At 70.7% G+C, this 56015-nt stretch carries 53 protein-coding genes and 1 riboswitch (1 of these 54 cut by a window edge); of the genes, 22 read left to right on the top strand and 31 right to left on the bottom strand.

The window, feature by feature from the left end; genetic code table 11:
* Window positions 1-381, bottom strand: the 5' portion of a protein-coding gene (locus ACIPJI_RS09820; protein WP_402245406.1) for a hypothetical protein. The gene continues 378 nt to the left of window position 1, outside the view; the window shows 381 of its 759 coding nt (coding positions 1-381); the start codon lies at window positions 379-381; its stop codon lies beyond the left edge, outside the window.
* 161 nt (window positions 382-542) lie between these two features.
* On the opposite strand from ACIPJI_RS09820, the gene ACIPJI_RS09815 reads away from it, so the two are divergent.
* Both ACIPJI_RS09815 and ACIPJI_RS09810 read left to right on the top strand, forming a co-directional pair.
* The gene (locus tag ACIPJI_RS09815; protein WP_402245404.1) at window positions 543-1412 is read left to right on the top strand and encodes a DUF4097 family beta strand repeat-containing protein; all 870 of its coding nucleotides are present in this window, start codon (window positions 543-545) and stop codon (window positions 1410-1412) included.
* Window position 1413: 1 nt separating this feature from the next.
* Window positions 1414-2418, top strand: a complete 1005-nt coding sequence (locus ACIPJI_RS09810) for a helix-turn-helix transcriptional regulator (RefSeq protein WP_402245403.1) — start codon at window positions 1414-1416, stop codon at window positions 2416-2418.
* A 29-nt stretch (window positions 2419-2447) separates the two neighbouring features.
* Here the strand turns inward: ACIPJI_RS09810 and ACIPJI_RS09805 are convergent, their stop codons facing one another.
* The 3 genes from ACIPJI_RS09805 to ACIPJI_RS09795 are packed head-to-tail and all read right to left on the bottom strand — an operon-like array spanning window position 2448 to window position 6031.
* Window positions 2448-3020 carry a Clp protease N-terminal domain-containing protein gene (locus ACIPJI_RS09805; protein WP_356621372.1) on the bottom strand — a complete coding sequence of 191 codons (573 nt, stop codon included), beginning with the start codon at window positions 3018-3020 and terminating at the stop codon, window positions 2448-2450.
* Window positions 3020-3229 carry a helix-turn-helix domain-containing protein gene (locus ACIPJI_RS09800; RefSeq protein ID WP_159687353.1) on the bottom strand — a complete coding sequence of 70 codons (210 nt, stop codon included), beginning with the start codon at window positions 3227-3229 and terminating at the stop codon, window positions 3020-3022. Before ACIPJI_RS09800 ends, ACIPJI_RS09805 begins: the two co-directional genes overlap by 1 nt.
* Before the next feature lie 48 nt (window positions 3230-3277).
* Complete coding sequence (locus ACIPJI_RS09795; protein WP_402245401.1) at window positions 3278-6031, bottom strand: ABC transporter substrate-binding protein; 2754 nt, start codon at window positions 6029-6031, stop codon at window positions 3278-3280.
* A gap of 121 nt (window positions 6032-6152) precedes the next feature.
* Here ACIPJI_RS09795 and ACIPJI_RS09790 point away from each other — a divergent pair, with 121 nt between their 5' ends.
* Window positions 6153-6998 (top strand): MBL fold metallo-hydrolase, encoded by an 846-nt coding sequence (locus ACIPJI_RS09790; RefSeq protein ID WP_402245399.1) that lies wholly within the window; start codon window positions 6153-6155, stop codon window positions 6996-6998.
* On the opposite strand, the gene ACIPJI_RS09785 is transcribed toward ACIPJI_RS09790, so the two are convergent.
* From ACIPJI_RS09785 to ACIPJI_RS09765, 5 genes are all read right to left on the bottom strand, one after another.
* Window positions 6976-8379, bottom strand: coding sequence for a cellulase family glycosylhydrolase (locus tag ACIPJI_RS09785; RefSeq protein WP_402245397.1), 1404 nt, complete (start codon window positions 8377-8379; stop codon window positions 6976-6978). The genes ACIPJI_RS09790 and ACIPJI_RS09785 overlap by 23 nt on opposite strands.
* 63 nt (window positions 8380-8442) lie before the next feature.
* Window positions 8443-9408: a zinc-binding dehydrogenase gene (locus ACIPJI_RS09780; protein ID WP_356621368.1), complete on the bottom strand. Its 966-nt coding sequence runs from the start codon at window positions 9406-9408 to the stop codon at window positions 8443-8445.
* 63 nt (window positions 9409-9471) lie between these two features.
* A complete protein-coding gene (locus ACIPJI_RS09775) occupies window positions 9472-11037 on the bottom strand; it encodes an alkaline phosphatase D family protein (RefSeq protein ID WP_402245395.1) in 1566 nt (521 codons plus the stop codon).
* Complete coding sequence (locus tag ACIPJI_RS09770) at window positions 11034-11630, bottom strand: phosphoesterase (protein ID WP_307708231.1); 597 nt, start codon at window positions 11628-11630, stop codon at window positions 11034-11036. The genes ACIPJI_RS09775 and ACIPJI_RS09770 overlap by 4 nt, the downstream gene beginning before the upstream one ends.
* Window positions 11631-11897: 267 nt before the next feature.
* On the bottom strand, window positions 11898-13109 hold the full coding sequence (locus ACIPJI_RS09765; RefSeq protein WP_402245393.1) for an NADP-dependent malic enzyme: 1212 nt from the start codon (window positions 13107-13109) through the stop codon (window positions 11898-11900).
* 524 nt (window positions 13110-13633) lie between these two features.
* On the opposite strand from ACIPJI_RS09765, the gene ACIPJI_RS09760 reads away from it, so the two are divergent.
* Genes ACIPJI_RS09760 through ACIPJI_RS09750 form a run of 3 tightly spaced genes read left to right on the top strand, consistent with a single transcriptional unit; the run spans window position 13634 to window position 16379 of the window.
* A complete protein-coding gene (locus ACIPJI_RS09760) occupies window positions 13634-14581 on the top strand; it encodes an ABC transporter substrate-binding protein (RefSeq protein ID WP_356621365.1) in 948 nt (315 codons plus the stop codon).
* A gap of 44 nt (window positions 14582-14625) precedes the next feature.
* Entirely contained in the window at window positions 14626-15606 is a 981-nt protein-coding gene (locus ACIPJI_RS09755) for an amino acid ABC transporter permease (protein ID WP_356621364.1), read from the top strand.
* Between the two features lie 20 nt (window positions 15607-15626).
* Window positions 15627-16379: an amino acid ABC transporter ATP-binding protein gene (locus ACIPJI_RS09750; RefSeq protein ID WP_307710485.1), complete on the top strand. Its 753-nt coding sequence runs from the start codon at window positions 15627-15629 to the stop codon at window positions 16377-16379.
* Window positions 16380-16478: 99 nt separating this feature from the next.
* On the opposite strand, the gene ACIPJI_RS09745 is transcribed toward ACIPJI_RS09750, so the two are convergent.
* On the bottom strand, window positions 16479-17168 hold the full coding sequence (locus tag ACIPJI_RS09745) for a class I SAM-dependent methyltransferase (RefSeq protein ID WP_402245801.1): 690 nt from the start codon (window positions 17166-17168) through the stop codon (window positions 16479-16481).
* A 174-nt stretch (window positions 17169-17342) separates the two neighbouring features.
* On the opposite strand from ACIPJI_RS09745, the gene ACIPJI_RS09740 reads away from it, so the two are divergent.
* Window positions 17343-17972: a CGNR zinc finger domain-containing protein gene (locus tag ACIPJI_RS09740; RefSeq protein WP_307708227.1), complete on the top strand. Its 630-nt coding sequence runs from the start codon at window positions 17343-17345 to the stop codon at window positions 17970-17972.
* Here ACIPJI_RS09740 and sodX read toward each other — a convergent pair.
* Complete coding sequence (gene sodX, locus ACIPJI_RS09735) at window positions 17876-18295, bottom strand: nickel-type superoxide dismutase maturation protease (protein ID WP_402245390.1); 420 nt, start codon at window positions 18293-18295, stop codon at window positions 17876-17878. The genes ACIPJI_RS09740 and sodX overlap by 97 nt on opposite strands.
* Window positions 18296-18445: 150 nt before the next feature.
* Between sodX and sodN the strand changes: the two genes are divergently transcribed.
* Both sodN and ACIPJI_RS09725 read left to right on the top strand, forming a co-directional pair.
* Window positions 18446-18841 carry a superoxide dismutase, Ni gene (sodN, locus tag ACIPJI_RS09730; RefSeq protein WP_356621363.1) on the top strand — a complete coding sequence of 132 codons (396 nt, stop codon included), beginning with the start codon at window positions 18446-18448 and terminating at the stop codon, window positions 18839-18841.
* A gap of 114 nt (window positions 18842-18955) precedes the next feature.
* The gene (locus tag ACIPJI_RS09725) at window positions 18956-20509 is read left to right on the top strand and encodes a glycosyltransferase family 39 protein (protein WP_402245388.1); all 1554 of its coding nucleotides are present in this window, start codon (window positions 18956-18958) and stop codon (window positions 20507-20509) included.
* A 44-nt stretch (window positions 20510-20553) separates the two neighbouring features.
* Here the strand turns inward: ACIPJI_RS09725 and ACIPJI_RS09720 are convergent, their stop codons facing one another.
* Window positions 20554-21534, bottom strand: coding sequence for a LysR family transcriptional regulator (locus ACIPJI_RS09720; protein WP_402245386.1), 981 nt, complete (start codon window positions 21532-21534; stop codon window positions 20554-20556).
* Between the two features lie 193 nt (window positions 21535-21727).
* Here ACIPJI_RS09720 and snpA point away from each other — a divergent pair, with 193 nt between their 5' ends.
* A complete protein-coding gene (gene snpA / locus ACIPJI_RS09715; RefSeq protein ID WP_402245384.1) occupies window positions 21728-22384 on the top strand; it encodes a snapalysin in 657 nt (218 codons plus the stop codon).
* Between the two features lie 77 nt (window positions 22385-22461).
* On the opposite strand, the gene ACIPJI_RS09710 is transcribed toward snpA, so the two are convergent.
* The 4 genes from ACIPJI_RS09710 to ACIPJI_RS09695 form a co-directional block, all read right to left on the bottom strand.
* A complete protein-coding gene (locus ACIPJI_RS09710) occupies window positions 22462-22905 on the bottom strand; it encodes a DUF6304 family protein (RefSeq protein WP_307708221.1) in 444 nt (147 codons plus the stop codon).
* A 446-nt stretch (window positions 22906-23351) separates the two neighbouring features.
* Window positions 23352-23933 (bottom strand): dihydrofolate reductase family protein, encoded by a 582-nt coding sequence (locus ACIPJI_RS09705; protein ID WP_402245382.1) that lies wholly within the window; start codon window positions 23931-23933, stop codon window positions 23352-23354.
* A 137-nt stretch (window positions 23934-24070) separates the two neighbouring features.
* Window positions 24071-25102 carry a family 2 encapsulin nanocompartment cargo protein polyprenyl transferase gene (locus tag ACIPJI_RS09700; RefSeq protein ID WP_402245799.1) on the bottom strand — a complete coding sequence of 344 codons (1032 nt, stop codon included), beginning with the start codon at window positions 25100-25102 and terminating at the stop codon, window positions 24071-24073.
* A gap of 97 nt (window positions 25103-25199) precedes the next feature.
* Window positions 25200-26618: a family 2B encapsulin nanocompartment shell protein gene (locus ACIPJI_RS09695; protein WP_356621359.1), complete on the bottom strand. Its 1419-nt coding sequence runs from the start codon at window positions 26616-26618 to the stop codon at window positions 25200-25202.
* Window positions 26619-26766: 148 nt separating this feature from the next.
* Here ACIPJI_RS09695 and ACIPJI_RS09690 point away from each other — a divergent pair, with 148 nt between their 5' ends.
* Window positions 26767-27693: a pyridoxal-phosphate dependent enzyme gene (locus ACIPJI_RS09690; protein WP_356621358.1), complete on the top strand. Its 927-nt coding sequence runs from the start codon at window positions 26767-26769 to the stop codon at window positions 27691-27693.
* 4 nt (window positions 27694-27697) lie between these two features.
* On the opposite strand, the gene ACIPJI_RS09685 is transcribed toward ACIPJI_RS09690, so the two are convergent.
* Complete coding sequence (locus tag ACIPJI_RS09685) at window positions 27698-29296, bottom strand: Na+/H+ antiporter (protein WP_356621357.1); 1599 nt, start codon at window positions 29294-29296, stop codon at window positions 27698-27700.
* A 44-nt stretch (window positions 29297-29340) separates the two neighbouring features.
* Here ACIPJI_RS09685 and ACIPJI_RS09680 point away from each other — a divergent pair, with 44 nt between their 5' ends.
* The 3 genes from ACIPJI_RS09680 to ACIPJI_RS09670 all read left to right on the top strand — a co-directional run bounded on the left by ACIPJI_RS09680 (window position 29341) and on the right by ACIPJI_RS09670 (window position 31197).
* Window positions 29341-29601, top strand: coding sequence for a UBP-type zinc finger domain-containing protein (locus ACIPJI_RS09680; RefSeq protein WP_307708215.1), 261 nt, complete (start codon window positions 29341-29343; stop codon window positions 29599-29601).
* Between the two features lie 244 nt (window positions 29602-29845).
* Entirely contained in the window at window positions 29846-30259 is a 414-nt protein-coding gene (locus tag ACIPJI_RS09675) for a hypothetical protein (RefSeq protein ID WP_005312080.1), read from the top strand.
* Window positions 30260-30282: 23 nt separating this feature from the next.
* The gene (locus tag ACIPJI_RS09670) at window positions 30283-31197 is read left to right on the top strand and encodes an RNA polymerase sigma factor SigF (protein ID WP_189467195.1); all 915 of its coding nucleotides are present in this window, start codon (window positions 30283-30285) and stop codon (window positions 31195-31197) included.
* A 324-nt stretch (window positions 31198-31521) separates the two neighbouring features.
* On the opposite strand, the gene ACIPJI_RS09665 is transcribed toward ACIPJI_RS09670, so the two are convergent.
* Window positions 31522-31938 (bottom strand): hypothetical protein, encoded by a 417-nt coding sequence (locus tag ACIPJI_RS09665; RefSeq protein ID WP_356621356.1) that lies wholly within the window; start codon window positions 31936-31938, stop codon window positions 31522-31524.
* A gap of 181 nt (window positions 31939-32119) precedes the next feature.
* On the opposite strand from ACIPJI_RS09665, the gene ACIPJI_RS09660 reads away from it, so the two are divergent.
* Both ACIPJI_RS09660 and ACIPJI_RS09655 read left to right on the top strand, forming a co-directional pair.
* The gene (locus ACIPJI_RS09660; protein ID WP_307708212.1) at window positions 32120-33088 is read left to right on the top strand and encodes a diacylglycerol kinase family protein; all 969 of its coding nucleotides are present in this window, start codon (window positions 32120-32122) and stop codon (window positions 33086-33088) included.
* A gap of 319 nt (window positions 33089-33407) precedes the next feature.
* Window positions 33408-33665 (top strand): WhiB family transcriptional regulator, encoded by a 258-nt coding sequence (locus ACIPJI_RS09655; RefSeq protein WP_003953983.1) that lies wholly within the window; start codon window positions 33408-33410, stop codon window positions 33663-33665.
* A gap of 241 nt (window positions 33666-33906) precedes the next feature.
* Here ACIPJI_RS09655 and ACIPJI_RS09650 read toward each other — a convergent pair whose 3' ends face one another.
* The 6 genes from ACIPJI_RS09650 to ACIPJI_RS09625 form a co-directional block, all read right to left on the bottom strand.
* Window positions 33907-35382 carry a PAS domain-containing sensor histidine kinase gene (locus ACIPJI_RS09650; RefSeq protein ID WP_307710482.1) on the bottom strand — a complete coding sequence of 492 codons (1476 nt, stop codon included), beginning with the start codon at window positions 35380-35382 and terminating at the stop codon, window positions 33907-33909.
* A 347-nt stretch (window positions 35383-35729) separates the two neighbouring features.
* Complete coding sequence (locus tag ACIPJI_RS09645) at window positions 35730-36800, bottom strand: SIS domain-containing protein (RefSeq protein WP_402245379.1); 1071 nt, start codon at window positions 36798-36800, stop codon at window positions 35730-35732.
* Between the two features lie 87 nt (window positions 36801-36887).
* Window positions 36888-38417 (bottom strand): glycoside hydrolase family 3 protein, encoded by a 1530-nt coding sequence (locus tag ACIPJI_RS09640; protein WP_402245377.1) that lies wholly within the window; start codon window positions 38415-38417, stop codon window positions 36888-36890.
* 9 nt (window positions 38418-38426) lie between these two features.
* Window positions 38427-39305, bottom strand: a complete 879-nt coding sequence (locus ACIPJI_RS09635; RefSeq protein ID WP_356621353.1) for a carbohydrate ABC transporter permease — start codon at window positions 39303-39305, stop codon at window positions 38427-38429.
* The gene (locus tag ACIPJI_RS09630; protein WP_356621352.1) at window positions 39302-40312 is read right to left on the bottom strand and encodes a sugar ABC transporter permease; all 1011 of its coding nucleotides are present in this window, start codon (window positions 40310-40312) and stop codon (window positions 39302-39304) included. Before ACIPJI_RS09630 ends, ACIPJI_RS09635 begins: the two co-directional genes overlap by 4 nt.
* 129 nt (window positions 40313-40441) lie before the next feature.
* The gene (locus tag ACIPJI_RS09625; RefSeq protein ID WP_402245375.1) at window positions 40442-41746 is read right to left on the bottom strand and encodes a sugar ABC transporter substrate-binding protein; all 1305 of its coding nucleotides are present in this window, start codon (window positions 41744-41746) and stop codon (window positions 40442-40444) included.
* A 306-nt stretch (window positions 41747-42052) separates the two neighbouring features.
* Between ACIPJI_RS09625 and ACIPJI_RS09620 the strand changes: the two genes are divergently transcribed.
* The 6 genes from ACIPJI_RS09620 to ACIPJI_RS09595 all read left to right on the top strand — a co-directional run bounded on the left by ACIPJI_RS09620 (window position 42053) and on the right by ACIPJI_RS09595 (window position 49188).
* Window positions 42053-42817: a GntR family transcriptional regulator gene (locus ACIPJI_RS09620; protein WP_307710481.1), complete on the top strand. Its 765-nt coding sequence runs from the start codon at window positions 42053-42055 to the stop codon at window positions 42815-42817.
* Between the two features lie 180 nt (window positions 42818-42997).
* On the top strand, window positions 42998-43279 hold the full coding sequence (locus ACIPJI_RS09615) for a DUF3311 domain-containing protein (protein ID WP_307708206.1): 282 nt from the start codon (window positions 42998-43000) through the stop codon (window positions 43277-43279).
* Window positions 43276-44910 (top strand): monocarboxylate uptake permease MctP, encoded by a 1635-nt coding sequence (gene mctP / locus ACIPJI_RS09610; RefSeq protein WP_307708205.1) that lies wholly within the window; start codon window positions 43276-43278, stop codon window positions 44908-44910. Before ACIPJI_RS09615 ends, mctP begins: the two co-directional genes overlap by 4 nt.
* Window positions 44911-45011: 101 nt before the next feature.
* A complete protein-coding gene (locus ACIPJI_RS09605; RefSeq protein WP_402245372.1) occupies window positions 45012-45539 on the top strand; it encodes a GNAT family N-acetyltransferase in 528 nt (175 codons plus the stop codon).
* Between the two features lie 23 nt (window positions 45540-45562).
* Window positions 45563-45696: riboswitch (cobalamin riboswitch) on the top strand.
* Window positions 45697-45826: 130 nt separating this feature from the next.
* Window positions 45827-48175, top strand: a complete 2349-nt coding sequence (locus tag ACIPJI_RS09600; protein WP_402245370.1) for a ribonucleoside-diphosphate reductase subunit alpha — start codon at window positions 45827-45829, stop codon at window positions 48173-48175.
* Complete coding sequence (locus ACIPJI_RS09595) at window positions 48175-49188, top strand: ribonucleotide-diphosphate reductase subunit beta (protein ID WP_307708203.1); 1014 nt, start codon at window positions 48175-48177, stop codon at window positions 49186-49188. The genes ACIPJI_RS09600 and ACIPJI_RS09595 overlap by 1 nt, the downstream gene beginning before the upstream one ends.
* A gap of 78 nt (window positions 49189-49266) precedes the next feature.
* On the opposite strand, the gene ACIPJI_RS09590 is transcribed toward ACIPJI_RS09595, so the two are convergent.
* The 7 genes from ACIPJI_RS09590 to ACIPJI_RS09560 all read right to left on the bottom strand — a co-directional run bounded on the left by ACIPJI_RS09590 (window position 49267) and on the right by ACIPJI_RS09560 (window position 55821).
* A complete protein-coding gene (locus ACIPJI_RS09590) occupies window positions 49267-50004 on the bottom strand; it encodes a D-Ala-D-Ala carboxypeptidase family metallohydrolase (RefSeq protein ID WP_356621347.1) in 738 nt (245 codons plus the stop codon).
* Window positions 50005-50169: 165 nt separating this feature from the next.
* On the bottom strand, window positions 50170-50814 hold the full coding sequence (def, locus tag ACIPJI_RS09585; protein WP_307708201.1) for a peptide deformylase: 645 nt from the start codon (window positions 50812-50814) through the stop codon (window positions 50170-50172).
* Window positions 50815-50896: 82 nt separating this feature from the next.
* The gene (locus ACIPJI_RS09580; RefSeq protein WP_159687456.1) at window positions 50897-51877 is read right to left on the bottom strand and encodes a hypothetical protein; all 981 of its coding nucleotides are present in this window, start codon (window positions 51875-51877) and stop codon (window positions 50897-50899) included.
* 146 nt (window positions 51878-52023) lie between these two features.
* A complete protein-coding gene (locus ACIPJI_RS09575) occupies window positions 52024-53211 on the bottom strand; it encodes an HD-GYP domain-containing protein (protein ID WP_402245797.1) in 1188 nt (395 codons plus the stop codon).
* A 91-nt stretch (window positions 53212-53302) separates the two neighbouring features.
* Window positions 53303-54688: an HD-GYP domain-containing protein gene (locus ACIPJI_RS09570; protein ID WP_402245368.1), complete on the bottom strand. Its 1386-nt coding sequence runs from the start codon at window positions 54686-54688 to the stop codon at window positions 53303-53305.
* 174 nt (window positions 54689-54862) lie between these two features.
* Window positions 54863-55159, bottom strand: a complete 297-nt coding sequence (gene rsrA, locus ACIPJI_RS09565; RefSeq protein ID WP_005312173.1) for a mycothiol system anti-sigma-R factor — start codon at window positions 55157-55159, stop codon at window positions 54863-54865.
* Window positions 55156-55821 (bottom strand): sigma-70 family RNA polymerase sigma factor, encoded by a 666-nt coding sequence (locus ACIPJI_RS09560; protein ID WP_037773788.1) that lies wholly within the window; start codon window positions 55819-55821, stop codon window positions 55156-55158. The genes rsrA and ACIPJI_RS09560 overlap by 4 nt, the downstream gene beginning before the upstream one ends.
* Window positions 55822-56015 lie beyond the last annotated feature (194 nt).

Genomic DNA, 56015 nt, shown 5'->3' with positions numbered 1-56015 from the left:
GAGGACCGGGTCGAGCCCGAGCCGTGCGGCGAAGGTCCGCATCGCCTCGTCCTCGCCGACCGGGGTGCCGTCGGCGAGCCAGACGTATCCGACCGGGCGGCGGAAGCCGGAGGCCATCGTGAACCCGGCCCCGTCGCCGTCCCACCAGAGCGCCAGGACGGGACTGCCGGTGCCGATCGACAGTGCGGCCGCCCAGCCGCCGAGCACCGCGTCCACCGCCACGCCGCCCTCCCGCCAAGGGCTGACCTCGGAGACGAGCACGCTCCAACCCTGCCCGGCGGGGGCGAGGACCATCGGTTCGCGCAGCAGGTGGGCCGGGAGCCGTACGGCCGCGGGTTCGGCACGGCAGAGCAGCAGGGCTCCCACTGGTGTCGCGTTCATGCCCCCACGCTAGGGCAGTTTGCCCCGTAATCGCCGCCAATGGGGCGCGTCGCCGACCTGGGCCGCCCGAGCTCGCGCTTGACACCACCCCACCGCGATATATCGTGTCGGCATCGAGACGCGATATGTTGCGTCGTGGCCGGCCCCGGGAGGTCAGCACCATGGCAGAGACGACGTGGGAAGTCGCCGAGCCCCAGAAGCTCACCTTCGACGATCCGTTGACGACGCTCAATGTGCGCATCGTCAACGGGACGGTCAACGTCGTGGGCACGGACGAGAGTTCCACCCGCCTCGAGGTCTCCGAGATCGAGGGCCCGCCCCTCGTCGTGACCAGGAACGGTTCCACCCTGACCATCGCCTACGAGGACCTGCCCTGGAAGGGGTTCCTCGAGTGGCTCGACCGCAAGGGCCACCGCCGCAGCGCCGTCGTGTCGATCGCGGTGCCCGCAGCGACGACCGTCGAGGTCGGGGTGGTCGGCGCGGGTGCGGTCGTCTCCGGCGTGCGGGGCACGACGGTGGTGCGCGGCGTCAGCGGTGACACCACCCTGGTGGGGCTGGCGGGTGCCGTCCGCGCCGACACCGTCACCGGCAACCTCGAGGCCCAGTCGGTCACCGGCGACCTGCGCTACAACTCGGTCTCCGGCGACCTGACCGTGATCGACGGCGCGGGCGCCGGCGTGAAGGCCGACTCGGTCAGCGGCGACATGGTCATCGACCTCGACCCGGGCGAGAAGCCCACGGACATCCGGCTGACCACGGTCTCCGGCGAGATCGCGGTCCGGCTGCCGCACCCGGCGGACGCCCGGGTCGACGCGAACACGGCAGGCGGCGCGATCTCCAACGCCTTCGACACCCTGCGGGTCAGCGGTCAGTGGGGCGCCAAGCGGATCACCGGAACCCTGGGCGCGGGCACCGGGACGCTCAAGGCGACCACCGTCTCCGGTTCCATCGCCCTGCTCCGCCGGCCTCCGGCGGAGGAAGATCCCTACGAGGGAACACCCACGGACGCCCCGAGTGGGAAGGTGCTCTGACATGCCCCCCGTCTTCGCCCACGGCCGGCTCCGTCTCTATCTGCTGAAGCTGCTCGACGAGGCGCCGCGCCACGGCTACGAGGTCATCCGCCTGCTCGAGGAGCGCTTCCAGGGCCTGTACGCGCCGAGCGCCGGCACCGTCTACCCGCGGCTGGCCAAGCTGGAGGCCGAGGGGCTCGTCACCCACGCCACCGAGGGCGGCCGCAAGGTCTACTCGATCACCGACGCCGGCCGGGCGGAACTGGCCGGACGCAGCGGCGAACTGGCCGACCTCGAACTGGAGATCCGCGACTCGGTCTCCGAACTGGCCGCCGAGATCCGCGACGACGTCCGCGGCGCGGCGGGCAAGCTGCGCAGCGAGATGCGCGCGGCGGCGACCCGGACCCGCAAGACCGGCCCCGGCAAGGGCGAATGGGGCCCGGGCCGTGGCGACTTCGGCAACCTCGGCGATCTGGGTGACCTCGCGGACAGCGAGTCGTGGCGGGCCGCGAAGGAGGAGCTGAAGCGCGCCAAGCAGGAGTGGAAGGAGCAGGCGCGCCGCGCGAAGGACGAGTCGCGCCGGGCACGCGAGGACGCCCAGCGGGCGCGCCGGCAGGCGCAGGAGGCACAGGAGACCGCCCGCGCCGAGATGCAGCGCATCGCCCGGCAGGTGCAGGAACAGGTCCAGGACCACTTCGCCCGCGGTGACTGGCCGACCGGCATACGCGAGGGCCTCTCGGAGCTGACCGGTCAGCTCGGCGGACTGGCGCGGGGGACGGCCTGGCCGCCGTTCGTCGAACCGGAACCCGCGGGGGCGGACCCGGACCGGTCGAAGGACACCGTGGACCCGAAGGACTCGGCCGACCCCGCCCGTGACCTGGAGCGGCTGCTCGACCGCTTCCGGGACGACGTACGGGACGCGGCACGGGACCACGGTGTGACGGCGGAGCAACTGGGCGAGGCCCGCCGCCATCTGTCGACAGCGGCGGCCCACATCGTCGCTCTGCTGCGCAGCGGCAAGGACTGACCGGCGGGCCGGGGCGGGGCGCGACCGGGTCAGCCGGCCCGCGCCGCGCCGCCGTCCGCCCCGCCGAACATCGCCCGTTCCAGCGCGCCGTACGTCACCCCGTGTTCGGCGAGGACCTCCGCGACGACGCCGCGGCCCGAGGTGAGGGCCAGCAGGATGTGCTCCGCGCCGATGGTCCGGTCCCGCCGGCCCAGGGCGATCCGCAGCGACTTCTCCAGGGTCGACTTCGCCTCCCGGGTGAAGGCGCGGTGGCCCGACCACCAGCGCCGGTCCTTGCGGTCGCCGGCCAGCGCGCCGGCCCCGTGGGTCTCCTCGACCCTGGCGACGATCGCGCCGACGTCGATGCCCAGGGCGGCCAGGGCCTTCTCGTCCGCCTTGGTCATGCCGCCGCGCCGGCGCACGTCGGCCAGGGACGCCTCGAGGGCGGCCCGCCGGTCCATGACGCCGAGGGCCGTGAACGCGAAGGCGGTGCGTGAGCCACCGAGGTCCAGCAGGGCCAGAAGCAGGTGCTCCTCGGTGACCGTGGACGAATCGGCCCGTTCCGCGCACTCGGTGGCGCCGATCACCACCGCACGGGCGTCCTTGGTGAAGCGTTCGAACATCACAGCCTCCCGTGCTTCTTGTGGACCGCCTGGCGGCTGACACCCAGCTCCGCCGCGATCTCCTGCCACGACCAGCCCTGATTGCGGGCGCTTCTGACCTGTACGGCTTCCAGCTGCTCCAGCAGCCGCCGCAGCGCGGCGACCGCCCGCAGCCCGACGCGCGGATCGCGGTCGCCCGCGCGCTCGGCGAGTTCTGTTGCTTCGGTCATGCCTGTCAACCTACATTGACAGGGAGAGAGTGTCAACGGTGGTTGACATCAGGGGCAGGGGTGCTTCTCCGGCCCCCAGACGTCGCGCACGTCACCGCGCGCCACCGTCCCGCACAGCAGCACCGTCCGCGACCCCTTCTCGCCGCCCTGCTCCACCGCCGTCAGCTTCTGCTCCGTCAGCCGGCCGCCGCCGGCCGCCCCGTGCGCCTCGATCCGCCCGGTGGCCCCGTCGAAGCCCCCGCCGCCGAGCCCCTGGTAGAGCACCGCCTGGAGCAGCCCGCGGTCCAGGCGCTCGTCGTTGCCGCCCGTCCCGCGCCAGGCCTGGTCGACGCCCTCCGCCAGATACCGCATCGCGTCCCAGGCGAGCGCCACATGGGCGTCCTGCCGCATCCCGCCGGTGCGGGCGCCGTGGTCGTCCGCGTAGGTGCGGTCGTACGCCGAGAGGAAGGCACCGGCCTCGCCGCTCGCTCCGGACAGGGCAGGGGCCCTGCCGTGCGAGACGTAGTACAGCGTCAGTCCGGCGAAGACCTCCCACGGACGGCGTTCCTCGGTCAGCGCGTTGGTGACGTCGTCACCGCCGAGCACACTGACCTCCGGGCAGTCCCGCGAGTCGCGCGCCAACTCCCCGAGGAACAGCTGGAAGTGGCTGCCCCGCCCCGCCCACACCACCGCCGTGCGCGGCTCGGCCGCCACCGCACGGCACACCTCACGCGCCAGATCCTCCACGGCCTGGACCGAGGGCCCCACGGGGCCGCCCGGCACCGGCGAGGGCTCGGGCGCGTCCGTCGGCGTGTAGAGCAGCATGTCGGTGCGCTCGTCGCCGTACGCGGACCGGAACGCCGTCGCCAGGCTCGCGCTGTACGCGTCCGAGGGGTCGGCGATCAGCCGCACCCGCAGCGCGGTCCTGCCGTCCACCATCGCGGCGTGCTCGGCGAAGGACGCCATCACCTGGCCGGCCCGGGTGTCCGTCGGCGCGGTCTGGTAGTAGTGCTCGCCCTGGCGGAGCAGTTCGTCGGCGGTGCCGGAGGTGCCGACCATGGGCAGACCCGCCTCGTCGAGGATGACCATCGCCTCGTACGTGCGCCGGCGGCTCTGGCCGAAACCGACGACCCCGACGATCGAACGGTCCTTCTCCGCCAGGTCGACGATCCGCCGGGCCACCGCCGGTGCGTCCTTGAACCGGTCGCCCGCGTTCGCGGCGAGCACCCGCAGCGGCACCCGCTCACCGGTGCGCAGCGCCTGCGCGTTCACATACGCCTGCGCGAGGGCGAGACCCCGCAGTTCGGCGAGCGTGCCGCCGCGCACCGGGTCCTCCGCGTCCTTGCCGCCGCTGAGCGAACCGAAGTACACGACGGTCCGTGAGCGCGGGCGCGTATCGTCGGCGTCCCGGCCGGAGAGCTCCTGCTCCACCTGCTCGTTCTGCTGCTCTATGCGCTGCAGCACGTCCCGTACGGCCCGCTCGCTGTCGCCCGTGCCGAACGACGCGGCACCCTCCGCGACACCGACGCACTGCCCGTCCGTGCCGAGGAAGGTGGAGCCGAGACACGGGTCGGGCCCGACGTTCGTGAACGGCACACCGACGAGCAGCCCGGCGGCGACCGCGAGGGCGAGCACTCCGGCACCCAGCGCGCCGGCCACCTCCGCGCCCGGCCCCCAGCGGTGCGTGGGCGGGGCGAGCGTGGGCCAGCGGCCCAGCCAGTACGTGGCGGCCTGGTCGTCCTCCGGGCCCTCCTCGACGGGGACCACCATGCCCGAGGGGCGGCCGGGCGGGGTGCCGCGCTGGGCGATGTTGGCCAGGTCCGCCCCGGCGGCGGACAGCCCCGGGACCTCGATGTCGGGGATCCGGCTGGCGAGGGTGCGCACCCCGGCGGCCACGGCCACCACGGACGTGCACCTCAGGTCCTCCATGGCCGAGCGCAGTTCCCTCAGGAAGCGCTGGATGCGCGACTCGGCCGGTCCGGCCTCCTCCACCAGGAGCACGAAGCGGCTGACCCGGCGCCGCCGCCACGGGTCGAAGGCCCGTTTGCGCCCGGCGGCCTCCAGGTCGGCGAGCAGCGCGTGCACCAGGATCCGGTCGAGCTGCTCGGGGTCGCCCTCCGGGCCGCCTCCCACCAGGTCGAGGGCGGAGCGGAAGAACTCGGAGGGCGGGGTGCCCTGCTGTTGCCGTACCCACTCCGCGTACCACCGGCGGCCCCCGGACCGGCCGCGGCCCAGCATCCGGCGGTTGGCCCGGCGGCCGTAGAGGGCTCGCGGCAGTCGCTGGAACAGCGGGCCGGCGACGAAGTTCCACAGCAGCTCGAGCAGCGTGCCGCCGTTCGCCTGGTCCCGGCCGCCCAGCCACCACAGGCCGCGGGCGAGCCCGGAGACCTCTCGGTGCTGGGCGTAGCAGTGGTCCAGCAGTTCCCCGGGACGCCGTTCCATCAGGCCGCCTGCGGCGGGCGCGCAGACGACGGCACGCAGCAGCCGGTAGGAGGGCAGCCGCAGCCGCCCGGTGCCCGGCGGCATCGAGGCGTCGAGCTGGAAGGCGATCTGCTCGAACAGGTCGAGCGGCGGCTCCGCCGGGTCGGCCGGCGCCGCCGGTACGCAGGCGTGCGGGGCGAGCCGCCCCTCCCGGCCGCGTAACCGGGTGCGCAGCCCCGCGACGATCCGCCGGCCGGCCTGCCCGTCGCCCGGCTCGCTCAGGAGCACCACGGGTACCCGGCTGCGGCTTCGCCGCGGCTGGACGACGAGCTTGTCGAAGGCGTCGACGAAGCGTTCGACGCCCGGGTACGCCGGAATCCGGCTCTGATCCCCCGTTGACACTTTTGTCCCTCCCCCTTCACGCGCGACCGCGTGGTGTCAGTTTTCGTGCCCCGCATCACAGGGCCGCAATCGTCACGGCGACCCTCCCCGGCGGACCGGTGGGCCGCGTACGGTGGGCCACGTGATCGACTTCCGTACAGACGCTCCCGTCGCCGGCAGCCTCGATGTCCGGTGGCACGCCGGCAGCCCGCTGCCCGGGGACGACACCGCGCCCGCGATCCAGGTCCACGCGTACAGCGAGCACACGCTGATCCTGCGTCAGAACAAGTCGGTGCACTTCGAGGCGCCGTTCCTCTACCTGCTGTTCGGGAACGACCGGGCGCTGCTGCTGGACACCGGCGCGACCGCCGACCCCGCCGCGATGCCGCTGCGCGCCACCGTCGACACGCTGATCGGGCGATGGCTGGCCCGGCACCCGCGGGAGCGGTACGGGCTGGTCGTCGCCCACACCCACGGGCACGGCGACCACATCGCGGGCGACGCGCAGTTCGCGAACCGTCCGTACACCGAGGTCGTGGGGCCGTCCCTCGACGCGGTGACGGCGTACTTCGGCTTCGAGCAGTGGCCGCTGCGTCCTGCGGAACTGGACCTCGGCGGCCGGGTACTGGACCTGCTGCCCGGCCCCGGTCACGAGGAGGCCGCCGTCGTCTTCCACGACCGGCACACCGGTCTGCTGCTGACCGGCGACTCGCTCTACCCGGGCCGGCTCTACGTCAGGGACGTCCCCGCCTTCGCCGCCACGGTCGACCGGCTGCTGGCCTTCTGCGGGACGAACCGGGTGACCCATGTCCTCGGCTGTCACATCGAGATGACCCGCACCCCGGACAAGGACTACCCGCGCGGTACGGTCCACCAGCCGGACGAGCCGCCGCTCGAGCTGACGACCGCCCATCTGAGCCGGCTGCGCGACGCGCTCGCCCGCCGTCAGGGACCGAGCGGCGACTTCATCGTGGTGTACGAGGGCTGACCCGGACCGTCACGTGTTCGCCGGGGCGGGCGTGGACGCGCACCGTGGCCGTCCGGCCTGCCTCGACGGTACGGACCTGCGGGCGGGCACGGCCGGTCACCTCGATCCGCCAGCCGCTCGCGCCGGGCGGCACCGAGACCTCGGTGACGCCGCGCGTCGAGCGGTACTCCAGCCGGTACGTCCCGCTGTCCGGTGCGTAGCCCTCGGCCGCCACCCTGCCCGCCACGGCCGGCGCGTAGGGGGCGGCGGTCTGCTCCTTGTTGGTGCGGAAGCGTCCCTCCGCGTCGACCGCGCAGTATCCGCCGCCGTAGCACCAGACGTAGCCGGCCCAGCCGGAGCTGTAGCGGTTGAGGGAGGCGAGTGCTTCCCGGTAGAAGCGGCCCATGTTCGGCAGCGCGTTGTTGAGCGGGCCCCACTCGCCGACGACGACGGGCATCCGGTACCGCGCGGGGTACTCGGTCACGGCGCGCTCGTACGCCTCGATCCAGCCCGCCGACGGGTCGTAGTCGGCGCCCGCCTCCATGGCGGTGTTGTAGAAGTGCGGGGCGTAGACCGTCTTCGGATCGTCGATCCGGCCCAGCCCGGTCGGCACGCCTTCTCCGACGATCGGCGTCGGCTCGACGAACAGCCATGTGTCCCGGTCCACGGAACGGACCGCGTCCGCGAGCCGGTTGTACATCGGCGTGAGTTGTTCCGCCTCGATGCGCCGGGCGGCCGTCGGCAGGTCTTCGCCTTCCTGGATCTCACCCATCGGCTCGTTGATCAGGTCGTAGCCGAGGACGGCGGGGTGGTCGGCGAACCGGTCGGCCAGCACCCGCCACATCCCGGCCTGGGCGCTGCGCAGATCGGGGTCCTCGTAGAGGTGGGTGAACGCGCGCTGCACGGCGGGCTCGAAGTACTCGGCGAACCAGTCGTCCGGGTGCGGGGTGAACGGCAGCCCGTCCGTCCTGGTCGCCCACTCGGGGATGCCACGGTGGCCGAAGGCAGGGCCGAAGACGTCCTGGTGGGCGTCGATCAGCACATGGACGCGGTATTTTCGCGCCCAGTCCAGCACCTGGTCGATCTTGCGCAGGTACCGCTCGCTGTACCGGCCCCGCACCGGCTCCAGGTCGTCCCAGAAGACCAGCAGCCTGGCGAAGTTGAAGCCCTGGGCACGCAGGTCGTGGAAGTGCCGCTCGGTGATCGCGGACAGGGCGGCCTCGCCCCGGTGGGTCTTGTCCTCGACGTTCCAGCCCCGCAGGGTGAGGACCCGGCCGCGGTCGTCGGTCAGCCGCGGGACGCCGTCCGGCGCGGCGCCGGCCGCGGTGCCGTGCGCCCCGGCGGGCGCGGCGCAGAGCAGCAGGAGCACGGAGACGAGGACGGCGAGCAGTCGGCGGTACATGGGGAACCTCCGGCACGGTCGTGGACCAGTGCCGGAGATCCCATCAGCAGAACTGACGAACCATCAAGAGTTGGTCAGGACAATCTTGCCGAACAGCTCACCGGTGGCCATCTTCTCGAAGCCCTCCCTGGCCCGGTCCAGCGGCAGTACCTCGTCGATGACCGGCCGCACACCCGTGGCCGCGCAGAACGAGAGCAGGTCCTCCAGCTCGTCCTTGGAGCCCATCGTCGATCCGACGACCTTCAGCTCGAGGAAGAAGATCCGGGTGAGCTCGGCGTGCGCGGGCCGGTCACCGCTCGTCGCCCCGGAGATCACCAGGGTCCCGCCCGGTCGCAGTGACTTGACCGAGTGGGACCAGGTCGCGGCGCCGACCGTCTCGATGACGGCGTCCACCCGGCGCGGCAGCCGCGCGCCCGGCTCGTACGCCTCTTCCGCACCCAGCTCGACGGCGCGCTTGCGCTTGGCCTCGTCGCGACTGGTGGCGTACACCCGCAGGCCCGCTGCCTTGCCGAGCACGATCGCGGCGGTGGCCACGCCGCCGCCCGCGCCCTGCACCAGGACCGAATCGCCGGGACGGACACCGGCGTTGGTGAAGAGCATCCGGTAGGCGGTGAGCCAGGCGGTCGGCAGGCAGGCGGCCTGCTCGAAGGTGAGTTCCTTCGGCTTCGGCAGCACGTTCCACGTGGGCACGCTGACCTGCTCGGCGAAGGTGCCCTGGTAGCGCTCGGTGAGGATGGAGCGGGGCTCGTCGGGGCCGACACCGTGGCCGCTCTGCCCGATCACGGAGTGGAGGACCACCTCGTTCCCGTCCTCGTCGACGCCGGCGGCGTCACAGCCGAGGATCATCGGAAGCTTGTCCTCCGCGAGACCGACCCCGCGCAGCGACCACAGGTCGTGGTGGTTGAGGGAAGCGGCCTTGACGGTCACGGTCGTCCAGCCGGGACGGGCCTGAGGTGCCGGGCGTTCGCCCAGTTCAAGGCCGTTGAGCGGCTGGTCGCGGTCGATGCGGGCGGCGTAGGCGGCGAACATGACCTTGAGAGTAGGGCGGACCGGTGCGTGGCGGAACCACGCACCGGTGTGACACGCGTCCCGCTACTCCCGCCGCCACTGGGCCGGCGAGTGCTTCGTCGCCGGGTCCTCGTACGAACCGGTGTTGCCCCGGTCGACGTGGAAGCTCGTCAGCGTGGTGACGGGCGACGCCGGGTCCCGGCGGTCCGCGATCACCCTCATGTGGGCGCTGAACCGCTCCGGGGTCACCTCGTACACGTCGTAGCCGTAGCGGTTGCCCTCGAAGTACTTCAGGTGCGGGTTGGCCGCGCCCATCAGCGGGCCGTTCGTCCGGTTCCAGTCCGAGGAGTAGGCCCCCGATGTGACGGAGTGCGCGGTGAACTCCGTGCCCACGACCGGGGACGAGAGGTCGTCGAAGTCGGTCCTGATGTCGTCGACGAACGCGGAGTGCCAGTCGCCGGTGATGACGACGAGGTCCTCGAGGCCACTGCGGTGCACATGGCCCAGCACCTCCTTGCGCTCCGCGAGGAAGCCGTCCCACTGGTCGGTGAACATGTACGGGCCGCCCGGCCGGCCCCTCAGCTGGCTGAGCATGATCGAGTTGGCCCAGACGTGCCACGCGTCGGGCGCCTGGTCGATGCCCCGCTTCAGCCAGGTCTTCTGCTCCTGGCCGAGGATCGTGCCGTCGGGAAGGTTCTGCGCGGAGCGGTACGAACGCAGGTCGAGCACCGTCAGTTCCAGCAGGTCGCCCCAGCGGCGGACCCGGTGGATCTCAGGATCGGGAAGCGCGAAGGCGCTGTCGTCGCGGTGCGGCTGGTGCTCGTACCAGGCCTGGTACGCGGCGGCCTTGCGCTGCATGAACGGCGCGCCGCCGCCCGTTCCCGAGTAGTCGTTCACGACCTCGTGGTCGTCCCAGGTCAGGAACCACGGGTGGGCGGCGTGCGCCTCGCGCAGGGACGCGTCGCCCTTGTAGAGGGCATGGCGGCGGCGGTAGTCGGCGACGGTGAAGACCGAAGGGCCCTCGTGGTCGCGGACGTGGTCCGCGGGGACGCCGCCGACCTGGCCGTGCTCGTAGATGTAGTCACCGAGGTGGACCACGAAGTCGACGTCCTCGCGGGCGATTCCGCGGTGGGCGGCGTAGAACCCGTCGTGGAACGCCTGGCAGTTGGCTGCGGCGAACCTGACCGGGCGGGCACCTCCGGCCGGCGCGGTGCGGGTGCGGCCGACCCGGCTGGTCCTGCCCAGCGCCTTGAACGCGTACCAGTAGCGGGTGTCCGGGCGCAGCCCCGCGACGGGGACATGGACGCTGTGGCCGAGGGTCGCCGAGGCGGGGGCCGTGCCGCGGGCGACGACCTGGCGAAGTGTCCGGTCCAGAGCCACGGTCCACTCGACCTCGACGACCTCCGGCAGAGGCTGCTCGGCGGCCAGCGGTTCCGGCGCGAGCCGGGTCCACAGCAGGACGCTGTTCGCGAGCGGGTCGCCGGAGGCGACCCCGAGGGTGAACGGCGCCGGGTCGTAGTCGGCGCCGAGCGCCTCCGCGGCCTCGCGGGCCTGAGCCGGCGACAGCCCGGCGCTCAGCGGCCACGCCACGTTGAGGGCGCCCGCGGCGGCCGCCGCCTTGAGCAGGTTCCGTCGGTCGATCCTGGTCATGTGCGTCCCCCCGTCCGTGTGGCCCCGGCCGTGGCCGTCAGGCCGAGCGAGATCCCGTCGGCGTACCCGTCGTTGGACGTCCCGCCGCCGCTGCGGGTGAGGACGAGCAGCAGGCGTGCGCTGCGGGCGCCGGGCGGCACGGCGGCGGACGCGGTGCGCTCCAGCAGCCCGGTGCGTGCGCCGCGGTCGGCGGCGGTCACGGGCCCGAGCACGCTCAGCGCCACGGGTGTGCCCTTCGCGTCGCGGAACTCGACCGAGAGCCTGGCGCCGTCCTCCTGTGCGGCGTATCCGCCGAGCCAGGCGGTCAGGGTGTACCGGACCCGGCCCGCGTCGACGGCCGCCCGGCCGGTCGCACCGGTGCGGGGCAGCTCGATGTCCTGCACGAGGGCGGTACGGGGCGAGTCGCCGCCGCTGAAGAACCGGGAGCCGCGGCGGACGGGCCCGGGATCGGCGGGGGTCGGATAGCCTGCGCCCACGCTGTACCCGACGAGCGCCGGGGCGCCCTGCGCGACGACCCAGCCGGTGACGCTGCCGACGGGCTCGGCGCTCCCTCCCGGCCCGCTCTCGGCATCGCCGTTGACGACCAGATTCACAAGGGCCTCCTGGGGGACGTGTGTCGGCCGCCGACGCGGACCGCGGAGCATCACAGCAGCACCGGATGAACCCCGGAAGACCCCCACGGGAACACCCGCCCCGATTCGGCCACACCCGCGCCCGGCGCCGCGTCCCACCGTCGGACGCGCCCGCCCTTTGCCCCGCCCTCCCGGCCCCGGCCCCCCGGCAGACAGAACCGGGCCGTGCCGTACCCCCGCACGGGATACGACACGGCCCGGTTCGGTCAGCCGCGGTGCCGACTCAGGTCAGCGGCGTGCGACGCCCTCCGCCCGCGCTGCCGCGGCCACCGCCGCGGTCACCGCGGGCGCGACCCTCTCGTCGAAGGGCGAGGGGATCACGTAGTCGGCCGAGAGCGCGTCACCGACGACGTCGGCGAGCGCGTCCGCCGCCGCGATCTTCATGCCCTCGGTGATCCGGGACGCCCTCACCTGCAGCGCGCCCGCGAAGATCCCGGGGAAGGCGAGGACGTTGTTGATCTGGTTCGGGTAGTCCGAACGGCCGGTGGCCACGACCGCCGCGTACTTGTGCGCGACGTCGGGGTGCACCTCCGGGTTCGGGTTCGCCATGGCGAAGACGAACGCCCCCGGCGCCATGGACGCGACAGCCGTCTCCGGCACGGTGCCGCCGGAGACGCCGATGAAGACGTCCGCGCCGGCCAGCGCGTTCTCCAGGGAGCCCGAGAGACCCGCACGGTTGGTGAGCTCGGCGAGCTCACGCTTGACCGGCGTCAGGTCCTCGCGGTCACGGCTGACGATGCCCTTGCGGTCGGCGACCGCCACGTCACCGAGACCGGCCTCCAGCAGGAACTTCGCGATCGCCACACCGGCCGCGCCCGCGCCGGAGATGACACCGCGCAGGTCACCGAGCGTGCGCCCGGTCAGCTTGGCGGCGTTGCGCAGGGCGGCGAGGGTCACGACGGCGGTGCCGTGCTGGTCGTCGTGGAAGACGGGGATGTCGAGGCGCTCCTGGAGCTTGCGCTCGATCTCGAAGCACCGGGGTGCCGAGATGTCCTCGAGGTTCACTCCGCCGAAGGACGGCGCGAGACGCACGACGGTCTCGACGATCTCGTCGGCGTCGGTGGTGGCGAGGGCGATCGGGACCGCGTCCACGCCGCCGAACTGCTTGAAAAGGATCGCCTTCCCTTCCATGACCGGGAGGGATGCCTCCGGTCCGATGTCTCCGAGACCGAGCACCGCCGTTCCGTCCGTCACGACGGCGACGACCTGGGACTTCCAGGTGTAGTCGTGCACGAGCTCGGGCCGCTCCGCGATGGCGGTGCAGACCTTGGCGACGCCGGGTGTGTAAGCGAGGGACAGGTCGTCCTTGTTCCGCACCGGCACGGTGGCCTGGACGGCCATCTTGCCGCCGCGGTGCAGTGCGAACGCCGGATCGAAGGGCTCGTCGGCGCTCTCCGTGTCGGCGCTGTCGCTGCGAGGATTGACGATCTCCGCTGCCATGTGGTTGACCCCTTAGGTCTTCATCAGTTGAGGGTGGCCACTCCTGGTTGAGGAGGGGTGGGCGGGCACCGCGTCCGTTCCCTGCACCAGGGCGGTTGGCCCGCCCGGGCAGGGGGAGGTACGTACGCGCGGGCGCGCCGCACACGCGCCCTGAGCCCCGGATGAGGGGTGTAAGGATCCTTCTTACCGGACGGACCACACCGCGGACGAGTCGATATGCGCTCGGTGACGCGGTTCATAGCCAGAAACCCGGACAAGCCCGCCAGGTGCAGCCGAACCCGTCCAGAAGGCAAGACGACCGAAGATCTTCCGGCCGGAAGAAGGCTTTCCAGCGAATGGTCCGGCCTTGATGTACCGGCCCGCCGGGGTTCGGGGGTGACCCGTTATCCGATTTTGACATGCGTGGCCCCCTGAATGGGCTCGTCCGAATGGCAAGATGCCGAAAACAGACAAGGTCGCGACACTCGAAGATGAGTGCAGTACGACCTGGTAACTCCACCTTCACCCGCCGGAGGACCCCGATCATGACCGCAAGCACCAAGCGCCGCACGACCGCAGCCAAGTCCCGGACAGCCGCGGTCGGCGCCATCGCGGTCGCCGGCGCCATGCTGCTGACCGCGTGCGGCGACCAGACGGACAACGGAGCATCCGAGTCGGAGACCAAGGGCACCGCGTCCGCGGCGCCGCTGGCCGACAAGCTGCCCAAGGAGATCCGCGACAAGGGCGTCATCAAGGTCGGATCCGACATCGCGTACGCGCCGATGGAGTTCATGGACGAGGGCAACAAGCCCGCCGGTGTGGACATCGACATCGCGAAGGCTCTGGGCAAGGTCCTCGGCGTCGAGTTCCAGTTCGAGAACTCCACCTTCGACCAGCTCGTCCTGGGCATGAACAACGGCCGCACCGACATCGTCATGTCGTCGATGACGGACACCAAGGAGCGCCAGCAGGGCGCGACCGAGGACGCCAAGGGCGGTGCCGACTTCGTCAACTACTTCAAGGCCGGCTCCGCGATCCTGGTCCAGAAGGGCAACCCCAAGAAGGTCAGCACGCTGGACGACCTGTGCGGCCTGACGGTCGCCGCCCAGCGCGGCACGGCCAACGAGGCGCTGCTGAAGGAGACGCAGAAGAAGTGCGGCTCCGACAAGATCAAGGAGTTCATCTCCGACCAGGACACCGACTCGATCACGCAGCTCCAGACCAAGCGTGCCGACGCGGTGATCACCGACTTCCCGGTCGCCCTCTACAACGAGCTGAACGCGGGCGGCGGCAAGCTCTTCGAGGTCGTCGGCGAGCAGATCGACGCCGCCCCGTACGGCATCGCGGTGAGCAAGAAGAACACGCAGCTGCGTGACGCCCTCCAGGCCGCCGTCCAGCAGATCATCGACGACGGCTCGTACGGCGAGGTGCTGAAGGAGTGGAAGGCCGAGAGCGGCGCCATCGAGAAGGCAACGGTCAACGCCGGCAAGTGACGCCACTCGCCGTCACAATCTCCCTCATGTAAGGCAGCAACTCTGTGACTGACCCCCTCGACAAGGTGCCGGCCGACGTCCCTCCGGACGGCGGCCGGGACGCCTCCCCCGCCAAGGACCCCGCCAAGTACACGGGTCCCATCAAGGCCGTGCCCGTGCGCCACTACGGGCGCTGGATCAGCGCCGTCGTGGTGCTCGCACTCCTCGCACTGCTGGTGCGGGCGTTCGCCGACGCCCAGATCCAGTGGAGCGTGGTCGGTGACCAGATCACCAACGGCACGTTCGCCTGGGGCGCCTGGGAGACCCTGAAGATCACCGTCTACTCGATGGTGATCGGTGTGGTCCTCGGCGCGATCCTCGCGGTGATGCGACTCTCGCCCAACCCGGTGCTCTCCTCGGTGGCCTGGGGCTACATCTGGTTCTTCCGCGGCACCCCGGTGCTGGTGCAGATCCTGCTGTGGTTCAACCTCTCGCTGGTCTTCCAGTACCTCGACCTCGGTTTCATCTACCGGGACGAGATGAACCAGGTCATGACGCCCTTCGTGGCGGCGCTGCTGGCGCTCGGCCTGAACGAGGCCGCGTACATGGCCGAGATCTGCCGGGCCGGCATCCAGTCGGTCGACTCAGGTCAGACGGAGGCGGCGCACGCGCTCGGCATGAAGGGCGGCAGGACGATGCGTCGCATCGTGCTGCCGCAGGCCATGCGGGTGATCATTCCGCCGACCGGCAACGAGTTCATCAACATGCTCAAGACCTCCTCGCTGGCGTTCGCCATCGGCTACGGCGAGCTGTTCCTGCGGGGCCGTGAATTCGGCTCCCGGACGCTCGCCATCATGGAGGGCTACATCGTGATCTCGCTCTGGTACCTGGCGCTGACGACCGTGTTCAGCATCGGCCAGTACTACCTGGAGCGGTATTACGCCCGCGGTTCGAGCCGTTCACTGCCGCCCACGCCGCTCCAGCGGCTGCGCAAACAGCTGTCGTCGTTCCGTGTCCAGAGCAACGTCGGAGGCGTGAAGGTATGAGTTCCCAGTCGACGCAGCCGATGGTGAAGGCCGAGAACGTCCACAAGTCGTTCGGCCATGTGAAGGTCCTCAAGGGCATCGACCTGGAGGTCGCGCCCCGCGAGGTGTTCTGTCTGGTCGGCCCCTCCGGCTCCGGCAAGTCGACCTTCCTGCGGTGCATCAACCACCTGGAGAAGATCAACGGCGGCCGGCTCTCGGTCGACGGGCGTCTGGTGGGCTACCGGGAGAAGGGCGACAAGCTCTACGAGCTGAAGGAGAGGGAGGTCGCGGAGCAGCGCAGGGACATCGGCATGGTCTTCCAGCGCTTCAACCTCTTCCCGCACATGACGGCCCTCGCGAACGTCATGGAGGCTCCGGTCCAGGTCAAGGGCGAGTCGAAGTCCGTGGCCCGCGAGCGGGCGCTGAAGCTGCTGGACCGGGTGGGGCTGGCCGACAAGGCCAAGAACTACCCGACCCAGCTCTCCGGCGGCCAGCAGCAGCGCGTCGCGATCGCCCGTGCGCTCGCGATGGAGCCGAAGCTGATGCTCTTCGACGAGCCGACGTCGGCCCTCGACCCCGAGCTGGTGGGCGAGGTCCTCGACGTCATGCGCGGTCTCGCGGAGGACGGCATGACGATGATCGTCGTGACCCACGAGATGGGCTTCGCCCGTGAGGTCGGCGACGCGCTCGTCTTCATGGACGACGGCGTGGTCGTCGAGGCGGGCCACCCGCGTGACGTGCTCGGGAACCCGCAGCACGAGCGGACGAAGTCGTTCCTCTCGAAGGTGCTCTGACCTGCCGAGAGCGCTCTGATCTGCCGAAGGCGCTCTGCGAGGAACCGGCAAGGGGCGGTACGGACCCGGTGGTCCGTACCGCCCCTGCGCGTTCCGCCGCTACTTCAGGGCCAGCACCAGCGCGTCCGACGGCGACGCCCACACCGGGCGCGCCTCGGCGAAGCCGGCCGCCCGCAGGGCCTCGGCGTGCCATTGGGCGGAGGGGGTGTCACCGTCGGCGTGCTCGCCGTAGATACGGAACCGCTCCGCGGTCGGCTCGGCCAGGACCGGGTCCTTGGCGGCGAGCGCCCACCACTCGGCCCAGTCGAGAGCGCCGGCCGCCCTGGCCCGTTCCATGCCCGTGTGCCGGTGCGCGCGCTCCGCGGCGTTGATACGAGGTGTGGACGCGTCCTTCATGTGGTCGGCGTTCATGAAGACGCCGCCGTCGGGGACGAGGGTGCCGATCTGCCGGTAGAGCGCGGCGAGCGGCTCGCTGTGGAGCCAGTGCAGCGCGGTGGCGGTGAGCACCGCGTCGTACGAGGTGTGCGGCAGGGACTCCGTCCAGGCGGGGTCCTTCAGGTCGGCGGTGACGAACGTGACGCGCTCGTCGCCCGCGAAGTGGCCCCGGGCGATCGTCAGCAGCGCCGGATCGAGATCGACCCCGGTGCTGGTGGCCTCGGGGAACCGCGCGAGGAGCCGGTCCGTGATACTTCCCGTACCGCAGGCGAGGTCGAGGACTCTCGGCTTCGGGCCGACCGTGGCCTCGACCATGTCCAGCATCACCCGGAACCGCTCCTCGCGGTCGGGCATGTACCACTCCTGCTGACGGTCCCAGCTCTCCTGCCAGGCCCGCCAGTCGGTGCCCGCCACCGTGCCCTTGTCCGTCCCGCCCACCGGAAGCCTCCCGTCCGTAATACCCTCGGTTGATAAGCAGCCGTTACCAGCCGTTACCCTCACCCTAGAACGCCGCTGTAAGGACTACAAGTGGAACTGGCCTATTACTCGGACTACGCCGTACGGCTGGTCAACACCGAGGAGCCGGCTCGCGGCAAGGACTCCCTCACCTCGGTCGAGGCCGTCCGCGAGCTCTTCGGCGCGTCGTCCCAGGCCGCCCGCCGCGCCACCGACTCGGACGTCACCCGATTCCGCTCGGTACGGGGCCGGCTGCGCGCGGTCTTCGCCGCGGCCGACGCGGGTGAGGAGACCCAGGCCGTCGACCTGCTCAACTCCCTGCTGCTGGAGTTCCCCGTCAGCCCGCAGATCTCCGGGCACGACCACCGGGACGAGGACGGCCGCCCCAAGTGGCACATGCACCTCGCCGACCACCCTTCGAACGCGACCGCGGGCTATGCCGCGATCGCCGCGATGGGGCTGGCGTTCCATCTGACCGAGTACGGCGTCGACCGCCTCGGGCTCTGCCAGGCGGCGCCCTGCCGCAACGCGTACCTGGACACGTCCACGAACCGCTCGCGCCGCTACTGCTCCGACCGCTGCGCGACCCGCGCCAACGTGGCCGCCTACCGGGCGCGCAAGCGTCTGGAGAGCGAGCGGTCGGGGCCCACCGGCCGCACCGCGGAGACCAGCCAGGAGACGACCCCCGTCACGGACCGCTGATCCTGGGCGAGCGGACGGAAGCGGCTGCGCACCCGGCCGAGCAGCAGCTCGGGCGGCACCACCCCGAAGACACGGCTGTCGCCGTCGGCGCCGGGGTTGTCGCCGAGCACCCACCATCCCCCGTTGCGCCGTTCGGCCAGCCGCTTGACGATGAGCAGGTCCTGCTGCAGCGGATGGCGGAGCACCGCCACGTCGCCGACGCGCAGCGAGGCACGGTAGTCGACCAGCAGCTGGTCCCCGTGCACCAGCGTCGGAACCATCGACGGCCCGGTCACCTCGGCGACCCCGAACCGGGCCCTCGGCTCCCGCCCCTGTTCAGTCATCAGCCACCTCCGACTCCCACTGTATGTTCGACCACCGGCCCGGTACGGACCCCGGACTTTTGACCTAAGCCCAAGGGGGCACCCGCCGAAACGGTCCCCTCACGGAGTAATGTCCCACCTGAGAAGACGATCACGAGGAAGGACAGCTCAATGCTCTCCCGCCTGTTTGCCCCCAAGGTGAAGGTCAGCGCCCACTGCGACCTGCCTTGCGGTGTCTACGACCCGGCCCAGGCCCGCATCGAGGCGGACTCGGTCAAGGCCGTCCAGGAGAAGTACCAGGCCAACGAGGACCCGCACTTCCGCGCCCGTGCCACGGTCATCAAGGAGCAGCGCGCGGAGCTCGCCAAGCACCACGTCTCGGTGCTCTGGAGCGACTACTTCAAGCCGCCGCACTTCGAGAAGTACCCGGAGCTTCACCAGCTCATCAACGACACCCTGAAGGCGCTCTCCGCCGCCAAGGCGTCCACGGACCCGGCGACCGGCCAGAAGGCCCTCGATTACATCGCCCAGATCGACAAGATCTTCCGGGAGACCAAGAAGGCCTGACCTCGCGTCAGCTTCCCGCACCCGGCCCGCGGCTCCTCGTCCGGAGTCACGCGGGCCGGGTGCGGCCGTATGAGGCGGCAAATGGACGTACCGCCTCCGGTTCCAGTGGTCGCGGTGTCGCAAGGAGGAGCCATCGAGCTTCGGGAACAGGCCACGGCCGAGCACCTCCCGGCCGCGCCCCCCGGCCCGGTCGGCGAGCAGCCCGAACCGGCGGACCGGTCCGGGCGGGTGCACTGCTTCCTCGCCCCGGCCGCCCTCGCCCTGGCCCTCGGACTGTGGGGCATCACCCGGCAGGGCACGATGTGGCGCGACGAGTCCGTCACCTACCAGGTCGCGCACCGGAGCCTCCCGGAGATCTGGGCGCTCCTGCAGAACGCCGATGCCGTCCACGGCCTCTACTACTTCCTGATGCACGGCCTCTTCGCCCTCTGGGACGGCGGTCTCGTCACGCTCCGGCTGCCGTCCGTGCTGGCAGTGGCCGTGGCCGCCGGGCTCGTGGGACTGACCGGGTGCCGCATCGCCGGGCGCGGAGCGGGCCTGCTGAGCGGCCTGGTCTTCGCGCTCACCCCTGAGGTGCAGATGTACGCCCAGGAGGGACGCTCCTACGCACTCGTCTGCGCGCTGGTCGCACTGGGCACCTATCTGCTCCTGCGCTGTCTGACCGAACCGTCCCGGCGGCTGTGGATCCACTACGGGCTCTCCTTGCTCGCCGCGAGTTGGCTCCACGAGTTCGCCGTACTGGCGCTGCCCGCGCACGGCATCACCGTGCTCGCTTGCCGCGCGGACCGGCCCGTCCGGCGCGCATGGGCGGTGACGGCGGCCGCCGTGGCCGCCGGCCTGGTCCCGCTGGTCCTGCTCAGCGCGGGCCAGTCCGGCCAGGTGTCGTGGATCAGCGGCCCGAAGCCGAAGGAGTGGCTGGAGATCACGGGCGTGGCCCTGGTGGCCGTGCTGTGCGCCCGGTACCCCGCCCCCGGCCGCAGACCCGTCCTGCTGCCGCGTCTGGCCCTGCCCCTGGCAGTTCTCCCGACGGCCGTACTGCTGCTGTCGGCGCTCCACGAGCCCATGTACGTGGACCGGTACGTCCTGTTCACCGACATCGGCTTCGCCCTGCTCGTCGGCACGTCGCTCAGCGCGCTCGTCACCGCCGTCTCCCACCGTGGTCCGCTGCGCGCCCGGCTTCCTCGCACCACGGCCCTGACGGCGACGGCTCTCGCGGCCCTGCTCGCGCTCACCCCGGTGACGCTGCAGATGCGGACCCCCGACAGCAGGAAGGACGACGTGACGGCCGTCGCCGAGGAGGTCCGGCACGTCTCCGCCCCCGGCGACGGGGTCGTCTTCGCGCCCTCACGCCGGCGCGAGTGGAGGCTTTCGTACCCGGACGAGTACGGCGGCCTCGTCGACCTCGCGCTCCGAGTGACCCCACAGGCCTCCGCGTCCCTCCAGGGCGAGGAGCTCCCCGCTCCCGAGATCCGCGCCCGCATGCTGTCGATGGACCGGATCGTGGTGCTGAGCGACCCGCCGGGCCAGCCGGAGGACACCGTGCCGCAGGAGGCGGTCAAACGCGCAGTCCTGCGCACCCACTTCGACGAGTGCTCCCGCACCCGGGTGAAGGGCGCCCAGGTGACCCTCTACGCCCGCGGGACGAAGTGCCCGCCGAAGGGGAACTGACGGCCTGACAGGTCACGGGCGTCCCCCTGACCGCCCGCGTGGCATCAGGCTGCCGGCAGCGGCGCCGGTTCCGCCTGGGTCAGGAGGGGGCTCTTGTGGCGCAGCAGCCATTGCCGGTAGGCGACCGCCCGCAGGGCCGCCTCGCGGTAGGCGGCGGTCAGGTCCGCGTACACCCACTCGTACAGCTCGCCCGAGGGCCCGGGTCTGGAGCACAGCAGGAGGCGTACGGCGAGGGGATCACCGCGGAGCGGGCGGACGGCCATGTCCTCGCGGGGCATGGAGGTCGGCTGGCAGGGGGCGACGACCTCGCCGACCGCGATCAGGGATGCGGCCGTGTGGTAGTCGCCGTGCAGGACGGGCGGGTCGATACCGGCCGCGCCCAGTACCCGCCGCAGCCCGTCCCACTCCCCGTCCACTGTCGGGTCGACCATCCAGCGGTCATGGGCCAGATCCGCGAGGTCCACGACGGGGGCGGCCGCGGCGGGGTGGTCCCGCGCCAGGGAAACGAACTGCGGCTCCCGCTCCACGAGTACCCGCACGCACAGTCCGTCCGGCACCAGTAACGGGCACCCCTCCACCTCGTGCACGAAGGCGACGTCGAGCTGGCCGGCGGCGACCATCCGCAGCAGGGCGTTGGCGGACACGTCCATATGGAGCGAGATGTCGGTGCCCGGCAGCCGGTCGCGCAGGCGGCGCAGCCAGCCGGCGAGCGCCCGGCTGGCGGTCGACCCGATGCGCAGCAACGGGCCGCCCTCACCGGCCGCGGCTGCCTTCGCCTCCACGACGAGTGCGCCCATCTCCGCGACGAGCGGCCGTGCCCGGCTCAGTACGGAACGGCCGAGCGGGGTCGGCCGGCAGCCGGTGCGCTCCCGTGAGAAGAGCGCCGCGCCCAGGAAGTTCTCGATGCGGCGCAGTTGCGTCGTCAGGGACGGCTGGCTGACACCGAGCTGCCGGGCGGCTTTGTGCAGGCTGCCGGTGTCGGCTATGGCGCACAGCGCACGCAGATGCCTCACCTCGAGCTCCATGCTCACGAGCGTAGAGCTGCACCAACTGCCACACCAGACACCGTAGTCGGGGCAGGACGGGCGGATCGGGACAGGCTGCTGCGGAGTGGGGGATGCGCCCGCGCTATCGCCTCCTGGCATCATCCGCGCGGCGGTGCGCCTCCCCGAGACTTCGGCTACCGAACTTCGTTCATCGGACGAGTAGGAGCCCCCCATGCGTCACACCAGAACGTTATTGTCCGCCGTCGTCGGTCTGGGCCTCGCCACCGCCCTCGGCACCGTGCCCGCCACCGCCGCCAACTCCCCTGCGGCCGCGGTGACAACATCCTCAGCTTCGTACGCCGCGTACGAAGGCTCCGCCGAGGACGCGAAGGCGACCAGGGCCTTCTTCGACGCCGTGGTGAAGTCCGTCGCCGAGAAGCGCGCGGCGAACCCCGGCGCGCAGGCCGTGACCGTCGTCTACAACGCGAGCAACGCGCCCACCTTCCGCACCCAGATAGCGCGCAGCACCCAGATCTGGAACGGCTCGGTCAGCAACGTCCGGCTCGTCGAGGGCTCGGGCGCCGACTTCGCCTACTACGAGGGCAACGACTCACGCGGCTCGTACGCGAGCACCGACGGGCACGGTCGCGGCTACATCTTCCTGGACTACCGGCAGAACCAGCAGTACAACTCCACCCGCGTCACGGCCCATGAGACCGGGCACGTGCTCGGGCTGCCGGACCACTACTCGGGTCCGTGCAGCGAGCTGATGTCGGGCGGCGGCCCCGGCACGTCGTGCCAGAACGCCTACCCGAACTCGGCGGAACGCTCCCGCGTGAACCAGCTCTGGGCGAACGGGCTCGCGGCCGCGATCGCCAAGGTCTCCTGACCGGAGCGCCGGCCACCGGGAAGGGCGCCCCGCAGTGCACGGCGGGGCGCCCTGTCGCGTCTGCCGCGACCTGGAGCTCAGGCCTGGGCCGGTTCGCGCCGGCCGAGCTCGGCGCCGGGCGGCAGCTGGCGGCGGATGCTGCCGAGCGCGTCGTCGAAGTCCCCGTCCGCGACACCCGCTTCGTAGGCCGCACCGCCGTAGTGCAGCGTCAGATTGAGGTCCGACCGGTCGAGGGGCGGCACTCCTCCGGTGGGCTCACCCAGTGTCAGCAGACAGCTCAGGGTCGCCTGCTGGACCGTGCCGTCCGCGTGGACGGGCAGGGGCATGTCCCATTCCAGGACGCAGGAGGCCAGCACCTGGGACGCCCCCGCCGCCCTGAGGGCCGCGAAGGTGGCCCCCTCGTACACAACGCCTCTGATGGATGTGCGCAGTTGGCCGCCGCTCGCCGATATGGTGACCGATTCCGCGCCCTGCCGGTCGCGGTACCAGCCCGCCCAGGCTTCCGTAGACTCCGATGACATGCGCGGACTGTAGCGGTAGGGCCGAGCGGGCCGCGCCGCAGGTGCCCCTCAGGAAGTGCCGGCGTCCCGGCCGGGGGCGTCGTCGGGTGATTCTCCGGACCGTCCCGCCGCCGATTCGTCAGACGCGTCCGGTCCGCCCGGCTCCTCCGGCCGGCTCGAGCCGCCGGACCGGTCCGGCCCGCCCGGGCCGGATTTCGCCCCTCCCTCCGGGGGGACGTAGAGCGGACAGTCGGGATTGCGGCAGGGACCCGGCTCCCACAACGGGACGTACGTGCCCAGTGTCTTGTGCCGCTTCACCACCGAATCCACCGGTTGCCCGCACGCGGCACACACGTGCTTCGGGTCGTGACTCGTCCGCGGTACTTCACGTCCTTTGCTGCCCATACGGCCAGAATAGGTCGCTATGGGCAGCTCGGACAGCGCAGCCTTGCGGTCAGCCCCCGCGGTCAGCCCTTCCGGCTGTACTGCCTGACGACCACGTCGTTACCGAAGGACCGCACGGAGTCCAGCGAGAAGGCCGACAACCGGAAGGGGGCCGCGAACATGGGCATACCGGAACCGAGCACGAGGGGGTAGGTCTTGATGACGAGTTCATCGACCTCGTCGATCAGCTGCCCGGCGAGATGCGCCCCGCCGCACAGATAGATGTCCAGGCCTTCCTCCTTCTTGAGCTCCCGGACCGCGGCGGCCACGTCGCCCGAGAGGATGCGCACGTTCGGGTCGGGCGACTCCTGGATACTGCTCGACACCACGAACTCGCGCAGATGGGCGTACGGACTGGTGATGTCGGCCTTCAGCGCCAGGTCGTAGCTGGCGCGGCCCTGTATGACCGTGTCGTATCTGCTGTTCGGCACGTCGTGGACACCCAAGGCGCGGCGGACCGGGGTCGGCAGGGTGTCAGCGCATTCCTCCTTGAGGTAGTCGAGGTAGTCGTCGGCCACAAGCTCCGTGAAGAAGTCCGCTTCTCCTCCCGGGGCACCGATGAAGCCGTCGATGGATGCAGCGATGAAGTGGCTGAGCTTTCGCAAACCGGTCCTCTGATCGTCGGACACCGAAGAGGCCACCGACGGCCGGGCCCACGCTCGCACCCGGCCGGACCGGGAGCCCGAACCACTTCATCCATAGTGCTTCGGTTGAAGTCGCGCTCACAAGCGGTGTGAGCGGATCAGTGGTCGCGGCGGGTGACGAATTCGGCCAGGGAGAGCAGATCACCGGCCGCGGCCAGGTCCGGGACGGCTCGGGACAGCTGACCGACCGCCCGTGACATCCGGTCACCGGCGTGCATCTGGGCCCAGTCCCGCCCTCCGGCCCGTTCCACCGCGTCCGCGGCGCGGCGGACCGCGGACGCGCTCATCGGCCCCCGGTACAACTCGGCCAGCTCGGCCGCCGCCGCCGTGCCGGAGGCCAGCGCGGCGACCACAGGAAGCGACTTCTTGTGCGCCGCGAGATCCGCGCCGGCCGGTTTGCCCGTCTGCTCCGGGTCGCCCCAGATCCCGATGAGGTCGTCGATGAGCTGGAACGCCAGCCCGGCCTCTCTCCCGAAGGCGTCCATCGCCGCGGCCTGCTCCTCGTCCGCGCCGGCGTACAGCGCGCCGAGGGCACAGGCACAGCCGAGCAGGGCCCCGGTCTTGGCGGTCGCCATGGCGAGGCACTCCTCCAGGGTGACCTCGAGCGGCGGACGTTCCTCGAAGGCGCAGTCGGCCTGCTGGCCCGCACACAGCTCGATGACACAGGCCGCCAGCCGCATCGACGCCGGGACGGACGCCGCATGCCGGTCCTCCGCGAGCAGCCGCAGCGCGAGCGCCGACATCGCGTCCCCGGCGATGATGGCGTCGGCGGTGCCGAAGACGCTCCACGCCGTGGGCCGGTGCCTGCGGGTCGGGTCCTCGTCGATCACGTCGTCGTGCAGCAGGGTGAAGTTGTGCGCGAGCTCCACCGCGGCGGCCGCCCGCACGGCCTGCCGCGGGTCGCCGCCCAGCGCCTGGCACGCTGCGAGCACCAGCGCCGGCCTGACGGCCTTGCCGGTGGAACCGGCGGCCGGGGTGCCGTCGGACCGCTCCCAGCCGAAGTGGTACATGGCGATCCGGCGCATGGAACCGGGCAGCGACGCGATGGCTGAGCGGAGTTCGGGATCGACGGCACTACGGGTGCGTTCGAGGAGGGCGACGGCCTCTCGGCCGTCGACGGTGTCCGGCATGGTCAACTGGCGTTCCTTTCCCGGTGTGGCTGCTCCTCGCGGGCGGGGGCGCGGTGAACGCACCGCACCCCCGAAGGTCACGTCGTCCCTGGGCAGGTCACCGCCAACGGCTCACCTCGACGTTCTCCAGGACGCCGAGCGCGTCCGGGACGAGCACGGCCGCCGAGTAGTAGGCCGTGACCAGGTAGGAGATGATCGCCTGCTCGTCGATGCCCATGAAGCGGACCGACAGACTCGGCTCGATCTCGTCCGGGATGCCGCTCTGCCGGAGCCCGATGACGCCCTGCTCGTCCTCGCCGGTACGCATGCAGATGATCGACGTCGTCCGGGCCTCGGTGACCGGGATCTTGTTGCACGGGAAGATCGGCACGCCGCGCCAGGCGGGCACATGGTGGCCCGCCACCTCCACGCTGTCGGGCACGAGTCCGCGCCTGTTGCACTCGCGCCCGAAGGCGGCGATGGCGCGCGGATGGGCGAGGAAGAGCTTCGAGCCCCGCCGTCGCGAGAGCAGTTCGTCCATGTCGTCCGGGCTCGGCACACCGTCGTGCGGCTGCAGCCGCTGCCCGTAGTCGCAGTTGTTGAGGAGGCCGAACTCACGGTTGTTGATGAGCTCGTGCTCCTGCCGCTCGCGCAGCGCCTCCACGGTCAGCCGCAACTGCTGTTCCGTCTGGTTCATCGGCTGGTTGTAGAGGTCCGCGACGCGACTGTGCACCTTCAGCACCGTCTGGGCGACGCTCAGCTCGTACTCCCGCGGCGCGGCGTCGTAGTCCACGTAGGTGTGCGGCACGACAGCCTCGCCGACATGGCCGGCCGACAGGTCGATCGCCGCTTCGCCGTACTTGTTGGTGCGCTGGTGGGGCAGCGCCGCCAGACTCGCCAGATGGGCGCGCAGCGACTCCGCCCGGTCCGCCAGGTTGAGCACGTCGTCCCTCGTCAGCACGAGGACCGTGCAAGCGGTCGCGGCGCGGGCGGTGTACTGCCAGACCGCTTCCCGGTCCACCAGCGACCGGTCGCCGAAGTAGGCACCGTCGGCGAGGACTTCGACGACGGCCTCGTCCCCGTAGGGCCCCTCCCCCACCTTCTCCACCCTGCCGTGCGCCAGCAGGAAGATCCGGTCGGCCGCCTGGCCGCCGGTCGCCAGCACCTCCCCCGCCGCGAACTCACGCTGCTCGCACCGCTGCGCCAGCTCCGCCAGCGCCGCCTCGTCGTCGAAGTCCCGCAGCGCCGGAAGCTCCCCCAGTTCGGCGGGAATCACGGCCACACGGTCGCCGGTCTGTACGAACGTCACACGGCCGTCCCCGACCGAGTAGCTGAGGCGGCGGTTCACCCGGTACGTACCGCCTTGCACCTGCACCCAGGGCAGCATGCGCAGCAGCCACCGGGAGGTGATCTCCTGCATCTGCGGGACGGACTTGGTGGTGGTCGCGAGATTCCGTGCGGCAGCGGTACCGAGACTCTGTTGGGGTGCCTGGTCGCGAATGTCCTCGCCGACGGAACCAACCGAACCAACCGTCATGAGACTCCCTCTCGATCATGTTCTGACCTGCGACATCAAGCCTCCCAGCGCGGTCTGTAAGTACGCCATTACACAAATGAGTGTGACTGGATCACCGGTGACAGGGGCAGTAGCCGGATCCGTTCGCACATCCGGCCAGAATGGGTTCATGCCCGAAAGAACCTCGTCCGATCCGGTGGCCGCGCTGCGGCCCCGGCTGCCGTCGCCGCTGCAGCCGGTCGAGGACGAGCGCTTCTCCCGGCACGGTGTGCGGCTGCTCCTCAAGCGGGACGACCTGATCCACCCGGACCTGCCGGGCAACAAGTGGCGCAAGCTGGTCCCGAACCTCCGGGCGGCGGCGGGCCGGCCGGTGCTGACCTTCGGCGGCGCGTACTCCAACCATCTGCGTGCGACGGCCGCCGCGGGCCGGCTGCTCGGCTTCGCCACGATCGGCGTCGTCCGCGGTGACGAGCTCGCCGGCCGCCCGCTGAACCCGTCCCTGGCCCGTTGCGCGGCGGACGGCATGCGCCTGCTGTTCGTCGACCGCGCCACCTATCGCGCCAAGGACGACCCGGGGACTCTCGCCCGCATCCTCCGGACGGCCGCGACGGACGACGTGTACGTGGTTCCCGAAGGCGGCAGCAACGCACCGGCCGCGGCCGGCTGCGCCGGACTCGGCCGCGAGCTGCGCGGCCGCGCCGACGTGGTGGCCGTCGCCTGCGGCACCGGCGGCACCCTCGCCGGGCTGGCGGCCGGACTCGGCGACGGGCAGCGGGCCCTCGGCTTCCCGGTGCTGAAGGGCGGGTTCCTCGGCGCGGCGGTACGCGCCCTCCAGGAAGAGGCCTTCGGCGGCCCCACCGGCAACTGGTCGCTGGACGAGCGCTTCCACTTCGGCGGGTACGCCCGTAGCACTCCTGCACTCGAGGCGTTCGCAGCCGGTTTCGGTGCACGCCACGGGCTTCCCGTGGAGCGCGTCTACGTCGCCAAGCTGCTCAACGGACTCGTGGAACTCACCGCTGAAGGCGCCTTCCCGCCCGGCACGACGGTCGCGGCCGTCATCACCGGACAGGAGGAGGGGACCGGCGTCGCCGGGTGACGGCTCAGGCGGTTTCCTCGCGGTAGGCGGCCGCTTCCTCCAGGTCGAGCCTGCGCAGCAGTTTGCGCAGCATCTCGTCGTCGATGACCCGCCGGTTCCTCAGGTCCACGAACACGTTCCGTTCCGCCTCGATCATTTCCCTCGCGAGCCGGCGGTAGGTGTCGTCGGCCGATTCGCCCGTCGTCTCGTCCACCGAGCCGAGCCTCTCCCACACCGAGTTCCTGCGGCGTTCCAGCACCGCGCGCAGCCGCTGCTCCAAGGGTTCCGGCAGCCTGTTGTGTTCGTCCGCGAGCAGCTCCTCCAGCCGCCGCTCCGCCGCCGCGGACGCCTGGCTCTGCGCCTGCGCCTCCGCCAGGGTCTCCGCCTGGACGTCGCGGCCCGGGATCTTCAGCGCACGGATCAGCGGCGGCAGCGTCAGCCCTTGCACCACCAGTGTTCCGATCACGGTGGTGAAGGTGAGGAACAGGACCAGGTTGCGGGCGGGGAAGTCCGCTCCGTCCGACGTCGTCAGCGGGATCGAGAAGGCGATCGCGAGCGAGACGACACCGCGCATGCCCGCCCAGCCGACGATCAGCGGCGCCGTCCAGTTGGTGTCCGGCTCACGTTCCCTGATCCGCCGGGACAGCATGCGCGGCAGGAACGTCGCCGGATAGACCCAGACGAAGCGCACCACCACGACGGCGAGGAAGACCCCTGCCGCGTACCAGAGGGACTCCCCCACGCCGTAGTCGCCCAGTTCCCCCACCACGATCGCCAGTTGCAGCCCGATCAGCGCGAAGACGGTGGACTCCAGGACGAACGCCACCATCTTCCAGACGGCCTCCTCCTGGAGCCGGGTCGCGAAGTCGACCTGGAACGCGTGGTGGCCCAGGTAGAGCGCGACGACGACCACGGCCAGGACTCCGGAGGCGTGGACCTGCTCGGCGGCGGCGTAGGCGATGAAGGGGATGAGCAGCGACAGGATGTTCTGCAGCAGCGCGTCCTTCAGGTGCTTGCGCAGCCAGTGGATCGGGATCATCAGCGCCAGACCGACGCCGACCCCGCCGACGGAGGCCAGCGCGAACTCCGCCAGACCGTCTCCCCAGCTGGCGCCGGCTCCGATCGCGGCCGCGAGGGCGACCTTGAATGCGGTGATCGCGGTGGCATCGTTCACCAAGGATTCACCTTGGAGGATCGTGGTGATCCGGCTGGGCAGACCGAGCCTGCGCGCGATGGCCGTCGCGGCGACGGCGTCCGGCGGAGCGATCACCGCACCGAGCACCAGGGCCGTCGCCAGGGGCAGATCGGGCACCAGCAGATAGGCGAGGCAGCCGACCGCCACCGTCGCGAACAGGACATAGCCCACGGACAGCAGCGCGACGGGACGGATGTTGGCCCGCAGGTCGAGGTACGAGCTGTCCAGCGCGGCCAGGTGCAGCAGAGGCGGTAGCACCAGCGGCAGCACGATGTGCGGGTCGAGGTGGTAATCGGGAACGCCCGGCACGTACGAGGCGGCCAGCCCGGCCGCCACGAGCAGCAGCGGCGCGGGGACCGGTGTCCTTCGTGCCGCGCCGGCCACCGCCGCGCTCACCGCGATCAGCCCGACCAGCGGCAATGCTTCCATCACACCGACCTCACGTCCGTCGTCCCCGTCGTAGTCTGGCAATCATGAGCGAGTGCCCCCACGTAGCAGAACTGCCCCGCCCCCAACCGGCGCCGCTGACCGACACATGTCCGGAATGCCGGGCCGTCGGCAGTCACCCGGTCCAGCTGCGACTCTGCCTGGTCTGTGGGCACGTGGGCTGCTGCGACTCCTCGCCGATGCGACACGCGAGCGGGCATTTCCGCGAGACGGGGCACGCGGTGATGCGCAGTTTCGAGCCGGGACAGGTGTGGCGGTGGTGCTTTGTCGACGGTTCGATCGTCTGACGCCTGGGTACGTCAACCATCCGCCGACCCCGCTCAATTGGGCGGCGCAGACCTCTAGCCACTGTGCGTACTCATAGGCTTACATTGAGTGACACTTGTCGGCATGGGGGTCCTGGCGACACGGCACCATGGATCGCGATAGCGTCGCCAGGCCAGACCTGGCTGCGTGACCGACCGCGTAACGCACGGCCGCGGGGCCTCTGCCCCCGGCCCGGAAAGAGCTTGTGCCACCTTGGAGGTGAGGGTGTCCCATATTGCAGGCGAGCCCGGGACCCAGGACTTCGTGGAAGTCCGGCTGCCCGCTGCGGGTGCCTACCTGTCCGTACTGCGAACGGCCACCGCCGGCCTCGCAGCGCGCTTGGACTTCACCCTCGACGAGATCGAGGACCTGCGGATCGCGGTGGACGAGGCGTGCGCGATCCTGCTGCAGCAGGCCGTCCCGGGGTCCGTCCTGAGCTGTGTGTTCCGGCTCGTCGACGACTCGCTGGAAGTGACGGTCTCCGCGCCCACGACCGACGGCCGGGCGCCGGAGCGTGACACGTTCGCCTGGACGGTGCTCTCCGCACTGGCCGGCAAGGTCGACTCGTCGGTCGCCGACGACCGTACGGTCGCCATCAGTCTGTACAAGCAGCGCGGCGCGGGACCCGGGCCGGCGTGAGCAGCGGAAACGGGGACGGTTCGATGCGGGAGGACGAGGAGCGAGGCCCGAGGGTGCTGAGCGCGTCGGCCGGCATCCCTGAGCAGCAGGCGCGGCCGCACCCGGTGGTGGACGAACCTGATGGCCGTACGGCCTCGGCAGAGCGGGCGGACCGTATGAGCGAGCACCAGCAGGATCATCACCCCCATGACCGCAGCGGCGCGCGGGCGATGTTCATCGAACTGCGCAAGCTGCCCGACGGGTCGCCCGAGCGGGCCGAGCTGCGCAACCAGCTGGTCCGGATGCATCTGCCGCTGGTCGAACACCTGGCGCGGCGGTTCCGTAACCGTGGCGAGCCGCTGGACGACCTCACCCAGGTCGCGACGATCGGCCTGATCAAGTCGGTGGACCGGTTCGATCCGGAGCGCGGTGTCGAGTTCTCGACCTACGCCACCCCGACGGTGGTCGGCGAGATCAAGCGCCATTTCCGCGACAAGGGCTGGGCGGTGCGGGTGCCGCGCCGTCTCCAGGAGCTGCGGCTCTCGCTCACGACCGCGACGGCCGAGCTCTCCCAGCAGCACGGCCGGTCCCCGACCGTGCACGAGCTGGCGGAGCGCCTCGGCATCTCGGAGGAGGAGGTCCTGGAGGGCCTGGAGTCCGCGAACGCCTACTCCACGCTGTCCCTGGACGTCCCCGACACGGACGACGAGTCCCCGGCGGTGGCGGACACGCTCGGCGCGGAGGACGAGGCCCTGGAGGGCGTCGAGTACCGCGAGTCCCTCAAGCCGCTCCTGGAGGGCCTCCCGCCGCGGGAGAAGCGGATCCTGCTGCTGCGCTTCTTCGGGAACATGACCCAGTCCCAGATCGCGCAGGAGGTCGGCATCTCCCAGATGCACGTCTCCCGCCTCCTCGCCCGCACCCTGGCGCAACTCCGCGAACGCCTGCTCGTCGAGGAGTAACCCTCGCGGCCCCGAGCGGCCCCCGCCGCGAAGCCGCACCGCCCTCCGGCATGGAGCGACTACCGGCCGGACGGGAAGCCCGGACGTGAGGGGCCGGGGTCGGAGGAGGGGGTGTCCGGAAGCAAAGCGTCGCAACTCCCGCGAAGCGCGGTGAGGACAGCCGTTCCGGACACCCCTCCGGAGACCCCGCCCCGCTCACCACCGAGCCACGGGCCTGCGGCCGAGCCCAAGGACGCCACGCCACCGAACCGGGCCGGGCCCCGCCCCGCAGGGACATCACGCCACCGAACCTGGCCACGCCCGACCGTGCCGCCCGCCCAAGGGCTACGCGCGGCTACGGATCCCCAGCGCCTGCGCCGTCGTCGGGTTCACCAGCAGCACCAGGCCCGTCACCACGACCGCCGCCAGCACCACGCCCAGCGGAATCAGCGCGCCGGACGCCCGCAGCAGCGTCCACGCGGGGATCATCCCGATCAGCTGGGTGATGATCGCCGGTCCGCGGCTCCAGCTGCGCTGCAGCAGCAGCCCTCGCGCCGCCGCCAGCGGGATCGCCCCGAGGGCCATCAGCGTCAGGCCGCCCATCTCCGCCTGGGAGGGGCTGTCGGGCCGGCCGAGCAGGCCCATCACGAGCATGTACACGCCGCCCACGACCAGCGCCAGCCCTTCGGCGGCGCACACCGCTGCCGCGGCGGTCAGTCGGGTGGGGCGGCCGGGGGCGGAGGTCTGGTCGTCACTGCTCACCCATGCAGGGTAGCTGTCACCCCGTACAGGGCGGCCGTCACCCGAAACGCGGACCCGCCGTCGCCCGTGCCGCGTCAGCCGTCACCGAACCCGCCCGCACACCCACCCGGCACCCGCTCCCACCGGCCGCCCCCGAAACCCGGACTGGGCCAGGTACCCCCCAGTAGGTACGCTGCATCGCATGCGCGCACTTCTCGTGGTCAATCCGGCAGCAACCACCACCAGTGCCCGCACGCGCGACGTACTGATCCACGCGCTCGCGAGCGAGATGAAGATCGAGGCGGTCACCACCGAGTACCGAGGCCACGCCCGCGACCTCGGCCGCCGGGCCGCGGAGTCGAGCGACATCGACCTGGTCGTCGCCCTCGGCGGCGACGGCACGGTCAACGAGGTGGTCAACGGCCTGCTGCACAACGGCCCCGACCCGGAGGGTCTCCCCCGCCTCGCGGTCGTCCCGGGCGGCTCGACGAACGTCTTCGCCCGCGCTCTCGGTCTGCCGAACGACGCCGTCGAGGCGACCGGCGCGATCCTGGACGCGCTCCGCGACCGGACGGAGCAGACGGTCGGCCTGGGTCTCGCGGCCGGCACGCCCGACACGGAGGACGAGGGCGTCCCCCAGCGCTGGTTCACCTTCTGCGCCGGGTTGGGTTTCGACGCCGGCGTGGTCGGCCGGGTCGAACAGCACCGCGAACGCGGCAAGCGGTCGACGCACGCTCTTTACGTCCGCCAGGTGCTGCGCCAGTTCCTGGACGACCCGCACCGCAGACGCGGCACCATCACCCTGGAGCGGCCCGGCGCCGCCCCGGTGGAGGACCTGGTGCTGTCCATAGTCTGTAACACCTCCCCGTGGACCTACCTGGGCAATCGTCCGGTGTACGCGTCCCCGAAGGCCTCCTTCGACACCGCCCTCGACGTGCTCGGACTGTCGAAGCTGTCGACCCCCGCGGTGGCGCGTTACGGCACTCAGCTGCTCACCTCCAGCCCGGAGCGCGGGCCGCGCGGAAAGCACGCACTCACACTTCACGACCAGACCGACTTCACCTTGCATTCAAAGGTCCCACTGCCCTTCCAGATGGACGGTGACCACCTGGGGCTGCGCACGAGCGTGACGTTCACAGGCGTTCGCCGTGCACTGCGTGTGATTGTGTGACCGGAAGGACCGAAAGTCCTTTATCTCGAACGTACGGGCTGGGATCCACCCCATAGAAGTACGGCTGTGACCTAGTCGACACCGAGGAATCAAAAAAAACTTTCCGGAAGGGGTTGTATCCGCCGCCGAGGTTTGCGAATCTCTACATGGCGATCGGGACGGCCCGCAACATCGGCCCCACAGACCGCCGGAACCCCTCCACGAATCCAGGACCCAACGCCGGGCAAGCTGGCGATCGGCCCTTCCCTTGCGGGGGGATTCGTGAAAGCGTTCACATTCACAAGCAACCCGCACGTAATACCAAGGAGAGGTAGCAGCCATGGACTGGCGTCACAACGCCGTTTGCCGCGAGGAAGACCCCGAGCTCTTCTTCCCCATCGGCAACACCGGTCCTGCGCTGCTGCAGATCGAGGAAGCCAAGGCCGTCTGCCGTCGCTGCCCCGTCATGGAGCAGTGCCTGCAGTGGGCGCTCGAGTCCGGCCAGGACTCCGGCGTCTGGGGTGGCCTCAGCGAGGACGAGCGCCGCGCGATGAAGCGCCGCGCCGCTCGCAACCGGGCGCGTAACGCCAGCGCCTGACGCCCCCTGCTACCGGCCTCCCGGCGGCGCGTACAGCGAGTACGCACTCACCGCCTTCGAGCCGCAGCGCGCAGTACCCCCGATGCGCATCGCAAATGCAGCACGTGAGCTTCGAGCCCCGGACCGTGTCACACGGCCCGGGGCTCTTCGCTGTGCCCGTCGGGCCGCACGCCGCCGGCGCGGCCCCGAGCCGGGCCGGCCCGCCGGCCTGTCCCTGAGCAGAGTCCCTGAACAGGGAGCCCTAACGCCGGTCCGGAACAGGGATGTCGAGCACGACCCGTGTGCCGCGCCCCGGCGCGGGGACCGGGACCATGTCGAACGTCCCGCCCAACTCCCCCTCGACCAGGGTGCGTACGATCTGCAATCCCAGGTTGCCGGTCCGCTGCGGGTCGAAGCCCTCCGGCAGGCCGCGGCCGTCGTCCTGAACGGTGATCAGCAGCCGGGCGTTCTCCGTGCGCGCGTCACCACGGACGGCCGCGACCTCCACCGAACCCTGCTCCCCTTGTGAGAAGGCGTGTTCCAGGGCGTTCTGCAGCACCTCGGTGAGCACCATGGACAGCGGTGTGGCGATCTCGGCGTCGAGGATGCCGAAGCGTCCGGTGCGCCGGCAGTCGACCTTGCCGGGTGAGATCTCCGCCACCATCGCGATCACGCGGTCGGCGATGTCGTCGAACTCCACACGCTCGTCCAGATTCTGGGACAGCGTCTCATGCACGATCGCGATCGAACCCACACGCCGCACCGCCTCGTTGAGCGCCTCACGGCCGCGCACGGAGTCCATCCGGCGTGCCTGGAGGCGCAGTAGCGCGGCCACCGTCTGGAGGTTGTTCTTCACCCGGTGGTGGATCTCCCGGATGGTCGCGTCCTTGGTGATCAACTCCCGCTCGCGGCGGCGCAGTTCGGTCACGTCCCGCAGGAGCACCAGAGAACCGATGCGTACCCCCTTGGGCTTGAGGGGAATGGCCCTCAACTGGATGACTCCGCCGTTGCCCTCCACCTCGGTCTCGCGCGGCGCGTATCCACTGGCGATCTTGACCAGGGCCTCGTCGACCGGACCGCGGGAGGGGGCCAGTTCGGCGGTGACCTGGCCAAGGTGCTGGCCGACGAGGTCGGAGGCCAGGCCGAGACGGTGGTACGCGGAGAGTCCGTTGGGGCTGGCGTACTGGACGATGCCGTCCGCGTCGAGCCTGATCAGCCCGTCACCGGCACGCGGGGAGGAGTCCATCTCGACCTGTTCCCCGGGGAACGGGAACGTGCCGGCGGCGATCATCTGCGCCAGGTCGGACGCGGACTGGAGGTAGGTGAGCTCCAGCCGTGACGGGGTACGCACGGTGAGCAGGTTCGTGTTGCGCGCGATGACGCCGAGCACACGGCCCTCGCGGCGTACGGGGATGGACTCGACCCGCACCGGCACTTCCTCGCGCCACTCCGGGTCGCCCTCGCGCACGATCCGCCCCTCGTCCAGGGCGGCGTCCAGCAGTGGGCGCCGGCCGCGCGGCACCAGGTGGCCGACCATGTCGTCCTGGTACGAGGTGGGGCCGGTGTTCGGCCGCATCTGGGCGACGGAGACGTACCGCGTGCCGTCGCGGGTGGGCACCCACAGCACGAGGTCGGCGAAGGAGAGGTCGGAGAGCAGCTGCCACTCCGAGACCAGCAGATGGAGCCACTCGAGGTCTGACTCACTCAGAGCGGTGTGCTGGCGGACGAGTTCGTTCATGGAGGGCACGTCAGCGAGGGTACCCGCGGGCCGCGGCGCCGCGACGGGACCCTCAACCCGTCCGGCACCGCAGCCCGGAGTTGCGCGGCCGAAGGGTGTGCGGTCCCGGTCGGCCGTGGGAGGTCTCGGCGCAGTCAGGGCAGAGAGCGCCGGGGACCTCGTTCCACCCTCCTGTGCGGGGAGGGCGGAGGCTTGTGCTGTATCGATTGTGGACTAGACCATTCGGCCCTGTCCATGCCTGGGGCGAGTTAAGTTCCGCCACCATACTTATACACCGTCGTGGACGACGGGCGGGCCCCTCATCACACCCGCCCGTCGCGATCACGGCCCCCGCCGCTCGGTCCGGCTCAGCGTGTCTCCGTCACCTTCGCCAGCGCTCTCGGCGCATCGGGGTCCTGCCCGCGGGCGATGGTCACCTCGTACGCGAGCAGTTGCAGCGGAAGGATCTCCAGAATCGGCTGGAGCTCTTCGGGCACGCCCTCCGTGGGCAGTACGAAGCCCGCGGACGCGGCCTCGACCTGGGGCGCCGGGCCCACCACGAAGAGGTCCGCTCCACGGCCGCGGAGCCGGTCGAGCACCGGCTGGAGCGCCTCGCCGCCCTTGCCGTCCGGCACCACCGCGATCACCGGGGAGACGTTGTCGACCATGGCGAGCGGCCCGTGCAGCAGGTCCGCGCCGGAGTACGCCAGCGCGGGGATGTAGCTGGTCTCCATGAGCTTGAGCGCCGCTTCCCTCGCCGTCGGGTAGCCGTAGCCCCGCGACGTGACGACCATGCGCTCGGCGAAGCGGTAACGCGATGCCAGCGCGCGTACCTCGTCCTGCCGGCCGAGGATCTTCCCGGCCAGCTCCGGCAGCCGTCCGGCCGCCGGGGCCTCGCCACCGCGCAGGCCCTCCACCAGCAGGTGGAGGGCCATCAGGGAGGCGGTGTAGGTCTTGGTGGCCGGAAGGGCCTTCTCCGGGCCGGCCATGATGTCGATCGAGAACTCGGAGACCGCGGCCAGCGGCGAGTCCGGGTTGTTGGTCACGGCCAGGGTGACCGCGCCGGCCTCCCGCGCCGCCTTCGTGGACGCCACCAGGTCGGGAGAACCGCCGGACTGGCTGACGGTGATCACGAGGACGTCGGCGAGCGAGGGGCGGGCGCCGTAGGCGGTGGTGGTGGACATGGAGGTGAGTCCGCACGGCAGGCCGAGACGGATCTCGATCAGGTACTTCGCGTACAGCGCGGCGTTGTCGGAGGAGCCGCGCGCCGTCAGCAGGACGAACCGCGGCTTCTTCGCCGCGATCGCCGACGCCACCTGCCGGATCCTCGGCGCACCCTCGTCGAGGATGCGCCGCAGGACCGCCGACTGCTGTGCCATCTCGCCGGACATGATCCGGCCCGGGTGCTCCTCGTGCTCGGCCGACGTCGTGGCGGACATGCCCGTTGCCTCCAGGTGGCGCTCAGGGTGCCGGGCGGCTACGGCGCCCGCCCGGCACTGCACGGTCCACGCAGGCCCACTCCCGGCTCAGCGGCCGGCGATGACCTCCGCGGCGGCGCGCCCGCAGACGCGGGCCGCGCCATGGGTGGCGATGTGCAAGGCCCCCGTGGGTGCCGCCCGGTTCAGTCCCATCTCGACCACGATCGTGTCGGGACGGGCCGCGAGGAGCGCCTCGAGGGCGTTCGCCATCCACGGGTGGCGGTGGACGTCGCGAACCACAGCGACGATCCTACGGTCCGCCGCCGTCTCCAGCACATTTGTCACCAACTCGGGCGTATCGCCCTTGTCGGCATAGGTTCCGGTCTCCGTGCCGGGCAGCAGAGCCGTCAGCTCCGCGGCCACACCCCAGGGAGTCTCGTCCCCGACAGCGATGTTGGCCACGGGAGTGAAGGCCGCCACGTACGGGGCCTCGGTGACCGGCTCGTACGGCCGCCCGCCCGGAGTGACCCGCACCGCGCGGCGCGCCGCGACGAGACCGATGTCGGAGCCGGGCGCGGTCCCCTCCTGTGAAGCCGCGCCCGGCTCTGCTGCAGCCCCCCTGGCCCGCCGCGTCCAGTCCGCGAGGGCACGCACACGTGCCGCCGCGTCGGCCAGCCGCTCCTCGGGCAGGTCGCCGTTCCGCACCGCATCGACCAACGCGTCGCGCAGTCGCAGTACGGTCCCCTCGTCGGCCAGGCCGCCACCGACGCAAATAGCGTCGGCACCGGCGGCGATCGCGAGGACCGAGCCGCGCTCGATGCCGTACGTGGACGAGATGGCCTGCATCTCCATGCCGTCCGTGACGATCAGGCCCTGGTAGCCCAGCTCCTCGCGCAGCAGACCGGTGAGGATCTGCGGGCTCAGCGTCGCGGGACGGTCGGGGTCGAGCGCGGGAAGTAGGATATGCGCGCTCATCACCGCTTTGGAACCCGCCGCGATGGCCGCGCGGAAAGGCACCAGCTCACGGGCGTGCAACGTGTCGAGGTCCACATCGATACGGGGCGCCGCGTGGTGCGAGTCCACGTTGGTGTCGCCGTGCCCGGGGAAGTGCTTGGTGCACGCGGCGACGCCGGCGGCCTGGAGGCCCTCGACGTAGGCGACGGTGTGACGGGCGGCCAGCGCGGTGTCGGCGCCGAACGAGCGCACCCCGATGACCGGATTGTCCGGGTTGGAGTTGACGTCGGCGGACGGCGCCCAGTTGAGGTCCACCCCGCACTCGGCCAGCCGGCGGCCCAACTCGTGTGCCACGGCGCGGGTGAGGTCCACGTCGTCGACCATGCCCAGCGCGTAGTTGCCGGGGAACGAGGAGCCGGTGCGCACCTCGAGCCGGGTGACGTCACCGCCCTCCTCGTCGATGGCGACCAGGACGTCGTCGCGCTCCGCCCGCAACCGGGCGGTGAGCGCGGCGAGCTGGCCGGGCGAGGTGATGTTGCGGCCGAACAGGCCGACGGCGCAGAGCCCTTCACCGATCCGCCGCAGCAGCCAGTCGGGCGCGGTGGTGCCGACGAAGCCGGGCTGGAGGATGGTGAGCGCGTCGCGGGTCAGGGTGCCTGACGAGCCACGTACCAGAGTGGTCATGAGGTGGCGTTATCCCTTCACTGCGCCCGAGGTGAGCCCTGCGGCCATCTTCTTCTGGATGATCATGAAGAAGACGACGACGGGCAGTGCGATGAGCGTGGAGGCCGCCATCAGCGCGCCGTAGTCCGTTCCCCGCTCCGTGGTGAACGTCATCAGCCAGACGTTGAGCGTGTACTTGGAGTTGTCGTTGATCAGGATGTACGCGAAGAGGTACTCGTTCCACGCGTTGACCAGGGCGAAGATGGAAGCCGCGGCGAGGCCGGGGGCGAGCAGCGGGAAGATCACGCGGCGGAAGGCTCCCATGCGGGTGCAGCCGTCCACCATCGCGGACTCCTCGAGCTCCACCGGGATGTTCACCACGAACCCGCGGATCATGACGATCGCGAACGGCAGCGTGGAGACCAGGTAGACGACGATCAGGCCCCAGTACTCGTCGAGCCCGCCGATGGCGTTGAGCTGCGCGTAGATGGGGATGAGCATCGCGGTCGGCGGCAGCATCTGGACGAGGATCAGCACCATCAGCAGCGCCTTGCGGCCGAAGAAGCGGAATCGGCCGATGGCCAGGGCGGCCAGGGTGGCGATGATCATTCCGCCGACCACCGCGGTGACCGAGACGATGAGACTCGACTGGACGGCGGTGGCGAAGTTCTCCTGCTTCACCGCCCGCGCGAAGTTGTCGAAGGTCAGGGACGAGGGCCAGAGCGTCTGGTCGTAGGACCGGATCTCATGGTTGGGCCGCAGGGCGCTGATGACGAGCCAGTACACCGGAAAGGCCATCAGGACGGCGGTGAGCAGGCCGATGAGGTCGTAGTGCCGGCGGGACTTCTTGCGGTCCGGCCTCAGGTCCTGTCCGGCGCCGGCCGGGGAGGGAGCGGTGGAGGTGCTCATTCGACCTCTCCTGTCTTCATGAGCTGACGCAGGTAGTAGACGGCCACACCGGACAGCAGCAGGACGGTGATCAGGGCGATCGCGGTGCCCTGGCTGAACGAGGTGGACTCGAAGGCCTTGGAGAACGAGTAGAGGCCGAGGGTCTCGTACTCGGGCTCCGGCTTGTTGCCGCGCAGCAGCCAGATCTGCCCGAAGACGTTGAAGTCCCAGATCACCGAGAGAGTGGCGACCATCGTGAAGACGGGACGGATCACCGGCCAGGTGACGAAGCGGAACACGGCGGGCGCGTTCGCGCCGTCGAGGGCGGCGGCCTCCTCGAGCTCCTTGGGCACCTGGGTGAGGGCCGCGTACAGGGTGATGACCACGAAGGGGATGGCGCCCCAGACCACCAGCAGGGCGATGATGGCGAAGCCCTGCTTCGGGTCGAGGAACCAGTTGTGGCCGAGGAAGTCCTCACCCACGACCTTGGCTATCAGGGTGTTGATGAGGCCGTAGTCGGAGTCGGAGAGCCAGCGGAAGATGGAGGCGGCGACCATCAGGGGCATCGACCAGGCCGCGACGAGCGCCGCCGTCAGCACCAGTCGCACCCACGTGGTCAGCCGGGTCATCAACAGGGCGAGCAGCAGACCGATGCCCATGGTCAGGCCCACGCAGACGACCATGAACACGACGGTGCGGCCGGTGACGGACCAGAACTCGCCGTCGCCCAGGATGTTGGTGAACTGCTCGAAGCCGACCCAGGGCGGTGATTCGCCCGTCCACAGCTCCTTGCGCCCCATGTCCTGGAAGGACATGATCACGGTCTTCGCCAGCGGGAAGGCGTAGACCGCGGCGACCGCTACGAGCGCCGGGAGGATCAGCAGGTACGGGAGAAGCTCTCCCTTCTTCCGCTTCTTCCGGCCGGAGCCGCTGATCCCCTTGTCGGGCGCCGGCCTGGGGCCGGCGCCTTTCGGGGCACGTGGTACGGGTACCGGCGGGCCGGCGGCCTTGGTGTCGGCGGCAGTCACGTGGCTGACCTTCCGTTTGTTCTTCTGCACCGAAAAGGGCGGGGGCGGAAGCCGCGTGGTGCGGTTCCCGCCCACCGCCTGGAGAGCCCTTCGGGCTTCTCGGCGGGGCGCCGGGACGCCCCAGGCCCGTCAGGACTCCTGGTTGATCAGCTCGTTGATCTTGGCGTCGGCCGCCTTGGTGGCCGCTTCCACGGAGTCACCCTTGAGGATGGCCAGGAGCATGTTCTCCAGGACCTCCTCCTTCTCGATCGAGGTCCAGCCCGGGGCGATCGGGGTGAACCACGCGTCCGGGACGGCGTTGGCGATCGGAGCGGTCTCCGGCTTCACCTTCAGCGGCTCCAGCTGCTTGGTGTTGTTCGGAAGGATGTTCTTGGCGGCGAGGACCTCCATGGACTTCTCGCTGGTGAAGAGCGAGATCCACTCCTCACCCAGGTCCGCGACCTTCGACTTGCTGGTCACCGCGAGGTCGGAACCGCCGATGAAGGAGGGCAGCGCCTTGCCGTTCGGGCCGGGCATGCCGGCCGTGACGATCTTGCCCTCGAGCTTCGGGTTGCCGTTGTTCTTTCCGTCGATGACGGAGCCGGACTCCCAGCCGTTGCCGTAGAGAAGGGCGGCCTTCTCGTTGGCCATCACGTTGGCGTGGTCCTGCTCGTCCTTGGTCTGGTCGGCCTTGTTGTACTTCTTGACCAGGTCGATGAAGTGCTGGATGCCCTTCTGCGCCTCCGGGGAGGAGAGCGAGGCCTTCCACTCCTTCGAGCCCTCGTCGTACTCGGCGATCTTGCCGTCGTAGGCGGCCACGTAGGACATGGCGGCGTACCAGTAGCGGCCCGGCAGGTAGAGGGACGAGAAGCGCTTGTCCTTCTTGCCGTACTCGGCCGAGACCTTGTCCATCGCCGCCAGGAGCTCGCCCTCGGTCTCGGGCAGCTTGTCGACGCCCGCGCCCTTCTTGAGCATCTCGGTGTTGTAGATGGCGACACGGGCGCCGGCGTAGTAAGGCACGCAGAACTGCTTGCCCTCGAAGGAGCAGGTGTCCTTCAGGCCCTGGATCCAGGTGTCGGAGTTCTGGTACTTCTTCGGGTCGATCTCCGCGAGGGCGCCGTTGAGGATGTACTGCATCGTCTCGGTGTTGCCGAGCTCGACGACGTCGGGGAACTTGTCGCCACCGAGGGCCGTGTCGAGCTTCTTGGCCTTGTCCGCCCACTGCTGGTACTGGACGTCGACCTTCACACCCGGGTACTTCTTGTTGAACTGCGCGTTGACGTCCTTGACCAGCTCGGGCCAGGTCGACTGGGCGTCGACCATCAGCCAGACGGTCAACGTCTCCTTGCGGTCCTTCGGGCTCTTCGCCGATTCACTGCCGCCGTCGGAACCACAGGCCGCGACCGAGGCCATCATGGCCACCGCACCCACCGCTGCTACGAGCTTGCGCTTCACGCCACCCTCCTCAAAGGGATGCAAGAGTTACCCCCCCACCACCCGGGAGTCGCGCAGCACTTGACGGACGCGCGCCAGATTCTGCCGTGGGGCTGGGACCTGATCTTTAATGGTTTAGACCAGTACCCGGGAGCTTGGCCTAGACCTTTAGGGGTGTCAAGGGTGTATAAGAAGGGCTGTCGTGTCCGTTATCGGACCGACACCTGAGGGAGGGCGACGACCCGTTACCGGTCCGTGCCACCATGTGAGCCGCAGCAGACGGAGGAGCCGGTGACGGCAGGAGCACAGCAGTCGGGAAGGCGGGCCATGACCATGGACGGGGGCGGCACAGAAGCCGAGGGCGGGGCACAGACCCGCACCGCGCGCGTGCCCAAGTACTACCGGCTCAAGCGCCACTTGCTCGACATGACGGAGACCCTGCCGCCGGGCACTCCGGTACCGCCGGAACGGACGCTGGCCGCCGAGTTCGACACCTCCCGCACCACCGTCCGCCAGGCGCTCCAGGAGCTGGTCGTCGAGGGCCGGCTCGAACGCATCCAGGGCAAGGGCACGTTCGTCGCCAAGCCCAAGGTCTCCCAGGCGCTCCAGCTCACCTCGTACACCGAGGACATGCGCGCGCAGGGACTGGAGCCCACGTCTCAGCTGCTGGACATCGGATACGTCACAGCCGACGACACCCTGGCCGGACTGCTGGACATCGCCGCCGGCGGCCGGGTCCTGCGCATCGAGCGGCTGCGACTGGCGAGCGGCGAGCCGATGGCCATCGAGACCACGCACCTGTCCGCCAAGCGCTTCCCGGCGCTGCGCCGCAGCCTGGTCAAGTACACCTCGCTCTACACCGCGCTGGCGGAGGTCTACGACGTCCATCTCGCGGAGGCGGAGGAGACCATCGAGACCTCGCTGGCCACCCCGCGCGAAGCCGGCCTGCTCGGCACGGACGTCGGCCTGCCGATGCTGATGCTCTCCCGCCACTCGCTGGACGCCCAGGGAGAGCCGGTGGAGTGGGTCCGCTCCGTCTACCGCGGCGACCGCTACAAGTTCGTCGCGAGGCTCCAGCGCCCCAACGGCTGACCCCGGTTCCCTCTTCCGGCCGCATGGCACCGCAACCTGTTGCGGTGCCATGTCACGTTTTGCCCCCACCGGCCGAAAGTCGTTGCCGTACCGATATGCGGACCGGGGGTGACTCGGCGCGAACGGCTCGCCTAGATTTCCTGCCCATTACACAGGTGACCAGCAAGGGGACGGAGCCGCATGTCAGCAGTGCCCGAGGCGCCGAAGGCGCCTGAAGCGCCCGAAGCGAAAGCGCCGGTCGTCACACCGGTGCGTGTGATCATCGCCCTCTGCCTCGTCGCCCCGTTCGTGGCGATGCTCTGGGTCGGTTCGTACGCGAAGCTCGAACCCACGTTCATAGGCATGCCGTTCTTCTACTGGTACCAGATGCTCTGGGTCCTGATCTCCACGGCCCTGACGATGATCGCCTACAAGCTGTGGCAGCGGGACCAGCGCGCCCGCAAGGGGGGTGCGTCCCGATGAAGGACGGCGTGAACGGCGTCGCACTCGCCGTCTTCATCTTCTTCTTCCTGGCCGTGACGGTCATGGGCTTCCTGGCCTCGCGCTGGCGCAAGGCCGAGAACGAGAACAGCCTCGACGAATGGGGCCTCGGCGGCCGGTCGTTCGGCACCTGGGTGACCTGGTTCCTGCTCGGCGGCGACCTCTACACCGCGTACACCTTCGTCGCCGTCCCGGCGGCCATCTACGCGGCCGGAGCGGCCGGCTTCTTCGCCGTGCCGTACACGATCCTCGTCTACCCGCTGATCTTCACCTTCCTGCCGCGGCTGTGGTCGGTGTCGCACAAGCACGGATACGTCACCACCTCGGACTTCGTCCGCGGACGCTTCGGGTCCAGGGGCCTGTCGCTGGCGGTCGCCGTCACCGGCATCCTCGCCACCATGCCGTACATCGCGCTCCAACTGGTCGGCATCCAGGCCGTGCTGGACGTCATGGGCGTGGGCGGCGGCGAGACCACGCACTGGTTCGTCAAGGACCTGCCGTTGCTGATCGCCTTCGGTGTCCTCGCGGCCTACACGTACTCCTCCGGACTGCGCGCCCCGGCGCTCATCGCCTTCGTCAAGGACACGCTGATCTACATCGTCATCGCGGTGGCGATCATCTACATCCCGATCAAACTCGGCGGCTTCGACGAGATCTTCGCCAGCGCCGGCGAGAAGTTCGCGCAGATCAACCCGGCCACCGACAAGCCCAACGGCGCTCTGGTGCCCGGCGAGCTGGGCCAGTGGGGCTACGCCACGCTGGCGCTCGGTTCGGCGCTCGCGCTCTTCATGTATCCGCACTCGATCACGGCCACGCTCTCCTCGCGCAGCCGTGAGGTGATCCGCCGCAACACCACCATCCTGCCGCTGTACTCGCTGATGCTGGGCCTGCTGGCGCTGCTCGGCTTCATGGCGATCGCGGCCGGAGTGAACGTCAAGAACGGCCAGCTGGCGATCCCGCAGCTGTTCGAGAACATGTTCCCCGACTGGTTCGCGGGCGTCGCCTTCGCCGCCATCGGCATCGGCGCGCTCGTCCCGGCGGCCATCATGTCGATCGCCGCGGCGAACCTGTTCACCCGGAACATCTACAAGGACTTCCTCAAGCCCGACGCGACGCCGGCGCAGGAGACCAAGGTCTCCAAGCTGGTCTCGCTGCTGGTGAAGGTCGGCGCGCTCGCCTTCGTCCTCACCATGGACAAGACGGTCGCGATCAACTTCCAGCTGCTGGGCGGCATCTGGATCCTCCAGACCTTCCCGGCGCTGGTGGGCGGTCTGTTCACCCGCTGGTTCCACCGGTGGGCGCTCATCGGCGGCTGGGCCGTCGGCATGATCTACGGCACCGCCGCCGCGTACGGTGTGGCCAGCCCGACCCAGAAGCACTTCGGCGGCTCGTCGGCGGAGATCCCGGGCATCGGCGAGATCGGCTACATCGGTCTCACCGCGTTCGTGCTGAACGTCGTGGTCACCGTGGTTCTCACCTTCGTCCTGCGGGCGGCCAAGGCCCCCGACGGCATCGACGAGACCAGCCCGTCCGACTACACGGCGGACGCGGGCGACCCGGGCGTCAAGGTGGAGCTGCCGCCGGCCACGGCGGGCGCTCCCGGCGGTCACTGACCGGTCGGGCGTCCAAGGGCCGTCGCGTCTCCCGTCCGGGGCACCTCCCCGCCCGGGAAATGCGGCGGCCCTTCGCCGTGCGCTGATGCACACTGCCGGGCATGGACATCGGAATCAGGAGAATAGAACCCGAGGAGCACACGGCACTCGGCGAGTTGACCGCCCGCGCCTATCTCGACGGCGGGCTGCTGGCCCTCGGCCAGGAGGACCCGTACATCGAGGTGCTCCGCGACGTCGCGGGCCGCGACGCGCAGGCGGAGGTGTACGTCGCCGTCGACGCGCAGGGCGCGCTGCTCGGCGGTGTGGCGTTCGTCCCGGCCGGCGGGCCGTTCGCCGACATCGCGGGACCCGGCGAGGCCGAGTTCCGGATGCTCGCCGTGGACGCCCGGGCACGCGGCCGCGGCACCGGCGAAGCCCTGGTGCGCGCCTGCGTGGAACGGGCGAGGGCCACCCCGGGGTGCGTACGGCTGGTGCTGTCGACACAGCCCACGATGTACGCGGCGCACCGCATCTACGACCGGCTGGGGTTCGTGCGTACACCGGAACGGGACTGGGAACCGGTCCCGGGCCTCGTTTCGCTGCTGACGTACGCGCTGGAGCTCCACGAGACCCCCCGACACAAGATGTAGGGGCAGGCGCAGCAGCCCGCCCCCACATGTATGCTCATCTCGCTGTCGCCACAGGGGAATCCGGTGCGAATCCGGAACTGTCCCGCAACGGTGTGATCCGGTGCGCTTTGCCGTACCCGTTCGAGTCCGAGGACCTGTCGACGGCGCATCCGGTTCGACCGATCCGGATGCCCAGACGTCCGGGCCTCGCGGTTGGGCCGGTGGACGCCGTGCGCCGTGCTGCCCAGTCACGCGTGCCACGGCCCGCCCCCTCCGCCGGCCCAGAGCCGAGCGAGGGAGAGCATCACATGACCATCGCGCCAGCCGATCCGGTCTCAGCGACGGAGAACGACGGCCCCGGGACCGCGCTGCTGCGGACCTTGACGGACCTGACGGCGGACCTGCCCGACACCGACCCGGGCAAGGTCGCCGCCGCCGCGCTGCGCGGCCGCAACGCCGGGTCCGACAGGGCAGAGCTGCACTCCCTCGCCGCCGAAGCGGCCGCGGGCCTCATCTCGGACGACCCCGCCTACTCCCGGCTCGCCGCACGTCTGCTGACCCGCACGATCGCCGAAGAGGCGGCCGGGCAGGGCGCTACCTCGTTCACCGCCTCGGTCGCCACCGGCCACCGCGAGCAACTGATCGCCGACCGCACGGCGGCCTTCGTGGCCCTGCACGCCGCGCGGCTCGACGCGCTGATCGACCTCGAAGCGGACGACCGCTTCGGCTACTTCGGCCTGCGCACCCTCTACAGCCGCTACCTGCTGCGTCACCCGATCACCCGCCAGGTCATCGAGACACCCCAGCACTTCATGCTCCGCGTCGCCTGCGGGCTCGCCGAGGACGACTCTCCGCGCGCCCTGGAGGAGGTCGCGGCGCTGTACCGCCTGATGAGCCGGCTGGACTACCTCCCCTCCTCCCCCACCCTCTTCAACTCCGGCACCCGCCACCCCCAGATGTCGTCCTGCTACCTGCTGGACTCGCCGCTGGACGAACTCGACTCGATCTACGACCGCTACCACCAGGTCGCGCGCCTTTCCAAGCACGCGGGCGGCATCGGGCTCTCGTACTCCCGTATCCGCGCCCGCGGTTCGCTGATCCGCGGCACCAACGGGCACTCCAACGGCATCGTCCCGTTCCTGAAGACCCTCGACGCCTCGGTCGCCGCGGTGAACCAGGGCGGCCGCCGCAAGGGCGCCGCCGCCGTCTACCTGGAGACCTGGCACGCGGACATCGAGGAGTTCCTCGAGCTGCGCGACAACACCGGTGAGGACGCCCGCCGTACGCACAACCTGAACCTGGCGCACTGGATCCCCGACGAGTTCATGCGCCGCGTCGAGGCGGACGCCGAGTGGTCGCTGTTCTCCCCGGTCGACGTCCCGGAGCTGGTCGACCTGTGGGGCGACGCCTTCGACGCGGCCTACCGCCGGGCGGAAGCCGCGGGACTGGCCCGCAGGTCCGTTCCCGCGCGCGACCTCTACGGCCGGATGATGCGCACCCTCGCCCAGACCGGCAACGGCTGGATGACCTTCAAGGACGCGTCCAACCGCACCGCGAACCAGACCGCGGAGCCGGGCCGGGTCGTGCACTCCTCCAACCTGTGTACGGAGATCCTCGAGGTCACGGACGACGGCGAGACGGCCGTGTGCAACCTCGGCTCCGTGAACCTCGGCGCGTTCGTCAGCGGCGACGGCATCGACTGGGAGCGGCTGGACGCCACCGTCCGCACGGCCGTCACCTTCCTCGACCGCGTCGTCGACATCAACTTCTATCCGACGGAGCAGGCCGGGCGGTCCAATGCCAGGTGGCGCCCGGTCGGCCTGGGCGCGATGGGTCTGCAGGACGTCTTCTTCAAGCTGCGGCTGCCCTTCGACTCGGCGGAGGCCAGGGCCCTTTCCACGAAGATCGCCGAGCGGATCATGCTGGCGGCCTACGAGGCCTCGTGCGACCTCGCGGAGCGCAACGGTCCGCTGCCGGCCTGGGCAGGGACCCGCACGGCACGCGGCGTGCTGCATCCCGACCACTACGACACGACGCTGAACTGGCCGGAGCGCTGGGAGGCGCTGCGTGCCCGGATCGCCGATGTCGGCATGCGCAACTCGCTGCTCCTCGCCATCGCGCCGACCGCGACCATCGCCTCGATCGCCGGTGTCTACGAGTGCATCGAGCCGCAGGTCTCCAACCTGTTCAAGCGCGAGACGCTCAGCGGCGAGTTCCTCCAGGTGAACTCCTACCTGGTGGACGACCTGAAGCGGCTGGGCGTCTGGGACGCGCAGACGCGGGAGGCGCTGCGCGAGGCGAGCGGCTCGGTGCAGGGCTTCACCTGGGTGCCGGAGGAGATCCGTGCGCTGTACCGCACCGCCTGGGAGATCCCGCAGCGCGGCCTGATCGACATGGCGGCCGCCCGTACGCCGTTCCTGGACCAGAGCCAGTCGCTGAACCTGTTCCTCGAGACGCCGACGATCGGCAAGCTCAGCTCGATGTACGCGTACGCCTGGAAGCAGGGCCTGAAGACCACGTACTACCTGCGCTCGCGCCCGGCGACCCGGATCGCGCGCGCCGCGTCGGCGGCCGTCCCGGTCCCCGCACAGGTGACGCCCGAGGATGCCGTCGCCTGCTCCCTGGAAAACCCCGAGTCCTGCGAGGCCTGCCAGTAATGAGCTCCACCACCAAGAACCTTCTCGACCCGGGCTTCGAGCTGACTCTCCGGCCCATGCGCTACCCGGACTTCTACGAGCGCTACCGGGACGCCATCAAGAACACCTGGACCGTGGAGGAGGTCGACCTGCACTCGGACGTGGCCGACCTCGCAAAGCTCTCCCCGGGTGAGCAGCACATGATCGGCCGGCTGGTCGCGTTCTTCGCGACGGGTGACTCGATCGTGGCGAACAACCTCGTGCTGACGCTCTACAAGCACATCAACTCCCCCGAGGCGCGGCTGTATCTGTCGCGGCAGCTGTTCGAGGAGGCCGTGCACGTCCAGTTCTATCTGACGCTGCTCGACACCTATCTCCCCGACCCCGAGGACCGGGCGGCGGCCTTCGCGGCGGTCGAGAACATCCCGTCCATCAGGGAGAAGGCATCGTTCTGCTTCAAGTGGATGGACTCGGTCGAGAGCATCGACCGTCTCGAGTCCCGGGCGGACCGCCGCCGCTTCCTGCTCAACCTGATCTGCTTCGCGGCGTGCATCGAGGGCCTGTTCTTCTACGGCGCCTTCGCGTACGTCTACTGGTTCCGCTCCCGCGGTCTGCTGCACGGTCTGGCCACCGGCACCAACTGGGTGTTCAGGGACGAGACGATGCACATGAACTTCGCCTTCGAGGTCGTGGACACGGTCCGCAAGGAGGAGCCGGAGCTCTTCGACGACGAACTGCGGCAGCAGGTCACCGACATGCTGAAGGAAGCGGTCGAGGCGGAGCTCCAGTTCGGCCGTGACCTGTGCGGCGAGGGACTGCCGGGCATGAACACCGAGTCGATGCGCGAATACCTCCAGTGCGTCGCCGACCAGCGGCTCACCCGCCTCGGTTTCGCCCCGGTGTACGGCTCGCAGAACCCGTTCTCCTTCATGGAGTTGCAGGGGGTCCAGGAGCTGACGAACTTCTTCGAGCGCCGCCCGTCCGCCTACCAGGTAGCGGTCGAGGGGTCGGTCGCGTTCGACGACGACTTCTGATCGTCCGATCGTCGCTCGAGAAGCAGCGGCCCGCGTCTCTCACGGGGGGAGGCACGGGCCGCTTCGGGCTTTGGTGCCTCAGATGCCGCAGCTGGGTGCGGACCAGTAGCGGCTGCCGCGGTGATCGACGTGAGTGTGGTCGTTGTGGCCGGGATAGCCCGGGCCGAGGATCCCGTTGAAGCCGTGGTTGCGGGCCTGCTGGGCCAGCTTGCACAGCGAGTGCGGTCCGGCGCCCAGGTCGGCCGCGTCGCCGTAGAGGTGGCGGCTGCTGGATGCGCCGCCGACCGCGCTGTTGCACGAGTACGACCGGAATCCGCTGGTCACGTTGATGGGCTGGTCGCCCAGGGCGTGTCGCAGGGCCTCCAGCTTCCACATCGTCCGCAGCGCGTTGGCCTTGGCGGTCGCCGCGCTCACCGCGCCACCGGACCAGTCGGAGTTGCAGCGGTTGAGTTCGGCGTAGCTGAAGTGGGCCGGTGTGCAGTCGCTGTCCTGGAGGGCGTAGATCTTGCTGAAGGTGGCGGGACCTGCGACGCCGTCGGCGGCGAGGCCGTAGGCGGACTGGAAGCGCTTGACGGCGGCGGTGGTGGCGGGCCCGTAGGAGCCGTCGACGGCGAGCACGGCGCCGTAGCCCGGGTAGCCGGACATGCGGATCTGGAGCTGGCTGACGTCGGAACCGGAAGCCCCCTGGGACAGGGTGCGCGACCAGGTGTAGCAGTCGTCGGCCTGCGCGCTCCCGGCGGTCGCGACGACCCCGCCCAGACCGGCAACCATGAGCATGACAACAGAGAGCAGCAGTCGTGCGGTACGTCTGAACATCGAGCCTCCATACCGGGTGGGGACGGTGCAACCACAGAGACTGGCGGGCCGTTCCACGCGCGTCAACCACGCCTGAGCAGGCGTCATTTGTCCGCCCAATGACGCCTGCGTGAACAGCGACGGCCCCGCTCGCGGTGAGCGGGGCCGGCGGGGTGGTGCGCGGGATCAGTCGTTGGGGACGACCTCGTAACGCGGCGTGCCCTCCGCCATCTGCCGCAGCGCGTCCTTGCGCTCACGCTTGGAGAGTCGGTCGATGTACAGGTACCCGTACAGGTGATCGGTCTCGTGCTGCAGGCAGCGGGCGAAGTAGCCGGTGCCACGCACCTTGATCGGATTCCCCTGCGCGTCCTGACCGCGGACCACCGCGTAGTCGGGACGGGCCAGCGAGGCGTACGCGGTCGGCACGGAGAGGCAGCCCTCGTTGGAGTCGTCGAGGACGCGCTCCTCCGGCGGCAGTTCCTCCAGGACCGGGTTGCAGACCACACCGGTGTGCCGCACACCCTCGTCGTCCGGGCAGTCGTAGACGAACACCTTCAGGTCGACGCCGATCTGGTTGGCGGCCAGCCCCACGCCCTCAGCCGTCTTCTGGCTGGCGAACATGTCGTCGATGAGGGCGGCGAGCTTGTCGTCGAACTCGGTGACGTCCTTGCACTCCTTGTGGAGCACGGGGTTCCCGACGACCGTGATCGGGCGCGACGTGCCGCGCTCGCGGTACGCCAGCTCACGCTCCTCGCAGTTCTCCGTGTCCACGAGGAAGCCCTCCTCGTCGACCCGCTGGTCCGTCCCCTGCTGCGACTGCTGCGACGCCATGTCAGCCTCTGCGCCCTTCTCAGTACCCGACCATGGCCCGATGCCCGGTCACTCACGTGTCCGTACAGCCTACGGGCAGTCGTCAGCAGACTTCCTCGAGATCCCGCCACTCCCGGGAGTCCGGGCTGTCCGCGACCCAGCCGTCGAGCAGGCCCCGTACCAGTCCGGCGGGCGCCGCTATGCCGCACTCGCGCTCCGGCGACCAGAGATCGCCGCCCGTACGGTGCCCCAGCGGCCCGGGGTGGCCCGGCTCGCTGTGGTCGTGCGGATCGAGGTGCTCCCCCTCGCCCTCCGCGCTCGGCATGCTTCCCTCGGAACAGGCCCGGCACAGCAGCCGCACGGACGAGGACCAGTCCTCCGCGGCGAATCCGGCGTCCGCCGCCAGCCGCTCCAGGGCGTCCCGGTCGGTCTCCGTCGCCGCCTCCAGAAGGACCACCCAGGTCGGGACGGGAGAGGGCGCCCAGAGCTCGATCTCGTCGAAGACCGGGAAGGACGGACCCGCGGTCGTGGTGCGCTCACCGTTCGGGACGCCGTCGTGCAGCACGACCTCCCCCCAGCGCCGCCCGGACGACGGCAGCGGGATGGAGAGCACCTCTATCCGGGCCGGGTCGAGCCTGCGGCCCCACACCACCTCGGCCTCGCCCTCCGGCGAGAGCCGCACCGCGGCGCTGCCCAGGTCCATGCCGACGGGCTCGCCGTTCGCCGCGGCCGCTCCGGGGACCTTCAGGCCGTACGCCTGCCAGGCGCGGCGGGCCAGCGGCCAGTCCTGGAGGGCGGTGGCGGCGATGCCGACGTTCCACCAGTCCGGAGCGCCCGTCTCCTTGTCCAGCAACGCGACCGCCCGCAGCCCCGCGGCGCGGGCCTGCTCCCAGTCGTGCCGGAACTTGTGCAGCAGCGCCAGATTGAACCAGGACTCCGAGAGCCAGGGTTCAAGATCCGCCGCCCGCGTCAACAGCGCGCCGGCGTCCTCGTACCGGCCGTCGCCGATCAGCGTGAACGCGCGGTCCGTGGCCTGCCGCCAAGAGGCGGAGGGCCGATGCCGTACCTTCCCGAAGATCCTCACGATTCCCGCCTGCCGGTCGCTCGGGGCACTGCCCGGACGCATGACTGTCTGCCTGCTTCTGTGCCTTCTTTCGCATCCAACCATGCCCGGTCGCAGGCTCGCTCATTACCCATGGGTTACCCCGTGGGGACAAGGGCCGGACCGCCTCACACAAGGACTCTGCCCAGGACTCTGGCCAGGGATTCGACCACCTCGGGCTGGTAGTCGTGCCCTGTGCCCAGCCTCAGCTGCTCCAGTGCGGCCAGCGCCCCGCCCGCTCTGCCTCCGCTTCCCCCGGTCAGGTCGTCGTATGCGTTGACAGCACGCACGATCCTGGCGGCCAGGGGCTGGTCCCGGTACGGGTCGGCCTGCTGTTCCACGACGGCGGCCACGGCCGCCGGGACGCCGGTGCGCCGGACCACGGCCCCGCCGAGCAGCGCGATACGGCGCTGCTCGGCCGGCGGCAGCGAAGCGGTGGCACCGTCCGGTACGGGGTCGACGAGGGAAAGCTGCCCGATGTCGTGCATCAGCGCCGCGTACTCGAGCAGGGTCAGGTCGGGCCCGGACAGGCCCATCTCCCGTCCGACGGCCGTGCTGAGCTCCGCGACGCGGCGGGCGTGGCCCTGCCGGGTGTAGCCGGCGACCTCGGTGGCGCGGGCGAGGGAGGCGATCGTCTGCCCGTAGGTGGCGCGCACGGCCGCGTACCGCCGGAAGGACAGCTGGGTGAGCAGCAACGGCACACAGAACACCGGCAGGGCCCACAGGCCCGCGACGGCCACCGCCAGGGCCATGACCGCGCCGGTCGCGCCGACGGCGGAGCCGATACCCGGCAGCGCCCGGAGCTCGTCCCGCAGCAGCGGCCCGAAGGGGTGGCCGGTGTGGGCGCGCAGCATGACGGCGGCCAGCACGGCGTCGCACAGCGCGGTCAGCACCAGCAGGACCAGCAGGAAGAGGGCGTAGTAGGGACCCTGCCCGAGCCACAGGCCCAACTCGCCTGAGATGTACAGCGGCTGGAAGCACACCGCGGCGAATCCGACGGTCAGCACCCGCCGTGCCACATGGTCGAGCGCGGGTCCCTGCCCCCGGGCGACGTGCGGCACGGCGCCGACGAGTGCGCCGGCGACGACGACGGCGACGACCTGGAAGGCCCCGTGCCCCGTCGGCTCCCCGGCGCACTCGCCGAGCAGCGCGTACGCCAGCGCGCCCGCGGCCCCGAGCGGGGCGGGCTCCCTCTCCCCGGGGACCGCTCCCCACCGGGCGAGCTCCCCGACGGCGATGAACGCGCCGAAGGCGAGGGCGTTCACGGGCTGTGCCACCCCGTGGGACACGACCCACACGAGGGCGATCGCGGTCACGGCGACCGCGGCCGTGTGGATGGCATGGAGGACGCGTACGGGCCGGCGTGCGCGGGGGCCTTTCACGCCCGGCTCCGCCGGAGTGGGCCGCTCACCCTGTCCGTATCTGATGCGAAGCCCCCGTTCCCGGCGACCGCGGCGTCCGGGGCGGCCCCATCGGCACCGCCGCCTCGTCGGAGGTCACCGATGTCTGCCACCCGTGCCGCTCCAGCGCACGTACCAGGGCGCGCACCATCCTCGGGTCGAACTGCGTACCGGCGCACCGCTCCAGCTCGCGCAGGGCGACCGCCACCGGCCGGGCGCGCCGGTAGGAGCGGGTGGACGTCATCGCGTCGAACGCGTCGGCCACCGCCACCACCCGGGCGAACTCGGGGATCTGGTGGCCCACCAGTCCGTACGGGTATCCGCTGCCGTCCATGCGTTCGTGGTGGTGCAGGATCGCCGCCCGGGCCTCCCCCAGGAATCCGATGCCACGCACCATCTCGTGCCCGTACTCCGGGTGGAGCTCGATCACCCGCCGCTCCTCCGGCGTCAGCGGCCCCTCCTTGCGGAGCACCCTCGTCGGCACGCCCAGCTTGCCCACGTCGTGCAGGATGCCGGCGAACCGGACGACTTCGAGGCGCTCCTCCTCCATGCTCAGTTCCCGGGCGATCAGCACCGAGGCCCGGCCGACGCGTTCGCTGTGCCCGCGCGTGTACCGGTCCTTGATGTCGACGGCCTGCACCAGGGCCCGGATCGTCGCCTGATGGGCGGCGCGCTCGCGGTGGTACTGGGTGAAGATCCAGCAGGAGATGTACATGGGCAGCAGCACGAACAGGGCGGAGAGCGGCCCGTACGAGCTGCCCCACAGGACCGCCATCATCAGCCCGGCGAGCCCGTGCACACAGTGCGGTGCCGCCGAGCCGGAAAGACCCCGCCGGACGGCGGGCGGGGGAACCCTCCCCCACTGCGCGCTGCGCGCAGGAGGTGCCACGACCGCTGTGGCGCGGATGCCGCCGTCGAGGACGGTCAGGAGCAGACAGCAGGCGAGCGACCCGGCGAGGGCCGGTACGAGCGCGTACGGGAAGTCCGGCGCCCGCGGCGCCTGTTCGCCGCCGCACAGCAGATAGACATGGGCGGCGCCCCAGGTGGCGAGGGACAACCGGGCCGCGCGCCACGTCCGCCGGACCCGGGCCGGCGGTCCGTCCACCCGCCCGAGCAGCGCGCCCGGCACGGGGACCAGAGCGGCCGCGGCGGGCGGCAGCAGAAAGGCCGCTGCCAGCAGCACGGGGAAGAACGTGCCCGCACCGACGGGGGCGGAGTCGTCGCCGTCACGCCGGCGGGCGGGCAGCTCGCCTCCGGCATACAGGGCGGCGAGCAGCAGTACGGTCGGCCAGGGCACCACGGCGGCGGGGAGCGCCACCGGAGCGGCGGCGACCGCGGCGCAGAGGATCACGGCGAGGATGTACGCGCGCGCCGCCGCCGGTATGGCCGTCACTGCCCCACGCCCTCCTCACAACCTCCTCGAGGAGCGCCACGCTAGCGAGTCGGGGAGTGACAGGAGGAGGTACGGCGAGCATTCGCACGTACGGGTGACAGGGCCGAGAACGCACAGGGTGCGCCGCGATGTTCGCGACGCACCCTGTGCGCATGGCCGGTGTGGACGGCGGCCCTAGTCCTGGGCGGTCGCCACGTCCTTGTCGGGGACGGCCTGCCCCGAGCGGATCAGGTCGATGCGCCCCATGACCTTGGCCCGCAGGTCGCTGGGCACGTCGTCCTGCCCGCAGCAACGCTTGACCAGCTTCTTCACCGCTTGCTCCAGGCCGTACTTCTCCAGGCACGGGGAGCACTCCTCGAAGTGCACCTCGAACTTGGTGCAGTCGCTGTCGGGCATCTCGTGGTCGAGGAACTCGTAGAGATGGTCCAGGACCTCCGAGCAGTCCGTCTCGTGCGGCTCTCCGCAGCTCATGAGCCCGAGCCTTTCGCGTCGTTCGACTCCCCCGCACCGGCCGGGACGAGCCCGCGCTCGCGGGCGTAGTCCTCGAGCATGCCGCGCAGTTGGCGGCGGCCGCGGTGCAGGCGGGACATCACCGTACCGATGGGTGTTCCCATGATGTCCGCGATCTCCTTGTACGCAAAGCCCTCGACGTCGGCGAGATAGACCGCGATCCGGAACTCCTCGGGGATCGCCTGCAGGGCTTCCTTGACGTCCGAGTCCGGCAGATGGTCGAGGGCCTGCGACTCAGCGGAGCGCAGCCCGGTCGACATGTGCGACTCGGCGCGCGCGAGCTGCCAGTCCTCGATCTCCTCCGCCGCGCTGCGCTGGGGCTCGCGCTGCTTCTTGCGGTAGGAGTTGATGAAGGTGTTCGTGAGGATCCGGTACATCCACGCCTTGAGGTTCGTGCCCTCACGGAACTGGTGGAAGGACCCGTACGCCTTCGCGTACGTCTCCTGCACAAGATCCTCGGCATCGGCGGGATTGCGCGTCATGCGCAGCGCGGCCGAATACATCTGGTCCAGGTAGCCGAGAGCGTCCCGCTCGAAGCGGGCATTGCGCTCGAGCGTCGTCTCCTCGGACGTCTGCGCCTGACCGTCGTCGGTCCCTGCGTCGGTCCCAGTGACCGGACCCACCTCCTCCAACGCTGTGGCGGGGCCGAATGCCGACCCGCTCGAATCGGAGAATAGTCGACCTTGGTCCGCCGGGCCCTGCCGATTCATGTCACCCGCCGCACGAACCGGCCCGCTCTTGCCCTGCGACAGCACCGTCCAGTCCAACCCGTTGGCGCGCTCGGCTGTCGGGCAGAAGGTCGTACCCATGCGGCGGA

Source organism: Streptomyces sp. NPDC086835, from assembly GCF_044745705.1.
Classification (GTDB): domain Bacteria; phylum Actinomycetota; class Actinomycetes; order Streptomycetales; family Streptomycetaceae; genus Streptomyces.
Note: the sequence above shows the minus strand (reverse complement) of the source record. Positions and strands in the feature narration are given on the sequence as shown.

Bases quoted from the DNA above. Each gene is read 5' to 3' on its own strand.
- ACIPJI_RS09815 (WP_402245404.1), top strand. From the start codon at position 543: ATGGCAGAGACGACGTGGGAAGTCGCCGAGCCCCAGAAGCTCACCTTC.
- ACIPJI_RS09810 (WP_402245403.1), top strand. From the start codon at position 1,414: ATGCCCCCCGTCTTCGCCCACGGCCGGCTCCGTCTCTATCTGCTGAAG.
- ACIPJI_RS09805 (WP_356621372.1), bottom strand. From the start codon at position 3,020: ATGTTCGAACGCTTCACCAAGGACGCCCGTGCGGTGGTGATCGGCGCC.
- ACIPJI_RS09800 (WP_159687353.1), bottom strand. From the start codon at position 3,229: ATGACCGAAGCAACAGAACTCGCCGAGCGCGCGGGCGACCGCGATCCG.
- ACIPJI_RS09785 (WP_402245397.1), bottom strand. From the start codon at position 8,379: ATGTACCGCCGACTGCTCGCCGTCCTCGTCTCCGTGCTCCTGCTGCTC.
- ACIPJI_RS09780 (WP_356621368.1), bottom strand. From the start codon at position 9,408: ATGTTCGCCGCCTACGCCGCCCGCATCGACCGCGACCAGCCGCTCAAC.
- ACIPJI_RS09775 (WP_402245395.1), bottom strand. From the start codon at position 11,037: ATGACCAGGATCGACCGACGGAACCTGCTCAAGGCGGCGGCCGCCGCG.
- ACIPJI_RS09765 (WP_402245393.1), bottom strand. From the start codon at position 13,109: ATGGCAGCGGAGATCGTCAATCCTCGCAGCGACAGCGCCGACACGGAG.
- ACIPJI_RS09760 (WP_356621365.1), top strand. From the start codon at position 13,634: ATGACCGCAAGCACCAAGCGCCGCACGACCGCAGCCAAGTCCCGGACA.
- ACIPJI_RS09750 (WP_307710485.1), top strand. From the start codon at position 15,627: ATGGTGAAGGCCGAGAACGTCCACAAGTCGTTCGGCCATGTGAAGGTC.
- ACIPJI_RS09745 (WP_402245801.1), bottom strand. From the start codon at position 17,168: ATGCCCGACCGCGAGGAGCGGTTCCGGGTGATGCTGGACATGGTCGAG.
- sodX (WP_402245390.1), bottom strand. From the start codon at position 18,295: ATGACTGAACAGGGGCGGGAGCCGAGGGCCCGGTTCGGGGTCGCCGAG.
- sodN (WP_356621363.1), top strand. From the start codon at position 18,446: ATGCTCTCCCGCCTGTTTGCCCCCAAGGTGAAGGTCAGCGCCCACTGC.
- ACIPJI_RS09720 (WP_402245386.1), bottom strand. From the start codon at position 21,534: ATGGAGCTCGAGGTGAGGCATCTGCGTGCGCTGTGCGCCATAGCCGAC.
- snpA (WP_402245384.1), top strand. From the start codon at position 21,728: ATGCGTCACACCAGAACGTTATTGTCCGCCGTCGTCGGTCTGGGCCTC.
- ACIPJI_RS09710 (WP_307708221.1), bottom strand. From the start codon at position 22,905: ATGTCATCGGAGTCTACGGAAGCCTGGGCGGGCTGGTACCGCGACCGG.
- ACIPJI_RS09700 (WP_402245799.1), bottom strand. From the start codon at position 25,102: ATGCCGGACACCGTCGACGGCCGAGAGGCCGTCGCCCTCCTCGAACGC.
- ACIPJI_RS09695 (WP_356621359.1), bottom strand. From the start codon at position 26,618: ATGACGGTTGGTTCGGTTGGTTCCGTCGGCGAGGACATTCGCGACCAG.
- ACIPJI_RS09690 (WP_356621358.1), top strand. From the start codon at position 26,767: ATGCCCGAAAGAACCTCGTCCGATCCGGTGGCCGCGCTGCGGCCCCGG.
- ACIPJI_RS09685 (WP_356621357.1), bottom strand. From the start codon at position 29,296: ATGGAAGCATTGCCGCTGGTCGGGCTGATCGCGGTGAGCGCGGCGGTG.
- ACIPJI_RS09680 (WP_307708215.1), top strand. From the start codon at position 29,341: ATGAGCGAGTGCCCCCACGTAGCAGAACTGCCCCGCCCCCAACCGGCG.
- ACIPJI_RS09670 (WP_189467195.1), top strand. From the start codon at position 30,283: ATGCGGGAGGACGAGGAGCGAGGCCCGAGGGTGCTGAGCGCGTCGGCC.
- ACIPJI_RS09660 (WP_307708212.1), top strand. From the start codon at position 32,120: ATGCGCGCACTTCTCGTGGTCAATCCGGCAGCAACCACCACCAGTGCC.
- ACIPJI_RS09655 (WP_003953983.1), top strand. From the start codon at position 33,408: ATGGACTGGCGTCACAACGCCGTTTGCCGCGAGGAAGACCCCGAGCTC.
- ACIPJI_RS09650 (WP_307710482.1), bottom strand. From the start codon at position 35,382: ATGAACGAACTCGTCCGCCAGCACACCGCTCTGAGTGAGTCAGACCTC.
- ACIPJI_RS09645 (WP_402245379.1), bottom strand. From the start codon at position 36,800: ATGTCCGCCACGACGTCGGCCGAGCACGAGGAGCACCCGGGCCGGATC.
- ACIPJI_RS09640 (WP_402245377.1), bottom strand. From the start codon at position 38,417: ATGACCACTCTGGTACGTGGCTCGTCAGGCACCCTGACCCGCGACGCG.
- ACIPJI_RS09635 (WP_356621353.1), bottom strand. From the start codon at position 39,305: ATGAGCACCTCCACCGCTCCCTCCCCGGCCGGCGCCGGACAGGACCTG.
- ACIPJI_RS09620 (WP_307710481.1), top strand. From the start codon at position 42,053: ATGACCATGGACGGGGGCGGCACAGAAGCCGAGGGCGGGGCACAGACC.
- ACIPJI_RS09615 (WP_307708206.1), top strand. From the start codon at position 42,998: ATGTCAGCAGTGCCCGAGGCGCCGAAGGCGCCTGAAGCGCCCGAAGCG.
- mctP (WP_307708205.1), top strand. From the start codon at position 43,276: ATGAAGGACGGCGTGAACGGCGTCGCACTCGCCGTCTTCATCTTCTTC.
- ACIPJI_RS09605 (WP_402245372.1), top strand. From the start codon at position 45,012: ATGGACATCGGAATCAGGAGAATAGAACCCGAGGAGCACACGGCACTC.
- ACIPJI_RS09600 (WP_402245370.1), top strand. From the start codon at position 45,827: ATGACCATCGCGCCAGCCGATCCGGTCTCAGCGACGGAGAACGACGGC.
- ACIPJI_RS09595 (WP_307708203.1), top strand. From the start codon at position 48,175: ATGAGCTCCACCACCAAGAACCTTCTCGACCCGGGCTTCGAGCTGACT.
- ACIPJI_RS09590 (WP_356621347.1), bottom strand. From the start codon at position 50,004: ATGTTCAGACGTACCGCACGACTGCTGCTCTCTGTTGTCATGCTCATG.
- def (WP_307708201.1), bottom strand. From the start codon at position 50,814: ATGGCGTCGCAGCAGTCGCAGCAGGGGACGGACCAGCGGGTCGACGAG.
- rsrA (WP_005312173.1), bottom strand. From the start codon at position 55,159: ATGAGCTGCGGAGAGCCGCACGAGACGGACTGCTCGGAGGTCCTGGAC.